The organism is Streptomyces sp. NPDC127595 (genome assembly GCF_042671685.1).
GTDB lineage: Bacteria > Actinomycetota > Actinomycetes > Streptomycetales > Streptomycetaceae > Streptomyces.
Map to the genome: position 1 here is coordinate 575,167 of NZ_JBHXWK010000004.1, position 54,945 is coordinate 630,111.

Consider the following 54,945-nt stretch of genomic DNA (forward strand, 5'->3'; position numbering starts at 1 on the left):
GGTGGTCGGCGCCGCCGCCGTGGTCTCCGGGACGGACGGCCGGGTCGAGGTGAAGGGCGTCACAGGCGACACGACGCTGGTCCGCATCGCCGGTCCGGTCCGCGTGGACACGGTGTCCGGGAACCTGGAGGCCCAGGCCGTCACCGGTGACCTCCGCTTCAACTCCGTCTCCGGTGACCTGACGGTCGTCGAGGGCTCGGGCTCTTCCGTGCGGGCCGAGTCGGTGAGCGGCTCGATGATCGTGGACCTGGATGCCACCGGCACTCCGACGGACGTCCAGTTGTCGAACGTCTCGGGCGAGATCGCCATCCGGCTCCCGCACCCGGCGGACGCGGTGGTGGAGGCGAACACCGCGAGCGGCAGCGTCTCCAGCGCCTTCGAGGACCTCCGGGTCGGCGGGCAGTGGGGCGCCAAGAAGATCACCGGCCGGCTGGGCGCGGGCAACGGCAAGCTGAAGGCGGTGACCGTCTCCGGTTCCATCGCCCTGCTGCGCAGGCCACCGACGGAGGACGAGCCACCCGAGGACCCGCAGGACGCCCCACCCAAGACCTCAACGCCGACCTCAACGCCGACCTCGACGCCGACCCCGACCCCGGCCCCAGCCCCAGCCCCAACAACGACCCCGACCCCGACCCCGACCCCGACCGAAGCCTCCTCATCCTCCGAGACCGTGCCCGACACCGTGCCCGACGCCCCGACCGACGCCCCGACCAGCAAGAAGGTGCTCTGAGATGGCTCCCGTCTTCGCCCATGGCCGCCTTCGGCTCTACCTCCTGAAGCTGCTGGACGAGGCACCGCGCCACGGGTACGAAGTGATCAGGCTCCTGGAGGAGCGCTTCCAGGGCCTGTACGCGCCGTCGGCGGGCACCGTCTACCCGCGGCTGGCGAAGCTGGAGACCGAGGGCCTGGTCACGCACACGACCGAGGGCGGCCGCAAGGTGTACGCGATCACGGACGCGGGCCGCGCCGAACTGGCCGACCGCAGCGGTGAGCTGGCCGATCTGGAGCTGGAGATCCGCGAGTCGGTGGCAGAGCTCGCGGCGGAGATCCGTGCCGACGTACGGGGCGCGGCAGGCGACCTGCGACGCGAGATGCGCGCGGCGGCCACCGAGGCCCGGCGAGGCGGCTCGGCCGGCGCGAGTGGCTCTGCGGCCAGGGAACACGACGCCGCCCGGGGCGAGTTCGGGGACCTCGGCGACAACCTCGACAAGGAGTCGTGGCGGGCCGCGAAGGAGGAGATGCGGCGCGTCAAGCAGGAGTGGAAGGAGCAGGCCCGCCGCGCGAAGGACGAGAGCCGCCGCGCCCGCGACGAGGCGCAGCGTGCCCGCCGCCAGGCCAAGGAGGCCCAGGAGAGGGCCCGCGCCCAGGCCCAGGAGGAGATGCAGCGCATGGCCAAGCATGTCCAGGACCAGGTCCAGGACCACTTCGCACGGGGCGACTGGCCGACGGGCGTCCGCGAGGGCCTGACCGAACTGGCCAAGGAGTTCGGCGAGTTCGGAAAGAACTTCGGCAAGGATCTGGGCAAGGACTTCGCGAAGGACCTCGGCAAGGACTTCGGCTTCGGCCGCACGGACACGGCAGCAGAAACTGCCGGATCAGCAGGATCAGCCACACCGACCACACCAGCCGCACCAGCCGCACCAGCCAAGACGACAGGAGAGACAAAGGAGGCGCCGGCGACGAGGGCGAAGGAGCCGGAGTACACAGTCACCCCGGACGACTTCCCCGCCGGCTACGAACCCTCCTGGGCCCACGAGGACTCCACCGGCAACCCGGCACGCGACCTCGACCGCCTCCTGGACCGCTTCCGCGACGACATCCGCGACGCGGCCCGCGACAACGGCGTGACGGAGGACCAACTCCGCGACACCAGGCGCCACCTGTCGGCGGCGGCGGCACACATCGGGGCGGCATTGCGCAGGGCTGCCCCTTAGCCCGTCCGGCGAGCGAGGACGAGCGCGTTCAACGCGATACGCACGCGTATCTGGATCTGGGGGGGGAGCCCCAAATACGGGACGGGCAGGGACGGGCAGGGGCGGACGGGGCGCGAAGCTGCCCCTCCGCCCACACCTCACCCCGCCTTGACCTCCCCGCCCCAGCCCCCGTCCCCGCCCCCGTACAGCACCCGCACAACCCCCGCGTACGTCACCCCATGATCGGCCAGCACCTCGGCGGGGACGCCGGGCCGCGAGGCGAGCGCCATCAGAAGGTGCTCGTCACCGATGTGCCGGTCCTGATGAGCGACAGCGATCCGCAGGGACCGGGTGAGCGCGTCCTTGGCCCCCTGAGCGAAGCCGGGCCGCCGCGACCGGCGCCCACCTGCACCCCGCCGCCCCGACTCCAACGCGCCCACCCCGTGCGCCTCTTCCACCCGGGAGACGATCTCCGAGAGGTCGATACCGAGCCCCGAGAGGGCCTCGGCGTCCGCGCGGGAGAGCCCACCGCGCCGCCGCGCCTCGGCGAGTTCCCGTACGACCGAGTCACGCTTCCCCACCAGTCCGAGCGATGCCAGGACGAACGAGCCCCGGCTGCCTTCCCGGTCAAGGAGCGCGAGCAGCATGTGCGCTTCCTCGACCCGCCCCTCCCCCGCCCGTTCGCAATGGCCGACCGCCCCCTCGACCACGGCCCGCGCGTCCTTCGTGAACCGCTCGAACATCACTGCCTCCCGTACTTCTTGTGCACGGCCTGCCTGGTCACTCCGAGTTCCGCGGCGATCTCCTGCCACGACCAGCCCTGATTGCGCGCACTGCGCACCTGCACCGCTTCCAACTGCTCCAACAGCCTCCGCAGCGCGGAAACCGCCCGCAGCCCGATGCGCGGATCGCGATCACCCGCGCGCTCGGCAAGATCCGTTGCTTCGGTCATGATGTCAACCTACATTGACACCCGGTATCCGTCAATCAAAGTTGACAAGCAAACGGCGGACCCGGGAAAGCCGAGCCCGCCGCCGCCACAACCGAAACCCCCGCACACGACCGTCAGTCCACAGTGAGAACGATCTTCCCGAACTGGTCGCCGGACTCCAGCCGTTCGAACCCCTCGCGGGCCCGGTCGAGCGGCAGCACCTCATCGATGACGGGCCGCACACCGGTGGCGGCGCAGAACGACAGCAGGTCCTCCAGCTCGTCCTTGGTACCCATCGTCGAGCCGACGATCTTGAGCTCGAGGAAGAAGACGCGGGTCAGTTCGGCGTGCGAGGGCCGGTCGCCGCTGGTGGCACCCGAGATGACCAGCGTGCCGCCGGGCCGCAGCGACTTGATGGAGTGCGACCAGGTGGCGGCCCCCACCGTCTCGATCACCGCGTCGACCCGCTGCGGCAGCCGAGCCCCGGATTCGAGCGCCTCCACGGCCCCCAGCTCGACGGCCCTCTTCCGCTTGGCCTCGTCGCGGCTGGTCGCGAACATCCGCAGCCCCGCGGCCTTCCCCAGCACGATCGCGGCCGTCGCCACGCCACCCCCGGCACCCTGCACGAGCACGGAGTCGCCGGGGCGCACGCCCGCATTGGTGAAGAGCATCCGGTACGCCGTCAGCCAGGCGGTGGGCAGGCAGGCGGCCTCCGCGAACGACAGCTCCCTGGGCTTCGGCAGTACGTTCCACGCGGGCACGGAGACGCGCTCCGCGAAGGTGCCCTGGTAGCGCTCGGTGAGGATGGAACGGGGCTCCTTGGGGCCGACGCCGTGCCCGGTCTGCCCGATGACGGAGTGCAGCACGACCTCGTTTCCGTCCTCGTCGATCCCGGCGGCGTCGCAGCCGAGGATCATCGGCAGCTTGTCCTCGGCCAGGCCGACCCCGCGCAGCGACCACAGGTCGTGGTGGTTGAGGGAAGCGGCCCGTACATTCACGGTCGTCCAGCCGGGCCTCTCCTCGGGGGCCGGGCGCTCCCCCAACTCCAGGCCGTTGAGCGGCTGGTCACGGTCGATTCGGGCGGCGTAGGCAGCGAACATGACCTTGACGATAGGCTCCGCCCCCGCCCGACGGAACCACGTCAGCCTGTGACACACGTCCCGCAGCGGAGGAGTTCAGCCCGTCCGGCGTTTGAGGACGGGCGCGTCCAGCGCGACACGTAGGTCTGCGGGCGGAGCCCCCAGAAACAAGGGACGGGAAGGGGCGGAGGGGGCGAAAAACCCCTCACGCCCCACCCCACCCCCACCTCAGCGCCGAGCCACACCCTCCCCCCGAGCAGCCGCGGCCACCGCGGCGGTAACCGCCGGAGCCACCCGCTCGTCGAACGGCGAGGGAATCACATAGTCCGCGGCAAGGTCGTCCCCGACCACCGCAGCCAACGCCTCGGCCGCCGCGATCTTCATCCCCTCGGTGATCCGGGAGGCCCGCACCTGAAGGGCACCCGCGAAGATCCCGGGGAACGCCAGCACGTTGTTGATCTGGTTCGGGAAGTCAGACCGCCCGGTCGCGACGACAGCCGCGTACTTGTGGGCGATCTCCGGATGCACCTCGGGGTTCGGGTTGGCCATGGCGAACACGAACGCGCCCTCGGCCATGGAAGCCACCGCCGGCTCCGGCACCGTACCGCCGGAGACACCGATGAAGACGTCCGCGCCGGACAGAGCGGACTCCAGTGAACCGGAGATGCCCGCCTTGTTGGTGATCGCGGCCAGCTCACGCTTGACGTCCGTCAGGTCGTCGCGGTCCGCGGAGACGACACCCTTGCGGTCCGTGACTGCGACATCCCCGAGCCCGGCCTCGAGCAGGAACTTGGCGATGGCGACACCGGCCGCACCCGCACCGGAGATCACCGCACGCAGATCACCCAGCTCACGCCCGGTCAGCTTCGCGGCGTTCCGCAGGGCCGCCAGCGTCACGACGGCGGTCCCGTGCTGGTCGTCATGGAAGACCGGGATGTCCAGCCGCTCCTGGAGTTTCCGCTCGATCTCGAAGCACCGGGGCGCGGAGATGTCCTCCAGGTTCACTCCCCCGAAGGAGGGCGCCAGCCGGACCACCGTCTCGACGATCTCGTCGACGCCGGTGCAGGCGAGCGCGATCGGCACGGCGTCGACCCCGCCGAACTGCTTGAAGAGGATCGCCTTCCCCTCCATCACCGGAAGGGAGGCCTCGGGGCCGATGTCCCCGAGTCCGAGGACGGCCGTACCGTCCGTCACCACAGCGACGACGGACGACTTCCACGTGTAGTCGTGGACTAGTTCCGGACGCTCGGCGATCGCGCTGCACACCTTGGCGACGCCGGGCGTGTACGCGAGGGAAAGGTCGTCCTTGTCACGGACGGGCACGGTGGCCTGCACGGCCATCTTGCCGCCGCGGTGCAGCGCGAACGCGGGGTCGAAGGCATCGAAGGAGCCGAGGGGCTCGCCCGCACGCTCCTGATCCGTACCGCCGTCGATGCTGCTGGCGCTGCTGCCACTGCTGTCACCACTGAGCGCGGTGCGAGGATTGACAATCTCCGCTGCCACTTTGTTTTACCCCTTAAGTCTTCATGTTTGAGGGTGACCACTCCTGATTGAGGGGTGGGCGGGCACCGCGCAGGCCCAGCCGCCGTGGTTGCGTACGGGCGATACGCGACGGGCGCGCCGCACACGCGCCCTGAGCCCCGGATGAGGGGTGTAAAGAACCTTCCTACCGGACCGACGGCGTGGACGGCGAGTCCATGGCGGGAAGATCACACGCCGGTGACATGACTCATGGCCGAATATGTGGACAAGTACAGGATTTGCCCACATGGCGCCGCATGTGCGGGGGCCGCTGTCACTCGCATCCTGAGATGCACAGAAGATCTTCCGGTCAGAAGGATCAGTTCCCGCACAAGATCCGGCCGCGATGTACACACCTCGGGGGGCTCGGGGGTCACCCGTTATCCGATTTTGACATAGCTGGTCGTCTGAATGACGACGTCCGAATGGCAAGATGCCGTAATCACACAAGGTCGCGACACCCGAAGGTGTGTGTTCTCGTCGACCCATCGGCACCTCACTCATCCGCCGGAGGACCCAACATGACCGCAAGCTCCACCCGTCGTACGACCGCCATGCGCTCCCGGACAGCCGCGGTCGGTGCGATCGCGGTCGCGGGGGCCCTGCTGCTCGCCGGCTGCGGCGACCAGACGGGCAACGACGGAGGCGACAGCTCCTCGGAGTCGGCCAACAGCGCTCCGCTGTTCTCCAAGCTGCCGAAGGCGATCCAGGACGCGGGCGTCATCAAGGTCGGCACGAACGCCGAGTACGCCCCCATGGAGTCGGTGGAGAACGGCAAGATCGTCGGCGTCGACCCGGACATCGCCGACGCGCTCGCCAAGCAGCTCGGCGTGAAGTTCACCTTCACCTCGGGCTCCTTCGACGGCCTGATCACCGCCGTCAACTCCGGTCGCTACGACATCGCGATGTCGTCCATCACGGACAACAAGCAGCGCCAGGAGGGCCTGGACGACAGTGGCAAGAAGCTCGGTGAGGGCGTCGACTTCGTCGACTACTTCGTCGCGGGCACGGCCATCTACGTCAAGAAGGGCAACCCCGAGGGCGTCAACGGCATCGAGGACCTGTGCGGCAAGACGGCCGCCGTGCAGCGCGGCACCACGTACGAAGAGGCCCTCAAGGACCAGTCCAAGAAGTGTACGGACGGCGGCAAGAAGGCCATCGACATCGAGTCCTTCGAGAACGACACCGAGGCCCAGACCCGGGTGAAGTCCGGCGGTGCCGTGGCCGGCATCAACGACTACCCGGTGGCCCTGGACCTGTCCCGCAAGGCGGACAACGGCAACGCGTTCGAGGTCGTCGGCGAGCAGTACGACGCCGGACCGTTCGGCATCGTGCTGAGCAAGAAGAACACCGAGCTCCGCGATGTCCTGAAGGAAGCCGTCGACGCGATCATCGCGGACGGTTCCTACCAGAAGGTGCTGGAGAAGTGGGGCGCGGAGTCGGGCGCGATCGACAAGTCCGCGATCAACGGCGGCAAGTGAGCCCGGCGCACCACTGAAGGGCAGTCACGTGACTGACAAGTTCGACAAGTCCCCCTCGGACAACCCGCCCCCGGGAGAGACGGTTTCGCCGTCCCCGGTGCCCGCGGGCGGTCCGGAGGCCATCAAGGCGATTCCGGTCCCGCACTACGGCCGGTGGGCCAGCGGCATCATCGTCATCGCGCTCCTCGCGGCTCTCATCTACGCGTTCTCGCAGGGCAACATCCAGTGGCACACGGTCGGCGACCAGCTCTTCGTGTCCAGCGTCGTCCAGGGCGCCGGCCGCACGCTGCTGATCAGCGTGCTCGCCATGATCGTGGGTGTCGTCCTCGGCATCGTGCTCGCGGTGATGCGGCTCTCGAAGAACCCGGTGACCAGCAGCGTCGCCTGGCTGTACATCTGGTTCTTCCGCGGCACCCCGGTCTACGTCCAGCTCCTGCTCTGGTTCAACCTGGCGCTGATCTTCCCCGTCCTCAACCTCGGTCCGATCTACAAGGACGAGATGACGGACGTCATGACCCCGTTCATGTGCGCGCTGTTGGGCCTCGGCCTGAACGAGGCCGCGTACATGGCCGAGATCTGCCGGGCCGGCCTGCTGGCCGTCGACGAGGGCCAGACGGAGGCCTCGCACGCGCTGGGCATGAGCCACACCAAGACCCTGCGCCGGATCGTCATTCCGCAGGCGATGCGCGTCATCGTGCCGCCGACCGGCAACGAGTTCATCAACATGCTGAAGACCTCGTCGCTGGTGTACGCGGTCACGTACAACGAGTTGCTGCGCTCGACCTCGGCGATCGGTTCCACGTCGTACGCGGTGATGGAGATGCTCTTCGTCGCCTCGATCTGGTACCTGGCCATGACCAGCGTGTTCAGCGTCTTCCAGTACTACCTGGAGCGGTACTACGCGCGCGGCTCCCTCCGCAGTCTGCCGGACACCCCCTGGCAGAAGATCAGGGCGAACCTGCTCGCGCTCGGCAGTGAAAGGGGCTCGAAGTGACCGCCATGGTGAAGTCCGAAGGCGTGCACAAGTCCTTCGGCCCCGTCCAGGTCCTCAAGGGCATCGACCTGGAGGTGAACACCGGCGAGGTGTTCTGCCTCATCGGCCCGTCCGGCTCCGGCAAGTCGACCTTCCTGCGGTGCATCAACCACCTCGAGAAGATCAACGCCGGGCGCCTGTACGTCGACGGTGAGCTGGTCGGCTACCGCCAGAAGGGCGACAAGCTGCACGAGCTCAAGGACAGCGAGGTCGCACTGAAGCGGCGGGACATCGGAATGGTGTTCCAGCGCTTCAACCTGTTCCCGCACATGACCGCGCTCGAGAACGTCATGGAGGCGCCGGTCCAGGTGAAGGGCGTCAGCAGGTCCCAGGCGCGGGAGCGCGCGGGCCAGCTCCTGGAGCGGGTGGGCCTGGCCGACAAGGCGAAGACCTACCCCTCGCAGCTCTCCGGCGGCCAGCAGCAGCGTGTCGCCATCGCCCGCGCGCTGGCGATGGACCCCAAGCTGATGCTCTTCGACGAGCCCACCTCGGCGCTCGACCCGGAGCTCGTCGGTGACGTCCTCGACGTCATGCGCGACCTCGCCGAATCCGGCATGACGATGATCGTCGTCACCCACGAGATGGGCTTCGCCCGCGAGGTGGGCGATTCCCTGGTCTTCATGGACGGCGGCGTGGTCGTCGAGGCCGGCAACCCCCGCGACGTACTGACGAACCCGCAGCACGAGCGGACGCAGTCGTTCCTCTCGAAGGTGCTCTAGCGATACGTACGGAAAGGGGCGGTACGGGATATCCGTACCGCCCCTTTCGGCATGAGTCGCCGCGAGTCTCCGTACCGGAGTGCCACTTGGGTCTTTCCGCGAGCCTCCGTACCGGAGTGGCCACTTGAGTCTTTCCGCGAGCCTCCGTACCGGAGTGGCCACTTAGGTCTTTCCGCGAGCCTCCGTACGGGAGTGACCACTTGGGTCTTTCGGTGAGCCCCCGTACCGCAGTGGCTACTTGACCGCGAGCACCAGCGCGTCCGACGGCGAGCGCCACACGGGGCGGGCCTCCCCGAAGCCCTTCTCGCGCAGTACGCGCGCGTGCCAGTCGGGGGACGGGGTGTCGCCGTCGGCGTGCTCGCCGTAGATCTCGAAGCGGCGGGCGGTCGGCGCGGCGAGGACGGGGTCCTGGGCGGCCAGCTGCCACCATTCGGCCCAGTCGAGGACGCCTTTCGCCTTGGCCTGATCCATACGGGCGTGCCGCTGCGCGCGGTCCGCCGCGTTGATCCGGGGCGTGGTCTCGTCGATCATGTGGTCGGCGTTCATGAAGACACCGCCGTCGCGGACGAGGTCCGCGATCTGACCGTAGAGGGCCGCGAGGGGTTCGCTGTGCAGCCAGTGCAGGGCCGTGGCGGTCAGGACGGCGTCGTACGAGTCGTACGGCAGCCGGGCGGGCCACTGGGGATCCTTGAGGTCGGCCGTGACGAAGGTGACCCGGTTGTCGCCCGCGAAGGTGCCCTCGGCGATGGTGAGCAGCGCGGGGTCGAGGTCCACGCCGGTGCTGGTGGCGCCCGGGAGGCGGTCGAACAGCCGGGCGGTGATGGTTCCGGTGCCGCAGGCCAGGTCGAGGACTCGCGGCGCGGGTCCGGCCAGGGCCTCCACCATGTCGAGCATCACCCGGAAACGCTCCTCACGGTCCGGCATGTACCACTCCTGCTGCCGGTCCCAGCTCTCCTGCCAGGCTCCCCAGTCGGTTCCGGTGGTGGTGGTCATGAAAGCCCCTTCGCTCGGCCGCGTGATACCGGCACTGCCCGTAATACCCTTGAAGCACAGTCATCTGTTACTTGTCCGCATCCACGACGATAGAGCGCCCTCGTAAGGACTACAAGTGGAACTGGCCTATTACTCGGATTACGCGGTACGCCTCGTCAACAGCGAGGAGCCGCTCCGGGGCAAGGACTCGCTGACCTCGGTGGACGCCGTCCGTGACCTCTTCGGGGGCAACTCCTCGGCGGCCCGCCGGACCACGGACGCGGACGTCACGCGCTTCCGCTCGGTGCGGGCCCGGCTGCGCGCGGTCTTCGAGGCGGCCGACGGCGGCAACGAGACGCTGGCCGTGGACCTGCTGAACTCACTCCTGCTGGAGTTCCCGGTGAGCCCGCAGATCTCCGGGCACGACTACCGGGACGACGACGGGCGCCCGCTGTGGCACATGCACCTGGCGGACCACCCGTCGAACGCGACAGCGGGCTACGCGGCGATCGCGGCGATGGGGCTGGCCTTCCACCTGACGGAGTACGGCGTCGACCGCCTGGGTCTGTGCGAGGCAGCGCCCTGCCGCAACGCCTACCTGGACACCTCCACCAACCGCTCCCGGCGCTACTGCTCGGACCGCTGCGCGACCCGCGCCAACGTGGCCGCCTACCGCGCCCGCAAGCGTCTGGAGGCGGACCGGTCGGACAGCACGGGCCTGGCGGCGCCGAGCACCCAGCGCGCCAGCGCGAGTGGCGACCGCTGATCCCTGCGCAGCGGGCGGTACCGGAACCGCACCTTCCCGAGGACGAGTTCCTCGGGCACGGTGCCGTAGTCGGTGCTGTCCCCGCCGGCGTACGCGTTGTCGCCGAGCACCCACCAGCCGCCCTCACGCCGCTCCGCGACCCGCTTCACGACGAGCAGGTCCTGCTGGAACGGATGCCGCAGTACGACGACGTCCCCGGGCCCGACCCGCGCCCCGTACTGCACGACGAGCCGATCCCCGTGACGCAGCGTGGGCACCATGGACGGCCCCGTCACCTCCGCCGCCCCAAACGGCAGGACGGCCCTCCCACGTTCGGTCTCCTGCGACAGCTCCGGCATCACCGGCACCTCCCCGGTCCTATCCTCCACGAGTCCCAGTCTCACCCTGGACTTTTGTCCTAAGCCCATGGGGGCACTCGCGAAAACCCGTCTCCTACGGAGTAATGTCCCACCTGAGAAGACGATCACGAGGAAGGACAGCAGCATGCTCTCCCGCCTGTTTGCCCCCAAGGTCAAGGTCAGCGCGCACTGCGACCTGCCCTGCGGTGTGTACGACCCTGCCCAGGCCCGCATCGAGGCGGAGTCGGTAAAGGCCGTCCAGGAAAAGCTGGCCGCCAACGACGACCCGCACTTCCAGACGCGTGGCACCGTCATCAAGGAGCAGCGCGCCGAGCTCGCCAAGCACCACGTCTCGGTGCTCTGGAGCGACTACTTCAAGCCCCCGCACTTCGAGAAGTACCCGGAGCTTCACCAGCTCGTCAACGACACCCTGAAGGCCCTCTCGGCCGCCAAGGCGTCCACCGACCCGGCGACGGGCCAGAAGGCGCTCGACTACATCGCCCAGATCGACAAGATCTTCTGGGAGACGAAGAAGGCCTGACGTCAAGCCAGTTCAAAAGACCTGGCACCACGTCAGTTCACCATGACCGGCGAGCGGTGCACCCTCGCGGGTCAGCAGGATCCTTGCGTACGGAAGGACCCGGCCGGAGAACCGGCCGGGTCCTTTTCGCTGCCCCGGGGCGGGGTGACAGACCTGCCCTACGGTCATGGCCATCCCCCCGAAGGAATTCATCAAGGCTGAGAATGAGAATACCGATGTCGGACATCGCGACGGCGGCTCTCGAGCGAGGACCACATGCCGCAGACGCCAAGACCATGGACCGATCCGCCGTGGACCTCGGTGGCGGTCCTGCCGTCGCTGACGTCTGGACCGACGGCGATCTCGGATTCGTGCTCCTTCTGCACCGCAGGAACGACGGGTTCGTCGCGAGCGAGCTGTACTACTCCACCAAGGACGCGGACCTGCGCTGGACGCGTGCGGAGCACCTCTCGGGAGGCATCGCCGGCTTCGACCCGACGCAGGCCTCTCCATCCGGGCGAGCCATGTCCAACGCGACGTTAACGGTGCTCTCCGACTCCGAATGCAGGCTCTCCACCAGCCGCAGCGGATACGAGGACGACGGCGAACTCATCCGCGTGTACGAACTCCTGGTGAGCGGAACGGTCGACCACCTTCGCATCGAGAAACAGCAGCACCCCCTCGGAACGGAGCCCACCCGCACCGCACACACCTCATTCGAGAGAGGCCTCGCGTCGCCCGTGACGATCGTGGTCGTACGGCCCTGTGAAATCCTGCGGGTCGTCCCGGTGAAGCGGTACGGCTCGGCAACCGACGTGTCGGACGAAGGCATCGACCTGTTCCCAGCGGTGCAATGAGTTCGGGCCGGCCGGTGATCTGGATCGAAAGGGCCGGCGTGGCAAGGGACTTGCCCGCGAGGTGATACGCAGGCGGCCCTGCTCGGCGGCATTGCCTCGGTACGGGGCCACGTTGTCGGTTCCTCGTCGGACAGAACCGGCGCGCGCAGGACCACGACCATGCGGATCCGCTCGGCACCCCCTGTCAGTACCCCGCTGCCAGTCCCTCCTGTCAGTCCCCCATGCCATCCTGGTGAGGTGACTGTGGTGGAGGATCTGGTCCGGCTGCGCCGGGCCCGGGACCGGATGGACCGGGAGTACGCGGAGCCGCTGGAGATGGCGGAGCTCGCGCGCACCGCGCTGATGTCGCCCGGCCATTTCCAGCGGAGCTTCCGGGCGGCCTTCGGCGAGACGCCGTACACCTATCTGATGACCCGCAGGATCGAGCGCGCGAAGGCCCTCCTGCGCCGCGGCGAGCTGACGGTCACAGAGGTGTGCTTCGCCGTGGGCTGTACGTCGCTCGGTTCGTTCAGCTCCCGTTTCACGGAGCTGGTCGGTGAGACCCCGAGCGCCTACCGTGCACGGCCGCACGAGCACGGCGCCCCGATCCCGTCCTGCGTGGCCCAGCGCCTCACCCGCCCGGCCCGCCACCGCAGCCCGGAGGCGGAACCGGGCACCCGCCCCTAGGCGTGCTGTCCCGGCACGCTGGTGACGAGGGCTTGCAGCTCGGCGCACCAACCCCCGCCCACCTGCGTCAACGCGGCGGCGCCGATTTCCTCCGACCTGATTCGCCGGACAGGCCCTAGCGTGGCCCCCATGACTGGACCCGTGGATGACCTGAAACTGTCCCAGTGCTTCATCGCCGTGGACGACCACGACAAGGCGCTCGCGTTCTACCGTGACGTCCTTGGTCTGGAGGTCCGTAACGACGTCGGATTCGAGGGAATGCGCTGGGTCACCGTCGGCTCGCCGCTGCAACCGGACGTGGAGATCGTCCTGGAGCCCCCCGCGGCCGACCCGAACGCCTCCCCCGCCGACAAGCAGGCGATGGCCGAACTCCTGGCGAAGGGCATGCTGCGCGGCGTGATCTTCTCGACGCCGGACTGCGACGCCCTCTTCGACCGCGTCCAGGCCTCCGGCGCGGAAGTCCTCCAGGAGCCCATGGACCAGCCCTACGGCGTCCGCGACTGCGCCTTCCGCGACCCGGCGGGCAACCTCCTCCGCTTCAACACACGCACCCCCGGCGCCTGACCGACGCGCGGACGGCCCGGTCCCGGAGGCGCGGGGCCTACCATCGGCTGATCACCACCAACGGGAGAGTCCATGCCGTCCGCGCGCCCCAGCATCCTGTACGTCAGTGACCTGGCCTATCCGGCCAAGGGCCGCCGGTACTGCGACGAGGACATCTTCCTCACCTCCCGGCTGCGCGAGGAGTTCGACATCGCCGTGTGCCACCCGCTGGACGCCGCCGCGCTGATGAACTCCTTCGACGCGGTGGTCGTACGCAACAGCGGACCGGTCCTGAACTACCAGGCGCACCACGACGCGTTCCGCGAGCGGGCGGCCGCGGAGGGCGTACGCGTCTACAACCAGCTCTCGGGCAAGGGCGACATGGCGGGGAAGGGATACCTGCTGGCGCTCACGGCGGCGGGTTATCCGGTGATCCCCACCGTCGACCGCGCGGAGGACCTCGGCCGGCTCGGGGACGTCGACACGTACGTGGTGAAACCGAAGCTGGGAGCGGACTCCATAGGGCTGGAGTTCGTGCCCCGCGAACGGCTCACCGACCCGGCGGTGTACGGCGACGTCCTCGTCCAGCCACGCGTCGACTTCGAGTACGAGGTGTCCTTCTACTTCGTCGACCACACCCTCCAGTACGCGCTGTACGCGCCCCGCCCGGACGAGCGGTGGGCCCTGGAACCCTACGAACCGACCGAGCGGGACCGGGAGTTCGCGCAGCGGTTCATCGACTGGAACGACATCGCGTACGGGATCCAGCGCGTGGACGCCTGCCGGGCACGCGGCGGTGAGCTCCTCCTCGTCGAGCTGGAGGATCTCAACCCGTATCTGTCCCTGGACACCCTCTCCCCCACCGCGCGGGACGCGTTCGTCGCGCGCGTGACAACGTCGTTGCACGGCCTGATCGGAGAGAAGACACCATGACGGAGCCGATCCGGCTGACAGAGCCGATCCGGTGGACCTATGCCTTTGTCGACCGGCCGATGAAGAAGTTCGCGGCGGCCTGCGACTTCTGGGCCGCGGTCACGCGCACCAAGCTGTCCGAACGGCGCGGCGACCGGGGCGAGTTCGTGACCCTGCTGCCCGAGGGGGCCGCCGACGCTTGCGTGAAGGCGCAGGGTGTCGCGGGCTCGGGGCCGGGCGCCGGGGGCGCGCATCTCGACCTCGCCGTCGAGGACGTACGCGCGCTGGTGGAGGCGGCACTGCGGCTGGGTGCCGAGATCGTCGCGGACCACGGAGGGTGGGCCGTACTGCGGTCCCCCGGTGGGCAGTTGTTCTGCGCGGTGCCGTGGCACGGGGAGTCGACGCGGCCTCCGGTGGTCAAGGGGCCGTCCGGTGTGACCAGCCGTGTCGACCAGGTGTGTATCGACCTGGCGCCCGGCGTGTACGAGGCGGAGATCGTCTTCTGGAGCGCCCTCACCGGATGGGAGTCCGACCCGGGCGCGCTCCCGGAGTTCCACGTGGTCAGGCCGCCCGCCGAGCTCCCCCTCCGCATCCTCCTGCAACGCCTCGGCTCCGCCCGCCCCACCTCCGCCCACATCGACATCGCCTGCTCGGACATCGACGCGGTCCGTATCCGCCACGAGCTTCTCGGCGCGACCCTGCTCGGGCGGGGCGCCCGCTGGGCGGTGATGCGGGACCCGTCGGGCGGCACGTACTGCCTGACGCCCCGCGATCCCGAGACGGGCGGCCTGCGGTAGCGGTCCGTCAGCGGCCGGAGTTCCACACCTCGACGTCCACGACGGCCTCCACCGGAAGCGGCCCGTAGATGTGCGGGAACTCCTCGCCCCCGGCCTCCACGGCCTCGTAGCGCAGGGGGACGCCGAGCCGTTCGGCGTCGATCACCAGGACCACCAGCTCGTCGGGCCCGGCGTAGGAGCCGTACAAGAACGCTGCCACGCCCGGGAGTTGGTGGGGCAGCGAGCAGTGGATGAAGCCCACCTCCTGGAGGGTCCGGCCACGGGTGGACATCTCGTACGCGCCGGACGCGCGCGCCGCGTCCCACAGGGAGCGTTCGGTGAGGTGAAGGAGGGGTTCGTCAGCCATACCCGAACGCTACGGTCCCAGGCGGGCGGCCCGCACCTGCAAATAGCGCTGTTCGGGAAGGCTGAGGGTCTTCCCGGCCGCCGCCTCGTAGGCGGCACGGGCCCCCGCCGGGTCCCCCGCACGCTCCAGCAGATGACCACGGACGGCGTCGAGCCGATGCCCGAGCGCCGACTCACCCTCCAGCCCGTCCAGTTCAAGGAGTCCCGCCCGGGGCCCGTGCACCATGGCCACCGCCACCACCCGGTTGAGACGCTCGACGGGCCCGGGGACCCGGCGGACCAGGATGTCGTACAGGCCGAGGATCTCGCGCCAGTCCGTGGCGTCCGCCGACGGCGCCTCGTCGTGCACGGCGGCGATGGCCGCCCGTAGCTGATACGGCCCCGCGCTCCCCCGTGACACCGACAATGCCTCCGTCACCAGCGCCACGCCCTCCTCGATCGCCGCCTTGTCCCACAGACCGCGGTCCTGTTCGTCGAGCGGGACCAGTTCGCCGTGCGAACCGGTGCGCGCGGCGCGCCGGGCGTCGGTCAGCAGCATCAGCGCCAGCAGCCCCGCCACCTCGCCGTCCTCGGGGAGGAGCCGGCGGACCGTACGGGTCAACCGGACGGCCTCGCCAGCGAGTTCGGCCCGTTGGAGGGCCGCTCCGGAGGTCGCCGTATAGCCCTCGTTGAAGATCAGGTAGAGCGTGTGGAGAACGGCGGGCAGCCGTTCCTCCCAGTTGTCCGGGCGCCCGAATCCCGTCCCCCGCACCCGCTGCTTCGCCCGGCTGATCCGCTGCGCCATCGTCGCCTCGGGCACGAGATACGCCCGGGCGATCTCCGCCGTCGTCAGACCGCCGACGGCGCGCAGGGTGAGCGCGATCTGGCCGGGCGGGGTCAGCTCCGGGTGGCAGCAGAGGAAGAGGAGGGAGAGGGTGTCGTCCTCGCTCGGCGCCCGGGACGCCCCCGGCGGCGGCGCCAGGAACTCGTCCCGGGGCGTGAGCGCCGCCGCCTTCTCCTCCCGCAGCCGCCGCGCCTCCTCACTGCGCAGGGCGTCCGTCAGGCGCCGCGAGGCGACCTTGATCAGCCAGCCACGCGGATTGTCGGGCACGCCGTCACGCCCCCACTGCCCGGCCGCCGCGAGCAGCGCCTCCTGTACGGCGTCCTCGGCGGCGTCGAAATGCCCAAAACGACGCAGAAGCGCGCCGAGGGCCCCCGGCGCGTGTCTGCGCAGCAGGTCCTCGACCTCGGTCGTACGACGGGGCTGACCCATACGGCTCAGATGTCCCCTGCGCCGTCCAGGATCGGCCGGATCACCACCGGGTACTCGGTGGCCCCGTCGGGAACGGGGCACTGGGCGACGCGCGCGGCGATCTCCGTGACCCGCTCCAGGCTCTCGCACTCCAGAATCCAGAAGCCGGCCATCAGCTCCTTGCTCTCGCCGTAGGGCCCGTCGGTGATGACGGGCTTGCCGTCCTTGTCTGCCGTGACCCGCCGAGTCCGGTCGGGCTCGGCCAGACCCTGGGCGTCGAGCAGCTCCCCGGACTCGGAGAGGTCGTTGTTGATCGCGCCCATGAAGGCGAACATGGCCTGCATCTCCTGCTCGCTCCAGACCGGCGACCCAGGGGAGGGCTTGCCCCGCTGGGCCTCGTAGTCGGCCTGCGATCCCTGCACCATCACCAGGTACTTCATGAGTCCGCTCCTTCGGTTTCCGTGGTTCGGACCGCCCGTGTCGGGCGGCTTCCACAGGGGACGTCGGAGCCGGCCCGCGTTTCTCTACACGGCCGCGCGGACTCGATCAGGTTTTTTTCGTCACGGGATCCGCGGGCCGAGCGGCGGCCCGGGGCTCCTCCTCGGCTTCGTCGGCATACGCCTTGCACTCGGGGTCCCGGCAAGGTCCGGGTACCCACACGGGAACCCACGCGCCCAGGGTCTTGTGCCTCTTCACGACCGTGGCGACCGGCTGCCCGCAAGCAGAACAAACGTACTCATCGGTGCCCATGTCTTCAGGGTATTGCGGAAGGCCGTTCAGCGCTTCCTGCTGTACGTCCTCACCAGCACCCCGTTCTTGAACACGCGGACCTGGTCGAGCGCGTACTCGTCCACGGCGAACCGGAGCCGAACATCGGCATGCCGGAACCCAGCACCACCGGGTACGTCCTGATGACCGACTCGTCCACCTCGCCGACCAGCGCGCCCGCGAGCTGCGAGCCGCCGCACAGACAGCTGCCGAACTCGCCGTCCCCGGCCTTGAGTTCGCGAACCCTCCCGACGACGCCGTCCGCGATGATCTCGACATGCGGGTCGGGCGACTCCTTGAGGCTGCGCGAGGCGACGTACTCACGCAGATGCGCGTACGGGCTGGCGACGCCGAGGTCCAGTGCGATGTCGTAGCTGGCACGGCCCTGGATGATCGTGTCGAACCTCCGGTTCTCCAGGTCGTGCATACCGAGCGGGCGCCCGGCCTCCCCGGCAGCGACGAACCCGTCACCGCCCTCTACCTCGCCATGCTCGGCCTACTCCTGGAACACCTGACCCTCCCAGGCGTCCTGGACGGCGTCCTCCCGGAGGTCACCGTCCCGGATGACCCGGTGGAACGAATCGTCACGACGATCGTGCCGGATACCTGACTCAGGGAGCGCCTGGCCCGGAGAGTGCGCGGAGCGTCTCTCGCCGAGCACTTTCCCCGGGGGAGATCTTTCAGCCCGTCCGGAGTTTCCGTCCCCCACCGGGCGAGGGATTTTCAGCCCGCCCGGCGTTCCCCCCTGGCCGGGCGGGAGATTTTCAGCCCGTCCGGCGTTTCCATCCCGACCGGGCGAGGGATTTTCAGCCCGCCCGGCGTTCCCCCCTGGCCGGGCGGGAGATTTTCAGCCCGTCCGGCGTTTGAGGACGAGCCCTTCGGGCGAACGGGGGTCTGGGGGCAGAGCCCCCAGGAACGGGACGGGCAGGGGCGGAGGGGGCGAAAAAACAGGCCCCGCACACCGTGGGGATGTGCGGGACCCGCCCGGAGCCCGGAACCGTACGGCGGTCAGGTGCCGCACGAAACCGGGAACTCCGGGGGCTACGGACGCTACGGCGACCCGGAAGACACCGGCGGGCACCGGCACCTCCACCCACCCCGCCGACGCCGTCAGTTGCTGCGCCGCGTCACGAACTCCGCCAGCGCGAGAAGCCCACCCGCAGCCTCGGGATCAGGCACAGCCCGTGCCAGCTCATCCATCGCCCGGGACATCCGGTCAGCCGCCTGGACCTGCGCCCAGTCCCGACCCCCCGCCCGCTCAACCGCCAGCACCGTCCGCTCCAACTCCCCTTCCTGATAAGGAACCCCGTACAGCGAGGCAAGCTCGGCCGCCGCAGCCCCGCCGGAGGCGAGCGCGGCCACCACAGGCAGCGATTTCTTACGAGCGATGAGGTCCGCCCCCGCGGCCTTGCCGGTGCGACTCGGATCCCCCCAGATCCCGATCACATCGTCGATCAGCTGAAAGGCGAGCCCGGCCTCCCGGCCGAACGCGTCCAACGCCTCCACGTCCTCATCCCCAGCCCCCGCGTAAAGAGCCCCCAACGCGCAGGCACAGCCGAGCAACGCGCCCGTCTTGGCCTCCGCCATGGCGAGGCACTCATCGAGGGTGACCTCGTCGGGGCCCCGCTTCTCCATGGCGGTGTCCGCATGCTGCCCCTCGCACAGCTCGACGACACAGGACGCGAGCCGGGCGGCAGCCGCCGCGGACGCCGGGTGCGGGTCCTCGGCGAGCAGCCGCTGAGCCAGCGCCTGCAAGGCGTCCCCCGCGAGGATCGCGTCGGCGTCGCCGAACACGGTCCAGGCGGTGGGCCGGTGCCTGCGGGTGGTGTCCCGGTCCATCACGTCGTCGTGCAGCAGCGTGAAGTTGTGGATCAACTCCACCGCGGCGGCCGCCCGTACGGCACTCGCGTGCTGTCCGCCGAGCGCCCGGACCGCGGTGAGCACCAGCGCGGGCCTGATCGCCTTGCCCGCGTTGCCCGCCGCGGGTGTGCCGTCCGCGTGCTCCCAGCCGAAGTGGTAGAGCGCGATCCGGCGTATCGAGCCGGGCAGCGAATCGATGGCCCTGCGCAACTCGGGGTCGACCAACTCCCGGGCACGCTCCAGGATCGCCGCCGCTTCCAGCCCTCCCCCGCTTTCGCCCTCGCCCGAGCGGGGTGCCCCCGGCCCCCGCGGCGGCCTCGGCCGCACCTGCTCCTCCATGGGCCTCCCGATGGGGCTCCGCCTGTCGAGACTCTCGGCCGGACTCTGCTGCACCGGCGGTCTACCGGGTCTACCCGGCCGGCCGGGCGGGGACACAACACCCGGCGTGGGGGTCGTCACCGCCAGCGGCCGATCTCGACGTTCTCCAGGATTCCCAGGGCGTCGGGCACGAGAACCGCGGCCGAGTAGTACGCCGTCACCAGGTAGGAGATGATCGCCTGTTCGTTGATGCCCATGAAACGCACCGACAGGCTCGGCTCGATCTCGTCCGGGATACCGGCCTGCTGGAGTCCGATGACACCCTGTTCGGCCTCGCCGGTACGCAGGGCGATGATCGAGGTCGTACGGGCGTCGCTGACCGGGATCTTGTTGCACGGGAAGATCGGCACCCCGCGCCAGGTCGGGATGCGGTTGCCGGCCATCTCGATGGTCTCCGGCACCAGTCCGCGCTTGTTGAGCTCGCGGCCGATCGCGGAGATCGCGCGCGGGTGGGCGAGGAGGAGCTTGGTGCCCCGCCTGCGGCTGAGCAGTTCGTCGAGGTCGTCGGGGCCGGGTACGCCGTCGTGCGGCTGGAACCGCTGGTCGTACTCGCAGTTGTTGAGCAGCCCGAACTCCCGGTTGTTGATGAGCTCGTCCTCCTGGCGCTCCTTCAACGCCTCTACGGTGAGCCGCAGTTGCTGCTCCGTCTGGTTCATCGGCTGGTTGTAGAGATCGGCCACGCGCGTGTGGAGGCGCAGCACGGTCTGGGCGATGCTCAGTTCGTACTCGCGGGGCGCCGCGTCGTAGTCCACGAAGGTGCCGGGGATGTCCGGCTCTCCGGTGTGGCCGGCCGCGAGGTCGATCTCCCTCTCTCCGTACTTGTTGGCGCGTTGTTCCGGAATCGCGCGCAGCGACTGGAGGTGGTCACGCAGGGACTCGGATCGCTCCGCGACCTGTTCGAGGTCGTTGCGGGGCAGCGTGAGCACGGTGCACCCGGTGACCGCGCGGGCCGTGTACTCCCAGATGGCGTCCGGGTCGATGAGCGCCTGCTCCCCGAAGTAGGCGCCGTCGGCGAGGACGCCGAGGACCGCGTCGTCCCCGTAGGGACCTGTGCCGGTCTTCTCCACCTTGCCGTGCGCGAGCAGGAACACCTCGTCGGACGGGCTGCCGAACGAGACGAGCACCTCCCCCGGTGCGAACTCCCGCTGCTGGCAGCGCTGAGCGAGCTCGCCGAGCACCTCCTGATCCTCGTACGACCGCAGCACAGGCAGTTCGCCGAGCTCTGCCGGGATGACCTGGACGCGGTCACCGGTCTTCACGAATGTCACGCGGCCGTCGCCCACGGAGTAGCTGAGCCGCCGGTTCACGCGGTACGTGCCACCCTGCACGTTCACCCAAGGAAGCATCCGCAGCAGCCAGCGCGAGCTGATCTCCTGCATCTGGGGTGCGGACTTGGTGGTGGTGGCCAGGTTCCGCGCGGCGGATGTGCCGAGACTCTGCTGCGGCTTGCCCTGACCCGCGCGGACCTCTTCGCCTACCGACATGAATATTGCCCTCCCGTTGTGCACTGATCTGCGGGAGCAAGCCTTCCATCACGCAGCGTGCCGGTGCTATTACACGAATGAGGGGGAATGGATCACCGGCGAGTGGGCAATGGTGGCCGCTTTTCGCCAGCGGGTCGAAACAGTGCGCGGTTGTGCCGGTCGGGAACTTCAAGATCTGGTCAAACGTTTGACGCTGTGACCGATGCTTCGATCGACGTATCGGCTCATGTTTCGACGTACGAGGACGGGAATCGGCATGGCTGGCTTTCTGGACCGCGCCAAAGAACAGGCACAGCGAGGGCTCACCCAGGGCAAGCAGAAGATCGACGACGTGCAGGCACAGCGCGCCGGCGGCGACCTGCTGAAGAAGCTGGGCGCCGCGTACTTGGCGGAGCGGCGCGGCAGCGGCTCCCCGCAGGCGACGCAGCAGGCTCTGCAGGCAGTGGAGAGCCACATCGCGACGCACGGAGACAGCTTCCTGCACGCCTGATCCCGGGCCGCTCTTCGCGCCACGGCTCACCGCCGGACATCACCGCACGTCACTGACCGGATCGGCTCGCACACCGTGCGAACGACTGGGCCCTGCCCCCGGGTTCCGAGTACAAAGCGGCGGTAGGAGACGGCCGCGACAGGTGGTCGGCGTTCAGCGCGAAGGAGGGCGGTCATGGCCCCACCCATGTCCGCGAGCGGTTTCCTGGACCGGCTCAGGGAGGCGGGCGTCACCGTCGTCGAGGTCGGCGACTGGGAGCGCCACAACCGCAATCACAAGGGCCCGTGGGGTCCGGTGTACGGCGTGATGATCCATCACACGGTGACCTCGGGCAGCGAGCGCACCGTCGAGCTCTGCCGCGACGGCTACGCGGAGCTGCCCGGGCCGCTGTGCCACGGCGTCATCACCAAGGACGGCGTCGTCCACCTCGTGGGCTACGGCCGGGCCAACCACGCGGGCCTGGGCGACGACGAGGTACTCCGCGCCGTGATCGCGGAGAAGCGGCTCCCGCCGGACAACGAGGCGAACACCGACGGCAACCGCCACTTCTACGGCTTCGAGTGCGAGAACCTCGGCAACGGCGAGGACCCCTGGCCCGAAGCCCAGCTCGACACGATCGAGAGGGTCGCCGCCGCGATCTGCCGCCACCACGGCTGGACGGAGCGCTCGGTGATCGGCCACCTGGAATGGCAACCGGGCAAGATCGACCCCCGTGGCTTCACGATGGACTCCATGAGGGAGCGCGTGCGCGACCGGCTGAAGTGACCGCGGCGCCGGGCGGGACACCTGAAATCCCCGAAGCCCGTCGGCGGCACACCCCCGGAAGGGCTGCCGCCCGCCCGGCCCCACACCGCGGTTTTCGCCCGGTCCCGTCCTGTGCCCGCCTGGCGGCCGTCACCCGGCCGAACCGGCCGCTACCGCCCATGGACCCGGCTCGCCCGCCGCCCGCACACCGCCGGTCCTTCCCAAGCCCCGGCTCGCACACAGTCGGCCCCTCAAGAAACCCAGCTCACACACCGCCGGTCCCTCCCAAGGCCCGGCACGCACACCGCCGCCCCCTCCAGAAACCTAGCCCACACCCCGCCCACCGGCCTGCCAAGGCCACCCGAAGGCCCGGCATCGACGAATGGGCAATGGGCCCACCCCGGACGCATGTCCGACAATGGCAGGGTGACCCGCCCGGACATCCCCACCGCCGCCACTCTCCCCACCGCCACTAACATCCCCAGCGCCGGCAGCGCCCCCACGACCCCCCACACCCCCCAAGCAGCGCCGCTCGACCTCAATGTCCTGCGCCCCCGCCTCCCCTCACCTTCGCAGGACGTCGTCGACGACCGCTTCGACCGCCACGGTGTCCGGCTGGTGCTCAAGCGGGACGATCTGATCCACCCGGAGCTGGTCGGCAACAAATGGCGGAAGCTGGCCCTGAACCTGGCAGCGGCGGCGGGCCGTACGGTGGTCACTTTTGGCGGGGCGTACTCGAACCACCTGCGGGCCACCGCGGCAGCCGGCCGCCTGCTCGGGTTCCCCACCATCGGCGTGGTCCGCGGCCAAGAGCTGTCCGAGCGCCCCCTCAACCCCTCACTCGCACGGTGCGCGGCCGACGGCATGCGACTGCACTTCGTCGACAGATCGACGTACCGCCGAAAGTCCGAGCCGGAGACACTCGCCTGGATCCTGAGCGCGCTGGGCGCCGAGAACGGGTACGTCGTGCCCGAGGGCGGCAGCAACTCCCTTGCCGTACGCGGCTGCCGGGCGCTCGGCGAGGAGCTGCGCGGCCACGCCGACGTCGTCGCCCTGCCCTGCGGCACCGGCGGCACGCTGGCGGGCCTGGCCGCCGGGCTCGCCCCTGACCAGCGCGCCTTGGGCATACCAGTCCTCAAGGGCGACTTCCTGAGCGCCGGGATAGAGGCCCTCCAAGTCGCCGCCTTCGGCGCCCGCCGCGGCGACTGGTCCCTCGACGAACGCTTCCATTTCGGCGGCTACGCCCGTACCGCCCCCGAACTCGACACCTTCGCCGAGGACTTCGAGCAACGCCACGGCCTGTCCGTCGAACGTCTCTATGTCGCCAAGATGCTGTACGGACTTGTCGCTCTGGCCGACGAGGGCGCCTTCTCGCGCGGGACGACGGTGGCAGCCGTGATCACAGGAGCACCGCTCTCTTGAATCAGGCAGTCAACGTGACCGCTCAGGTCGTCTCCCGGAAGGCCGCCGCCTCCTCCAGGTCCAGCCTGCGCAGCAGCGTGCGCAGCATCTCGTCGTCGATGTAGCGGAGGTCCCTCAGCCGTACGAAGACCTCGCGCTCGGCGCCGATCATCTCGCGGGAGAGCCGGCGGTAGGTGTCGTCGGCGGTTTCGCCGGTCACCGGGTTGACCGCGCCGAGACGCTCCCAGACGGCGTTGCGGCGGCGCTCCAGGACCGCGCGGAGGCGGTCGGCGAGCGGTGGGGGCAGGGCGTTGCGTTCGTCCTCGAGGAGTTCCTCCAGGCGTTGTTCGGCGGCCCGGGACGCCTGCGCCTGGGCGTTGGCCTCGGCGAGCGTCTCGCTCTGCGCGTCGCGCCCCGGCAGCTTCAGGAGGCGGATCAGCGGGGGCAGCGTCAGCCCCTGCACGACCAGCGTCCCGATCACCGTTGTGAAGGTCAGGAAGAGAATGAGGTTACGGTCCGGAAAGGGCTCACCGCCGTGCACGGTGCGCGGGATCGAGAACGCGATGGCGAGCGAGACCACACCCCGCATCCCGGCCCAGCCGATGACGAAGGGCCCCTTCCAGGTGGGGTTCTCCTCCCGTTTCCGGATGCGTGCCGAGAAAATGCGTGGCAGAAAGGTCGCTGGATACACCCACACGAACCGGGTCGCGACCACGACGAGGAAGAGGGCCACCGCGTACCAGGCGGCATCGACACCCTGGTAGTCCCCAAGCCCCTCGAGGACGACCGGCAGTTGCAGCCCGATCAGCGCGAACACCGCCGACTCCAGGACGAAGGCGACCATCTTCCACACCGCCTCCTCCTGGAGCCGGGTCGCGAAATCGACCTCCCAGGAGCGGTGTCCGAGATAGAGGGCGACGACGACCACGGCGAGCACTCCGGAGGCGTGCACCTGCTCGGCGACCCCGTAGGCGACGAAAGGGATCAACAAGGAGAGGGTGTTCTGGAGAAGTGCCTCCCTCAGGTGCGTGCGCAGCCAGTGGAGCGGCACCATCATCAGGAGTCCGACCGCGACGCCGCCGACCGCCGCGAGCAGGAACTCGCCGATGCCGCCCGCCCAGGTCGCGCCCTCGCCGATCGCCGCGGCGATGGCCACCTTGTAGGCGGTGATCGCGGTCGCGTCATTCACCAGGGACTCGCCCTGGAGGATCGTGGTGATCCGCGAGGGCAGCCCCACCCGGCGCGCCACCGCCGTGGCCGCGACCGCGTCCGGCGGCGCCACCACCGCCCCCAGGACCAGTGCCGCGGTCAGCGGCAGGCTCGGCACGAGCAGGTAGGCGACCCAGCCGACTACCAGGGTCGCGAAGAGGACGTAGCCGACGGACAACAGGGCGACGGGTCGCAGTTGCGCCCGCAGATCGAGGTACGAGCTGTCGGTGGCCGCCGTATACAGCAGCGGGGGGAGCAGCAGCGGGAGCACGACGTCGGGGTCGAGTTCGTAGTCGGGCACCCCGGGGACGTAAGAGATCATCAGGCCCACGGTGACAAGCAGCAGCGGTGCCGGCACCGGGGTGCGGCGTGCGGCCGCCGCACATGCCGCGCTCCCCGCGACCAGCAACAGCAGTGGCAAAATGTGCATCGTCTTCCGCCCGCCCTCTGTTTTCGCGCGACTTCCCGCACACCCGACGTAACCTGGCAATCATGAAACAGTGCACGCACGCGGACGCGCTGCCGCACCTCGAGCCCGAGCCCCTGAGCGAGACCTGTCTGGAGTGCCTTGCCGCCGGCACGCACTTCGTGCAGCTTCGCCTCTGTCTCTCGTGCGGGCACGTCGGCTGTTGCGACTCCTCTCCGCTGCGGCATGCGACGCAGCACTTCAAGGACACCGGGCACCCGATCATGCGCACCTTCGAGCCCGGTGAGAACTGGCGTTGGTGCTTCGTCGACCACGTACTCGTATGACCCGTCGACCGCCGCGTCGACGGCATACTGGCAGGGGTCGCGGATCACATGCGCGTGTGACCCGCGATCCGGACGGTTCGACCGTCTGACGCCTGGGTACGTCAACCCGGCGCGTTCTCTTCCTAATTGGGGCCGCAGACCCCTAGCCACTGTCCGTACTCATATGCTTACTATGAGTGACAGCAAGGGGCGGGGTCCCCGGGACAGGAAACTTGGGAGCGCGGTAGCGTCACCGCTGAACCACCTAGCGCGTTACCCCGGGGGGCGACCCTCGGCCCCTGAAAGAGCTTGTACCACCATGGAGGTGAGGGTGTCCCAGATCGCAGGCGAGCCCGCGACCAAGGACTTCGTGGAAGTCCGGCTGCCCGCCGCGGGCGCCTACCTGTCGGTGCTGCGTACGGCCACGGCCGGACTCGCGGCCCGTTTGGACTTCACCCTCGACGAGATCGAGGACCTGCGCATCGCGGTGGACGAGGCCTGCGCGATCCTGTTGCAACAGGCCGTCCCCGGTTCGGTGCTCAGCTGTGTCTTCCGGCTCATCGACGACTCACTGGAGGTCACGGTCTCGGCCCCGACTACAGACGGTCACGCCCCCGCGCGTGACACCTTCGCCTGGACCGTCCTCTCCGCCCTCGCGGGCAAGGTCGAGTCCACCGTCGCCGAGGACAAGACCGTGACGATCAGCCTCTACAAACAGCGCGGCGCGGGACCCGGGCCGGCGTGAGGAACGGGGACGGGCCGGTGCGGGAGGAAGAGCGCGGCACACGGGAGCTTCCCGCCGAGCTGGTGGGCGGGCCGCGGCGTACGGCGGACGGCGTCGTCGACGGCTTTCCCGAGCAGGCCCGGCCGCACCCGGAGGACGGCGCGGTGTCCGAGGAGACCGCGCCGGCCGACGTGGACGAACGGGAGAAGCTCTCCGGCCAGGGCGACGGGCGACGGGAACCGGAGGGTGCCGCGCCGAGCACGCCCGAAGAAGGCCGGCTGGGCGTCTCCCCTGCTCGAGCGGAGCCGGGAGCTCGGGGAATGGTGACGGGCGGGACTATGAGCGAGCACGAGCGGCACGACAAGCCGGAGGCGCAGAGCGTGCAGGGCGCGCAGCACGGGCCCAGTGCCCAGCAGATCCGGCACGACCCCCGGGACCGCAGCGGGGCACGGACGATGTTCATCGAGCTGCGCAATCTCAAGGACGGCAGCGCCGAGTACGCGGAGCTGCGCAACCAGCTGGTCCGCATGCATCTGCCGCTCGTCGAGCACCTCGCGCGCCGCTTCCGCAACCGGGGTGAGCCGCTGGACGACCTCACTCAGGTCGCCACCATCGGCCTGATCAAGTCGGTGGACCGCTTCGACCCGGAGCGCGGCGTCGAGTTCTCGACGTACGCGACCCCGACGGTGGTCGGTGAGATCAAGCGGCACTTCCGTGACAAGGGCTGGGCGGTGCGCGTGCCGCGCCGTCTGCAGGAGCTGCGCCTGGCGCTCACCACGGCCACAGCCGAGCTGTCGCAGCAGCACGGCCGGTCTCCGACGGTTCACGAGCTGGCCGAGAAGCTCGCCATCTCGGAGGAGGAGGTCCTGGAGGGCCTGGAGTCGGCCAACGCGTACTCCACGCTGTCCCTGGACGTTCCCGACACCGACGACGAGTCCCCGGCCGTCGCGGACACCCTGGGCGCCGAGGACGAAGCTCTGGAGGGCGTCGAGTACCGCGAGTCCCTCAAACCGCTCCTCGAGGACCTCCCGCCCCGCGAGAAGCGAATCCTGCTCCTGCGCTTCTTCGGCAACATGACGCAGTCCCAGATCGCCCAGGAAGTCGGCATCTCGCAGATGCACGTCTCCCGGCTGCTGGCCCGGACCCTGGCCCAGCTCCGCGAGAAGCTGCTCGTCGAGGAGTAGGACCCCACCGCGGCGGGGTCCTAGGGGGGTCCGCTACTCCTCCCGGACGCCGCCCGGGCCTTGGATTCCCAGTGCCCGGGTCGTCGCCGGGTTCACCAGCAGCACCAGGGCCGCGACCGCGACGACGGCCAGGGCGATGCCCGCGGGGATCGCCACGCTGTCGGCCTGGAGCAGGTTGTAGGCGACGGGCAGCGCCATGATCTGGGTGATCACCGCGGGACCCCGGCTCCAGCTGCGGCGAAGCAGCAGTCCGCGTGTGGCCAGCAGCGGGAGCAGGGCGAGCACCAGCAGCGTCACACCGCCGGTGACGGCCTGCTGCCGGTCGTCCGGGTCGCCCATCAGGCCGAGTACGAGCAGGTAGACACCCCCCGCGGCCAAGGCGAGCCCCTCCAGCGCGGTCAGTGCCGCCGCGGCGGTCAGCCGCCCGGGACGGGGCTCTGCGGTGGAGGCTTCAGGGGTGGGATTCTGCTCACGGCTCACTCCTGAAGAGTAGCCCGCGGCCCCGGCCGGCCCAGGGCCCCGGGGGCCGCATCGCACGGGACGCGGGACTCCTCACTCGCTCCTTCGGCGCCCACGTCCCGACGTGTCCAGGCCCACCGCCCGACGCGGCCAGCCCCCCGCACGGCAGCCCAGTTCCCTCGCCCGACGTGGCCAGACTCACGGCCCGGACTCTTACTTGATCCCTACTCGGCGTGGGCCGAGTACCGCCGACTGGGTACGCTGCATCGCATGCGTGCACTTCTCGTGGTCAATCCGGCGGCAACCACCACAAGTGCGCGCACGCGTGACGTCTTGATCCACGCGCTCGCCAGCGAGATGAAGCTGGAAGCGGTCACCACCGAGTACCGCGGGCACGCCAGAGACCTCGGCCGGCAGGCCGCCGACAGCGAGGACATAGACCTGGTCGTCGCCCTCGGCGGCGACGGAACGGTCAACGAGGTCGTGAACGGCCTCCTGCACCGTGGTCCCGACCCGGACCGCCTGCCCCGCCTCGCGGTGGTCCCCGGTGGCTCCACCAATGTCTTCGCCCGCGCCCTCGGCCTGCCCAACGAGCCGGTGGAGGCGACCGGCGCCCTGCTGGACGCGCTGCGCGAGGAGCGAGAGCGCACGATCGGCCTGGGCCTCGCCGCCGGCACCCCTGGCACCGAGGACGAGTCGGTGCCCTCCCGCTGGTTCACCTTCTGTGCGGGCCTCGGCTTCGACGCGGGCGTGATCGGCCGGGTCGAGCAGCAGCGCGAACGGGGCAGGCGCTCCACGCATGCGCTGTATTTGCGCCAAGTACTACGGCAGTTTTTGGACGAACCTCATCGCAGGCACGGAACGATCACCCTGGAGCGTCCCGGCCAGGACCCGGTCACCGATCTGATCCTGTCCATAATCTGCAATACGGCACCATGGACGTTTCTCGGCAATCGTCCGGTGTACGCCTCACCTAAGGCTTCGTTCGATACCGGACTCGACGTACTGGGCCTCAGCCGCATGTCGACCGCCTCTGTTGCCCGGTATGCCACCCAGTTGCTCACTTCGTCCCCCGAACGCGGACCCCATGGCAAGCACGCGGTGTCCCTGCACGATCTGACGGACTTCACCTTGCATTCGAAGGTGCCACTCCCCCTCCAGATGGACGGCGACCACCTCGGACTGCGTACGAGCGTGACGTTCACAGGCGTACGCCGTGCACTGCGTGTGATTGTGTGAGCGGAAGGGCCCAAAGTCCTTTCACTCGAACGTTTAGACCAGGGTCCACCCCATGGAAGTACGGCTGTGACCTAGTCGACACCGAGGAATCAAAAAAAACTTTCCAGAAGGGGTTGTATCCGCCGCTGAGGTTTGCGAGTCTCTACGTGGCGATCGGGACGGCCCGCAGCATCGGCCCCACAGAGAGCCAGAACCCCTCCTCAAATCACAGGACCCCGTCAGGTCATCTGGCGTTCGGCCCTTCACTTGTTGAGGGATTCGTGAAAGCGTTCACATTCACAAGCAACGTGCATGTAATACCAAGGAGAGGTAGCAGCCATGGACTGGCGTCACAACGCCGTTTGCCGCGAGGAAGACCCCGAGCTCTTCTTCCCCATCGGCAACACCGGTCCTGCGCTGCTGCAGATCGAGGAAGCCAAGGCCGTCTGCCGCCGCTGCCCCGTCATGGAGCAGTGCCTGCAGTGGGCGCTCGAGTCCGGCCAGGACTCCGGCGTCTGGGGTGGCCTCAGCGAGGACGAGCGTCGCGCGATGAAGCGCCGCGCCGCCCGCAACCGAGCCCGTCAGGCCTCCGCCTGACGCACCACCCCGCACGAGCCTGAGCTTGGCGGCGCGTACAGCGAGTACGCTTCTCCCGCCCCCGAGCCGCAGCGCGCAGTACCCCCAATGCGCATAGCAGCGTAAAGCGTTGACAGTGGCCCCGGACCAATTGGTCCGGGGCCACTGTCATGCGCTGCCACCGGCCTTTGCGTATGCGTGGATTGCGTGCAGGTGTTGGTCGGTTGCGCTGTCGGCGCCCGCTACTTGTGCGCCACCACCGGGATGTCGAGGATCACCTGCGTACCGCGCTCCGGGGCCGCCACCATGTCGAAGGTTCCGCCCAACTCGCCCTCGACCAGCGTCCGTACGATCTGCAGGCCCAGGTTTCCCGAGCGGTGCGGGTCGAAGCCCTCGGGGAGGCCGACCCCGTCGTCCTGGACGGTGACCAGCAGCCGGGCGTCCTTGGTGCTGCCGCCACGGACGGCCGAGACCTCGACCGTGCCTCGGTCACCCTCACGGAAGCCGTGCTCCAGGGCGTTCTGCAGGATTTCGGTGAGGACCATGGAGAGCGGGGTCGCGACCTCGGCGTCCAGAATCCCGAAACGGCCGGTGCGCCGGCCGGTGACCTTGCCGGGCGAGATCTCGGCGACCATGGCGAGCACCCGGTCGGCGATCTCGTCGAACTCCACCCGTTCGTCCAGGTTCTGGGAAAGCGTCTCGTGCACGATCGCAATCGATCCGACCCGGCGTACGGCCTCCTCCAGCGCCTCCCGGCCCCGGTCCGACTCGATCCTCCTGGCCTGCAGCCGCAGAAGTGCCGCCACCGTCTGGAGGTTGTTCTTCACCCGGTGATGGATCTCCCGGATGGTCGCGTCCTTGGTGATCAACTCGCGCTCGCGGCGCCGCAGTTCGGTGACATCACGCAGCAGCACCAGCGAACCGACGCGCGTCCCCTTGGGCTTGAGCGGGATCGCGCGCAGCTGGATCACCCCCTCCCCGCTCTCGATCTCGAACTCGCGGGGCGCCCAGCCACTGGCGACCTTGGCCAGCGCCTCGTCCACCGGGCCGCGGGACGGAGCGAGTTCGGCACTCGTCACGCCGAGGTTGTGGCCCACCAGGTCGGAGGCAAGACCCAGGCGGTGGTACGCGGACAGCGCGTTCGGAGATGCGTACTGGACGATGCCGTCCGCGTCGAGCCTGATCAGCCCGTCACCGACACGCGGCGAGGCATCCATGTCGACCTGCTGGTTCGGGAACGGGAAGGAGCCTGCGGCGATCATCTGGGCGAGATCCGACGCGCTTTGGAGGTACGTCAGCTCCAGCCGGCTCGGGGTGCGCACGGTGAGGAGGTTGGTGTTGCGGGCGATGACGCCGAGGACGCGCCCTTCCCGCCGTACAGGAATGGACTCGACCCGTACGGGAACCTCTTCCCGCCACTCCGGGTCGCCCTCGCGCACGATCCGGCCCTCGTCGAGCGCGATGTCGAGCATGGGGCGGCGGCCGCGCGGGACGAGGTGGCCGACCATGTCGTCCTGGTAGGAGGTGGGGCCGGTGTTGGGCCGCATCTGAGCCACGGACACATAGCGGGTGCCGTCGCGCGTGGGGACCCACAGGACGAGGTCGGCGAAGGAGAGGTCGGAGAGCAACTGCCACTCCGAGACCAGCAGATGCAGCCACTCGAGGTCGGAGTCACCGAGGGCGGTGTGCTGGCGTACGAGGTCGTTCATGGAGGGCACACGTGCGAGCGTACCCGGCGTTTACGACAAGCCCCGAAATCAGCCGGGTCACAAGGCCACCGGCGGGGCCCGGAGACACCCGCGGGCCGCGGCGCCTGGGAGGGACCCTCAGCCCTCCCGGCACCGCAGCCCGGAGCAACAACGGCCACGGGGTGTGCGGTCCCGATCGGCCGAAGAGAGGAGCCGGGCAGTCAGGGCAGAGAGCACCGGTTCCTCGGTCCGCCTTCCTGTGCGGGGAAGACGGAGGCTTGTTCAGTTGAAGCTCTTAATGCCTTGCCCATTCATTGTGGACTAGACCATGCTCCTGCGTCCATGGTGCCGGTGTCCATGCGCGGGCGGATGTTTGTTGTTGTCTCTTTATCCAACATACGCAAGCATCCACCACGCAGACTAGCCCGCCGGGCATCACGAGCGGGGCCAGATCGCCATCGCCAGTTCGGCCAGGGCTTCCAGCTCCTCCTTGGTGGCCCCGTCGCGGGCCTGCTGGGACATTCCCTGGATCATGGCCCCGACGTGCCGGGCGAGTGTCGAGGCGTCGGTACTCGAAGGCAGCTCACCTGCGGCGATCCCCGCCTTTATACGACTCTCGAATGCAGCGATGTTGGCATTGCGCCGCTCGCGCAGGGATTCGTCGACCTCCGGCGAGGTGCAGTTGGTGGCCGCGTGGATGACCAGACAGCCGTGCGGGTGACCCGGGTCGGTGTACTCGGCGGCGGCCTCGCGCAGCATCCGCTCCACTGCGGCTCGGGCCGTGGGCTCCTCGGCGAGGGCGCGCTCACCGAACGAGCCGTACTTCGTGCCGTACTCGCGGACGACCTCGTCGAAGAGCGAGCGCTTGTCGCCGAACGCGGCGTACAGACTCGGGGCTCCGATGCCCATGACGCGCGTCAGGTCGGCGACGGAAGTCGCCTCGTACCCGTGCTCCCAGAAGGCGAGGACCGCCTTCTCCAGCGCGGTCTCGCGGTCGAAGGAACGGGGACGGCCGCGCGGCTTGACCGGCGCTCTGACCGGCGCCTTGACCGTCGCCTCGGCCTCCACGCCGCCGCCCGTCGGGTCGTCCAGCTCGGTCTGCTGCCTGCTCACCATGGGATGGATTTTATAACGGGTGCTAGAGAAATGTCGGTGGGCTGTTGTACGGTTTTTTCTGTAACGACCACTAGCGAAATGCGAAGGGGGGCGCCGACATGGGCGTGCTTGCAGGCAGGACGGCACTCGTCACGGGCGGCAGCAGGGGCATCGGGCGGGGCATCGCCGAGCGGCTGGGGAGGGACGGTGCGCGGGTGGCCGTGCACTACGGCAGCAATGAGACCGCGGCGAAAGAGACCGTCGCCGCGATCGAGGCAGCGGGCGGATCGGCGTTCGCGATCGGAGTGGAGCTGGGTCGGCCGGGCGACGCGGAGGCCCTCTGGGAGGCCTTCGACCGGCACGCGGAGGGTCTGGACATCCTGGTGAACAACGCGGGGATCGGCACCTCGGCGGCGCTCGGCGAGATAGACGAGCAGGAGTACGACAAGGTCTTCGCGGTGAACGTGAAGGCGCCCCACTTCATCGTCAAGCACGGCCTCGGCAGGCTGCGGGACGGCGGGCGGGTCGTCAACATCTCCTCGGGGCTCGCGCGGACCGCGGCCATGCCGGACAAGATGGCGTACGCGATGACGAAGGGCGCTCTCGACGTCTTCACCCGCGATCTGTCCAAGGTCCTCGGCCCCCGGGGCATCACCGTGAACTCGGTGGCACCGGGCATCATCGACACCGACGTCAACGCCGGATTCCTGCACGCGAGCGAGGAGGCATGGGCCCAGGCCGCGTCGATATCGGCGCTGGGGAGGGTGGGGACAACGGCGGACGTCGCGGATGTGGTGGCGTTCCTGGCCTCGGACGCGGGGCGTTGGGTGACGGGCAGCTGGGTGGACGCGACCGGGGGTTCGCTGACGTAGGGCCGGCCCCGGGTCCGGCCAGCTCGACGAAGGGGTGGGGCGGGGTGCAGGAACGGGAGGCGTTCGACACGATGAGATGGCGAGGCTCTGCTAGATTGGTCTATACCACATGAGTCCCCCTTTGGATTCCAGTCGAGTCCCCTCTCCAGATCGGCAGGCCCAGCGTGGAAGTTGTCATCGTCCCGGACGCCAAGGCGGGCGGCGAGCTGATCGCCGAAGCCATGTCGGAGCTGCTCCGAAGCAAGCCCGACGCTCTGCTCGGCGTGGCCACCGGCTCGACTCCGCTGCCCATCTACCAAGCGCTGGCGGCGAAGGTGAGCTCCGGTGCCGTGGACGCCTCGCGTGCCCGGATAGCGCAGCTCGACGAGTACGTGGGGCTGCCGGCCGACCATCCCGAGTCGTACCGGTCGGTGTTGCGGCGTGAGGTGCTGGAGCCGCTCGGGCTCGGCCTGGACGCGTTCCTGGGGCCGGACGGCACCGCCGAGGACGTACGGGCCGCGTGCGAGGCGTACGACGCGGCGCTGGCCTCGGCGGGCGGAGTCGACCTCCAGCTGCTCGGGATCGGTACCGACGGGCACATCGGATTCAACGAGCCGTGCTCCTCGCTCGCCTCGCGGACCCGGATCAAGACGCTGACCGAGCAGACCCGCGTCGACAACGCGCGGTTCTTCGAGGGCGACATCGAGCAGGTGCCGCACCACGTCATCACGCAGGGCATCGGCACGATCCTGGAGGCGCGGCACCTGGTGCTGCTCGCGACGGGCGAGGGCAAGGCCGACGCGGTCGCGGCGACCGTGGAGGGGCCGGTCGCCGCGGTGTGCCCGGCCTCGGCACTCCAGCTCCACCCGCACGCCACCGTCGTCGTGGACGAGGCGGCGGCGTCCAAGCTGAAGCTCGCCGACTACTTCCGGCACACCTTCGTCAACAAGCCGGACTGGCAGGGTATTTAGGGGGTCCCACCGCGACCGGTCACGGACACGCGGACGCACGCGGAGCACGAACGCGGACGGATACACGGTCGCGGCCGCCCGGGCGCGGAACGCGAACGCCCGGGCGCGGAACGTTCGGACGCGGAACGCTCGGGCGCGGACACGGAATGCTCGGGCGCGGACACGGAACTCGCGGCCGCGGAAGCACAGCCGCAGATGCGCAGTCACAGCCGTACGGACGCGGCTACACGGTCCCAGTCGCAGCCGTACGGACGCGGCTACACGGTCGCCCGGAAGCAGATGCGCGAAGGTACCTGGCCGCCCCCGTGAGCGGCCAGGCACCTTCGTATATGGGGAACCGCGGGGCTGCTACTGCCCCGCGATGACCTCCGCCGCCGCCCGGCCGCAGACGTTCGCGGCGCCGTGCGTGGCGATGTGGAGGGCGCCCCTCGGCGGGGCCTGAGGTACGCCCATCTCGACCACGACGGTGTCGGGGCGAGCGGCGAGGAGGGTGTCGAGGGCCGTCGACATCCAGGGGTGGCGGTGTTCGTCGCGGACGACGGCGACGATGCGACGGCTGCCGGCGGCGGAGAGCGCCACCGGCCCTGCGTCCTCACCGGCGAAGCTGCCGGTCTCCGTGCCCGGGAGCAGACGGCTGAGTTCCGCCGTCACACCCCAGGGGGTCTCGTCGCCGACGGCGATGTTGAAGACGGGGGTGAGGGCGACGATGTACGGCGCCTCGGTGACCGGGACGTACGTCTCACTGCGTGTCACGGTGATCGCCCGGCGGGCGGCGACGAGTCCGACCTCGGCAAGCCCTTCCGGGCCGGCGGCCGTCCTCGATCCGGCAGCAGCCGCGGAGGCCGTCCACCGGGCGAGCGCCCGTACCCGCTCCGCCGCGTCCGCGAGGCGTTCCTCGGGGAGTTCGCCGGAGCGCACCGCCGAGACGAGGGCGTCGCGGAGGAGACGTACGGTGTCGTCGTCCGACAGGCCGCCGCCCACGCAGATCGCGTCGGCGCCCGCGGCGATGGCGAGGACGCTGCCGCGCTGGATGCCGTAGGTGGCGGCGATGGCCTGCATCTCCATGCCGTCGGTGACGATGAGACCGTCGTAGCCGAGTTCCTCGCGGAGCAGGCCCTGGAGGATGCGCGGGGAGAGCGTGGCCGGGCGGTCGGGATCGAGCGCCGGGACCAGGATGTGCGCGCTCATCACCGCACGGGTGCCGGCGGCGATCGCGGCGCGGAACGGCGCGAGGTCGCGGGCGTCGAGCACCGACAGATCGGCGTCGATACGCGGCAGCGCGTGGTGCGAGTCGACCGCCGTGTCGCCGTGCCCCGGGAAGTGCTTGGTGCAGGCCGCGACGCCCGCCGCCTGGAGGCCGGTGACGTAGGCGGCCGTGTGCCGGGCCACCAGGTCGGTGTCGGCGCCGAAGGAACGTACACCGATCACGGGGTTGCCCGGGTTCGAGTTCACGTCCGCGGACGGGGCCCAGTTGAGGTTCACCCCGCACGCGGCCAGGCGGCGGCCGAGTTCGAAGGCGACGTCGCGGGTCAGCGCGACGTCGTCGACCGCGCCCAGGGCGTGGTTGCCGGGGAAGGAGGAGCCGGTGTGGACCTCCAGGCGGGTGACGTCGCCGCTCTCCTCGTCGATGGCGACGAGCACGTCGTCGCGTTCGGCGCGCAACTGGGCGGTCAGGGCCGCGACTTGGTCGGGTGTGGCGATGTTGCGGCTGAACAGGCCGACCGAGGCCAGGCCCTCTCCCAGGTGCCGGAGCAGCCAGTCGGGGGCGGTGGTGCCTGTGAAGCCGGGCTGGAGGACAGTCAGCGCGTCGCGCGTGAGCGTGTCCGTACCACTGGCGAGTGTCGTCATCAGGTGGCGTTATCCCTTCACAGCGCCTGCGGTGAGGCCGCTGACGGCCCTGCGCTGAAGGAAGACGAAGAGGATCAGGATGGGAATGGCGAAGAGCGAGGACGCCGCCATCGTGGCCCCCCAGTCGTCCCCGAAGACCGTCTTGAAGCTGCTCAGCCACAGCGGGAGGGTCTGGGCCTCGATGTCCTTGTTGAGGATGAGGACCATGGGGAACTCGTTCCAGGCGGTGATGAACCCGAAGAGCGAGGTGGCCATCAGGCCGGGCGCGAGCAGCGGGAAGATCACCTTGATGAAGGCCTGGGTGCGGGTGCAGCCGTCGACCATGGCCGACTCCTCCAGCTCCTTCGGCACGGCGGCGACGTAGCCGCGCAGCGTCAGGATGGTGAAGGGCAGCACCATGATCATGTAGAAGAGGGTCAGCGGGACCAGACTGTTCAGCAGGTCGGCGTCACGCACCAGCATGTAGACCGCGATGACCATGACCTCCCAGGGGGCCATCTGCGCGACCATGAACGTGAGGATGAAGCCGCGCCTCCCCTTGAACCGCATGCGTGCGAGCGCGAACGACGCGAGCAGTGCGATGACGAGCGACAGCAGCACCGAACACACCGTGACCGTCAGGGAGTTGCCGACCAGCGTCCAGAAGTGGTCCGCGTCCATGGCCACCTTGAAGTGCTCAAGGGTGGCGTCGGTCGGGAAGAAGACGGGGGTCTCGGAGATGATGTCGCCGGTCGGCTTGAAGGCCGTGGCGAACATCCAGTACACGGGGAAGGCGAAGATCACGAAGAGGACGATCGCCGTCGCGTTCGGCCACAGGCGGCTGATCAGGGAGTTCTTCACAGCTCGTCGTCCTCCTGCTTGATGACGGTCCGGAGGTAGAACGCGGTCAGGGCCAGCAGCGTCAGGATGGTGAGGAACGAGATCGCCGCCCCCATGCCGAAGTGCTGGTTGCCGACGCCCTCGACAAAGGCATAGATCGGCAGGGTCTCGGTGAGCCGGTCGGGGCCGCCCTTGTTCAGGGCGAAGATCTGGGTGAACGACTTGAAGACCCAGATGACCTCGAGGAAGGTCGTGGCCCAGAGGAACGGCCGCAGGAAGGGGAAGGTCACCGAGGTGAAGGACTTCCAGGCGCCGGCGCCGTCCAGGGAGGCGGCCTCGTACAGCTCTTTGGGGATCGTGGTCGTCGCGGCGTAGAGGTTGATCGCCACGAAGGGTATGGACTGCCAGACGATCAGCAGCGTGACCACGAAGAAGGTGGAGAACTGGGTGCCGAACCAGTTGTAGTCGGCCATGGAGTGCCAGCCGAGCTTGTCCAGGATCCAGTTGACGACCCCGAAGCGCTGGGCGAACAGCCACTGGTACACGGTGGTGGCCGCGAGCATGGGCATCGCCCAGGCCAGCACCAGTCCGAGCAGCAGCGTCAGTCTCATGCGCTTGCCGAGCCGGGCCAGGAGCAGGCCGGTGAGGGTGCCGAACGCCATGATGAGGACGACGTTGGCGGCGGTGAAGACAACCGTCCGCGCGGCGACGTTCCAGAACTCGGAGCCGGACAGCACCTCTTGGTAGTTGTCGATCCCGTTCCACTCGGTGAGGTGGAGGATCAACTGCCGCGGGTTGAGGTTCTGGAACGACAGCATGCCGTTCTTCACCAACGGCCAGCCGAGGAGCACTGCGGTCGCCGCCAACGCGGGCAGCAGGAGCAGATAGGGGGCGGACGCGCCGCCTCGCTTCCGCGTCGGGTTCTGTCCCTCACCCGGTGGGGATACGTCGGATTTACCTGTCCCGGCCGCCGGGACTGAGTCCGCGCGTTCGGTCTGCACTGACATGCTCGCCATCTCTCTGTGGCCCTACTGGTCATGCACCACGGCGTCGGGGCGCCCCCGTGGGGAGGGCGCCCCGCGCGCGGGCGATCAGCTCGTCTGCGAGAGACGCTTGTTGATCTCGTCCTCGACCTGTGCGGCCGCCTCGGCGGGCGTCTTGCCGTTGAGCACGGCGGTCATGTAGGCCTTGATCGGGTTCGGGTCGTTCTCCACCGCGGCCCACTCGGGGATCAGCGGCGTGGTGCCACCACCGGCCGCGGCCGGGGAGCCCGCCACGGCGGCCGGGTTGTCCGCGAGGTTGGGCAGGAGCGACACCTTGTTCGGGGTGACGCCGTTCTCCTTGGCGAGCGCGCCCTCGAACTTGTCGGACAGGGCCAGCTTCAGGAACTCCTTGGCGAGGTCCTGCTTCTTGCTGCCCGCGGCCACGGCGAGGTTGGAGCCACCGAGGAAGACGCCCTCGGGCTTGGCGGCCGTCTCACCCGGGATGGTGAAGTAGCCGATGTCCTTCTCGATGGCCTTGTTGGCCGCGATGGCCGTGCCGGCCTCCCAGCCCATGCCGATGAAGGCACCGACGTCACCCTTGGCGAAGACCTCGGCCTGCTGCGGGGTCGCCTCGTCCTTGTCCTTGGGAGCCTTGGAGAAGGACTGGTACTCCTTGTAGATCTCCATGGCCGCGCTGACCTTCGGGTCCGCGAGGTTGGAGACGTACTTGTCGCCGTCCTTCTTCACCAGGTCGGCACCCTGGCCGATGGTGAGGCCGTCGAAGAAGTACCAGTTCTGACCCGGCAGGTAGAGCGGCTCGGCGTCCGTCTTGCTGTCGATCGCCTTGAGGTCCGTGAAGAACTCGTCGCGGGTCTTCGGGGTGTCCGTGATGCCGGCGTCGGCCCAGACCTTCTTGTTGTAGATGACGACGCGGTTGACGACGTACCACGGGGCCGCGTACTGCTTGCCGTCGAAGACGGAGGACGCGTTGATGGTCTCGGTCCAGTCGGTACCGATCTCCGCCTTGAGGTCCGTCAGGTCGGCGAGACCTCCGGTGGCCGCGTAGGCGGGGGTCTGGGTGTTACCGACCTCGATGACGTCCGGCGGGTTCTCCTCGGAGAGCGCCGTGGTGATCTTCTGCTGGATACCGTTCCACTGCTGCGTCTCGAACTTCAGCGTGGCGCCGGTCTGCTTCTCGAAGGCCGCCGTCAGGTCCTTGGTCCAGTTCGGAGGCGTCGAGCCGTCCATGGCCCAGACGGTCAGGGTCTCGCCCTTGAAGCCGTCGGCGCCGGTGTCGCCGCTGTCGCCGTCGTCGCCCCCACACGCCACGATGGAGACCATCATGCCCGCGATACCCATCGCGGCTATCAGCTTGCGCTTCACGCCATCCTCCTCAGGGATGCCACAATCCCCCCTGCCCACCGCGTGACACACGCCGAGTACTGCCCGTGGGGCTGGGACCTGGACCAATGGTGTAGACCAGTACGGGGAGCTTGGCCTAGACCTAGAACGGGTGTCAAGGGTGTGTAAGCCCGTCCAGTCGGACGTTATGGGACCGACATACGCAGGGACCTTTAAGTAGGTAAGTGACATAACAGGCAGGCGCGTTCACGCGTACACGCGACCGGTCCGCGTCCGATGGACTAGACCAACCATGAACGCCGAGGGTATAAGAGGGGATCACGGAGCGTGCGGGGGGATACTCGCACGGCAAGCCGTGCCACGATGTGAGCCGTGGCCGATCGGGATGTCGGTCGCTTCGGCACCGGAGCCGGGAAGGCAGGACATGAGCACCGACGTCAGCAGTGCGGAGAACGAGGGTGGGGCCCCCATCCGTACCGCGCGCGTGCCCAAGTACTACCGCCTGAAGAAACACCTGCTCGACATGACGGAGACGCTCCCGCCGGGCACCCCGGTACCGCCCGAACGCACCCTGGCCGCGGAGTTCGACACCTCCCGCACCACCGTCCGTCAGGCCCTCCAGGAACTCGTCGTCGAGGGCCGCCTCGAACGCATCCAGGGCAAGGGTACGTTCGTCGCCAAGCCGAAGGTCTCCCAGGCGCTCCAACTCACCTCGTACACCGAGGACATGCGCGCCCAGGGCCTCGAACCCACCTCCCAGCTCCTGGACATCGGCTACATCACCGCCGACGAGACCCTCGCCGGCCTGCTCGACATCACCGCGGGCGGCCGCATCCTGCGCATCGAGCGACTGCGCCTGGCGAGCGGCGAACCGATGGCGATCGAGACGACCCACCTGTCCGCGAAGAGGTTCCCCGCCCTGCGCAGGTCGCTCGTCAAGTACACCTCCCTCTACACCGCGCTCGCCGAGGTGTACGACGTCCACCTCGCCGAGGCCGAGGAGACCATCGAGACCTCACTGGCCACCCCGCGCGAGGCCGGCCTGCTCGGCACCGACGTCGGCCTGCCCATGCTGATGCTCTCCCGCCACTCGCTCGACAGACACGGCGAGCCGGTGGAGTGGGTGCGGTCGGTGTACCGGGGAGACCGCTACAAGTTCGTGGCCCGCCTGAAGCGCCCGCAGGACTAGCCGCTATCACGCACCCCCAGGACTGGTCGGTATGAAGCTCTCCCAGGACTAGCCGGTATCAAGCACCCCCAGGAATAAACCACTTGGGGTGACGCAGGAGGTGTAGCGCTGCTCCTCTTCCTGTTCTACGGTCCTCCCGTCATCGCATGGACGGGAGGACGACCCGGTGCGCACCGCGAACACTCGATCCATCGTCATCTGGACCCTCGTCGCGCTGGTCGGTGCCGCGGGCTGGTCCGTACTCGCACTCGCGCGGGGCGAGGAGGTGTCGGCCGCCTGGATGGTCGCCGCCGCGCTCTGCTCGTACGCCATCGCCTATCGCTTCTACTCGAAGTTCATCGCCTACCGGGTGCTCAGGCTCGACAGCACCCGGGCGACCCCGGCGGAGCGACTCAACGACGGCATCGACTTCCATCCGACCGACCGGCGCGTACTGCTCGGCCACCACTTCGCCGCGATCGCGGGGGCGGGCCCGCTCGTCGGCCCCGTACTGGCCGCGCAGATGGGCTACTTGCCCGGCACCATCTGGATCATCGTCGGCGTGATCTTCGCGGGGGCGGTGCAGGACATGGTCGTCCTGTTCTTCTCCACGCGCCGCGACGGCCGTTCGCTGGGGCAGATGGCCCGCGAGGAGATCGGCCCGTTCGGCGGGGCCGCCGCGCTGGTCGCCACCTTCGCCATCATGATCATCCTGCTCGGCGTGCTCGCCCTGGTCATCGTCAACGCGCTCGCACAGTCGCCGTGGGGCACCTTCTCGATCGCGATGACCATCCCGATCGCCCTCCTGATGGGCTTCTACCTGCGGGTACTGCGCCCTGGCCGGGTCTCCGAAGTCTCCCTGATCGGCGTCGCACTTCTCCTGCTCGCGCTGATCGCGGGCCGCTGGGTCGCCGAGTCCTCCTGGGCCGACACCTTCACCCTCGCCCCCGCCACCCTGGTCATCTGGATGGTGGCGTACGGCTTCATCGCCTCGATCCTCCCCGTGTGGATGCTCCTCGCGCCCCGCGACTACCTCTCCACCTTCATGAAGATCGGCACGATCGCGCTGCTCGCCCTCGGCGTGGTCATCGCGCTGCCCACCCTCAAAATGGACCCGGTCACGGACTTCGCCTCGCGGGGCGACGGCCCGGTCTTCGCCGGCTCGCTCTTCCCGTTCGTCTTCATCACCATCGCGTGCGGCGCACTGTCGGGCTTCCACTCGCTCATCTCCAGCGGTACGACGCCGAAGATGATCCAGAAGGAGACACAGATCCGGATGATCGGATACGGCTCCATGCTCATGGAGTCGTCGGTCGCCGTGATGGCGCTGGTCGCGGCCAGCATCATCGACCCGGGCCTGTACTTCGCGATGAACGCGCCGTCCGGGGTCATCGGCACCACGGTCGAATCCGCGTCCCAAGCAGTCGCGAACTTCGGCTACACCATCTCACCCGCGGACCTGGCGAAGGCGGCCGAACAGGTGGAGGAAGCGACCCTCCTCTCCCGCACGGGCGGCGCACCCACTCTCGCCCTCGGCGTCTCGGAGATCTTCTCCCAGGTCACAGGCGGGAGTCTGCGCGCCTTCTGGTACCACTTCGCCATCATGTTCGAGGCACTGTTCATCCTGACCGCCCTCGACGCGGGCACGCGTGTGGGCCGGTTCATGCTCCAGGACATGCTGGGCAACGTCTACCGGCCCTTCAGGAACGTGAGCTGGAAGCCCGGCCTCGTCATCACCAGCGGCATCGTGTGCGCGCTGTGGGGCTACTTCCTCTGGGTCGGCGTCCACGAACCGCTGGGCGGCATCAACCAGCTCTTCCCGATCTTCGGTATCTCCAACCAGCTCCTGGCCGCGGTCGCCCTGGCGGTCTGCACCACACTCCTCGTGAAGTCCGGACGCCTCAAGTGGGCCTGGGTGACAGGGATTCCACTCCTCTGGGACGCGGTCGTCACCCTCACCGCGAGCTGGCAGAAGGTCTTCTCCAGCGACCCGCGCGTGGGCTTCTTCAAGCAGCGTTCGGTGTACCAGGACGGCATCGACGCCGGCAAGGTCCTGTCACCGGCCAAGAACATGGACGACATGCACACGGTCGTCACCAACTCCACGGTGGACGGCGTCCTCGCGGCGGTCCTGGCCGTCCTGGTCATCGTCGTGATCGCGGACGCGGCCAGGGTCTGCATCCGCCACATCCGCCGCCCCGCGCTCTCCACCCTGACCGAGGCGCCGTACGTGAAGTCGAAGATCATCGCCCCGGCCGGCCTGATCCCGACCAAACAGGAGAGGGCGGAGGAACGCGATGCGGTCGGCGCTACACAAAGCGATTAACGGAATCCGTTGGTATGTAAGGGAATTGACGGACGAATCAGCATACGACCGCCATATCGCGCACATCCGAGAAGACCACCCCGCCACACCCCTCCCCACCCGGCGCGAGTTCGAGCGGATGCGAACGGACCGCCAGGAGAAGGACCCCCGGCAGGGGTTCCGCTGCTGCTGAGGACGCATATACGGCTATCCGGACGCCATTTGCAGACTGACATACGGACAGGGGTTCCGCTTACCGGACTTCGTCGCCTAGATTGCCTGCGCGTTACACAGGTGATCAGCGAGGGGACGGAGCCGCCATATGTCAGATGCGCCTGAAGTGAAGCCACCGGTGGTGACACCGGTCCGGGTGGTGATCGGCCTCTGCCTGCTCGCGCCGTTCGTAGCGATGCTGTGGGTGGGTTCGTACGCCAAGACCGACCCGGCCTTCATCGGGATCCCGTTCTTCTACTGGTACCAAATGCTCTGGGTGTTCATCTCGGCCGCCCTCACCATGACCGCGTACAAGCTGTGGCAGCGTGACCAGCGCGCCCGCAAGAGGGGTGCCGGAGCATGAACGACGGCGTGAACGGCGTCGCACTCGCCGTCTTCATCTTCTTCTTCCTGGCCGTCACGGTCATGGGCTTCCTCGCCGCACGCTGGCGCAGGGCGGCCGACGAGCAGAGCCTGGACGAATGGGGCCTGGGCGGCCGGTCGTTCGGCACCTGGGTCACCTGGTTCCTGCTGGGCGGCGACCTCTACACGGCGTACACCTTCGTGGCCGTGCCGGCGGCGATCTACGCGGCGGGCGCGGCCGGCTTCTTCGCCGTGCCGTACACGATCCTCGTCTACCCGCTGATCTTCACCTTCCTCCCCCGCCTCTGGTCGGTGTCGCACAAGCACGGCTATGTGACGACCTCGGACTTCGTGAGAGGCCGCTTCGGCTCGAAGGGCCTTTCACTCGCCGTAGCGGTCACCGGCATCCTCGCCACGATGCCGTACATCGCCCTCCAACTGGTAGGCATCCAGGCGGTCCTGGACGTCATGGGCGTAGGAGGCGGCGACGACACCAACTGGTTCGTCAAGGACCTCCCCCTCCTGATCGCCTTCGGCGTGCTCGCGGCATACACCTACTCCTCGGGCCTCCGCGCCCCCGCCATGATCGCGTTCGTGAAGGACACCCTGATCTACATCGTGATCGCGGTGGCCATCATCTACATCCCGATCAAGCTGGGCGGTTTCGACGAGATCTTCAAGGCGGCGAACGACAAATACACGGCAGCCGGCGCGGGCGGAACCGTCCCGGCCGCAGCGGGCCAATGGACGTACGCCACCCTCGCCCTGGGCTCGGCGCTGGCCCTGTTCATGTACCCGCACTCGATCACCGCGACGCTCTCCTCCCGCAGCCGCGAGGTGATCCGGCGCAACACCACGATCCTCCCCCTGTACTCCCTCATGCTGGGCCTCCTGGCCCTGCTCGGCTTCATGGCGATCGCGGCCGGGGTGAAGGTGGAGAACGCCCAACTCGCCATCCCCCAGCTCTTCGAGAACATGTTCCCGGACTGGTTCGCGGGCGTGGCCTTCGCGGCGATCGGCATCGGCGCCCTGGTCCCCGCCGCCATCATGGCCATCGCGGCGGCGAACCTCTTCACCCGCAACATCTACAAGGACTTCATCAAGCCGGACGCGACGCCCGCCCAGGAGACCAAGGTCTCCAAGCTGGTCTCCCTCCTCGTGAAGGTCGGCGCCCTCGTCTTCGTCCTCACCATGGACAAGACGGTCGCCATCAACTTCCAGCTCCTTGGCGGCATCTGGATCCTGCAGACCTTCCCGGCCCTGGTCGGCGGCCTCTTCACCCGCTGGTTCCACCGCTGGGCCCTCCTCGCGGGCTGGGCCGTCGGCATGCTCTACGGCACCCTCGCCGCGTACGGCGTGGCCTCCCCCACCCAGAAGCACTTCGGCGGCAGCTCCAAGGAGATCCCCGGCATCGGCGAGATCGGCTACATCGGCCTGACGGCGTTCGTCCTGAACGTCCTGGTGACCGTCGTCCTCACCTTCGCCCTCCGCGCCTTCAACGCCCCCGACGGCATCGACGAGACCAGCCCCGAGGACTACACGGCAGACGCCGGCGACAAGGGCGTACAGGTAGAACTCCCGCCGGCCACGGCGGGAACAACGCACTGACCACCGGGTAGGGGCCGTGGGGGTTCTCGCCCCCTCCGCCCCTACCCATCCCGCACCTGGGGGCCGCCCCCAGACCCCCGCAATCACGCTGAACGCGCTCTTCCTCAAACGCCGGACGGGCTGAAACCCGTACCCCCGGCTGAGACCTCCCCCGGACGTGCTGCTGGTGGCTGCTGCCACGCCCCACCGGCAGAAGGGGACGTGCCGGAACGTCCGCCCGCAGCGGCTGGCGCGTCAACGCCGTTCCCCTCTTGGGTAAACGATTCCGCGCCAGACCGAGGACGGATGCTCCGGTACGGCCCCGACCCACGACGGCGGCGAAATCCGGCAGCCCCCTGACCGCACCCTCCGGCACACTGCCCCCCATGGACATCGTCATCAGACGGGCACGCCCCGAGGACTACGACACCGTCGGCGAGATCACCGCGCAGGCCTACCTGGGCGACGGCCTGCTCGACTTCGGCGAGAGCGACGGATACCTCGCCGAGCTACGGGACGTCGCCAAACGGGCAGCGGCCGCCGAGGTGCTCGTCGCCGTCGAAGGCAGCCAACTGCTCGGCGGCGTGACCTTCGTACCGGCCGGCGGCCCCATGTCCGACATCGCCCGCCCCGGCGAGGCCGAGATCCGCATGCTCGCCGTCGCCCGCCCGGCCCGCGGCCGAGGAGCCGGCGAGTCCCTCGTCCGCGCCTGCATAGCCCGCGCCCGCACCACCGACGGCTGCGAACGCGTCGTTCTCTCCACCCAGCGCACCATGCACACGGCCCACCGCATCTACGAACGCCTCGGCTTCACCCGCAACCCGCAGCGCGACTGGAACCCCGTCCCCCACCTGGACGACATCCTGCTCCTCACCTACGAGTTGCCCCTCTGACACCCTCCGAAGCCGACACGACACAACATGTGGGGGTACTACCGAGACCCGGCACAAGATGTATGCTCATGCTCGCTGTCGCCGCAGGGGAATCCGGTGTGAATCCGGAACTGTCCCGCAACGGTGTACTTATGCGCGTTCGTTCGCGTACGGAGTCCAGTCCGAGGACCTGCCGACAGTGTGCCCGGGCCGGCCGGCCCGGGTGACATGACGTCCGGGCCTCGCGGAATGGGCCGGTGGACGCGGCGCATCGCTGTCAGAAGGCGTGCGCTCGTGTGCCCCGCCGCCCTCCCCAAGGCCCCGTGCCCAGCGAGGGAGAGCCCCACGTGACCATCGCGCCAGTCGACCCGGCCTCAGCGACTACGCAGCAGGCCCCGGTGGAGACGGACGGCCCCGGTGCCGCACTGCTGCGGACCCTGACGGACCTCACCGCCGACCTCCCCGGCGCCGACCCCGGCCGGGTCGCCGCCGCCGCCCTGCGCGGCCGGTCCGCACGCGCGGACAACGCGGAACTGCGCGAGCTGGCCACCGAGTCCGCGGCGGGCCTGATCTCCGAGGACCCCGTCTACTCGAAACTGGCCGCCCGACTGCTGACGATCAGCATCGCGGCCGAGGCCGCCTCACAAGGCGTGCGGACCTTCTCCGACTCGGTCACAGTCGGCCACCGCGAGGGCCTCATCGCGGACCGCACCGCGGACTTCGTACGCCTGCACAAGGCCCGCCTCAACACTCTGATCGACACTGAAGGTGACGACCGCTTCGGCTACTTCGGCCTGCGCACGCTGCACAGCCGCTACCTCCTCCGCCACCCGATCACCCGCAAGGTCATCGAGACGCCCCAGCACTTCATGCTGCGCGTGGCGTCCGGCCTGGCGGAGGACGACACCACGCGCGCCCTCACCGAAGTCGAGGCCCTCTACCGGCTCATGAGCCGCCTCGACTACCTCCCCTCCTCCCCCACCCTCTTCAACTCCGGTACGCGCCACCCCCAGATGTCGTCCTGCTACCTCCTCGACTCCCCGCTGGACGAGCTGGACTCCATCTACGACCGCTACCACCAGGTCGCGCGCCTCTCGAAGCACGCGGGCGGCATCGGCCTGTCGTACTCCCGTATCCGCTCCCGCGGTTCACTGATCCGCGGCACGAACGGGCACTCCAACGGCATCGTCCCGTTCCTGAAGACCCTCGACGCCTCGGTCGCCGCGGTGAACCAGGGCGGCCGGCGCAAGGGCGCGGCGGCGGTCTACCTGGAGACCTGGCACTCCGACATCGAGGAGTTCCTGGAGTTGCGCGACAACACCGGTGAGGACGCCCGCCGTACGCACAATCTGAACCTGGCGCACTGGATCCCGGACGAGTTCATGCGCCGGGTGAACGAAAACGCGCTGTGGTCCCTCTTCTCCCCGTCCGACGTGCCGGAACTGGTCGACCTGTGGGGCGACGAGTTCGACGCGGCCTACCGCAAGGCGGAAGAAGCGGGCCTCGCCAAGAAGAACATCCCCGCCCGCGACCTCTACGGCCGCATGATGCGTACCCTCGCGCAGACCGGCAACGGCTGGATGACCTTCAAGGACGCCGCCAACCGCACCGCCAACCAGACGGCGGAGCCGGGCCACACGGTCCACTCCTCGAACCTCTGCACGGAGATCCTGGAGGTCACGGACGACGGCGAGACGGCGGTCTGCAACCTGGGCTCGGTGAACCTGGGCGCGTTCGTCGACACGACGGCCGGCGACATCGACTGGGACCGCCTCGACGAAACAGTCCGCACCGCAGTCACCTTCCTGGACCGGGTCGTCGACATCAACTTCTACCCGACCGAGCAGGCGGGCCGATCCAACGCCAAGTGGCGCCCGGTCGGCCTCGGCGCGATGGGCCTCCAGGACGTCTTCTTCAAGCTGCGCCTGCCCTTCGACTCACCGGAGGCCAAGGCGCTCTCCACCCGTATCGCCGAGCGCGTCATGCTCGCCGCGTACGAGGCGTCCGCGGACCTCGCGGAGCGCAACGGACCCCTGCCTGCCTGGTCCCGTACAAGGACCGCCAGGGGTGTCCTGCACCCGGACCACTACGACACCGAGCTGACCTGGCCGGAGCGCTGGACGGCCCTGCGGGAACGTATCGCCACCACCGGCATGCGCAACTCGCTCCTCCTCGCCATCGCGCCCACCGCCACCATCGCCTCCATCGCGGGCGTCTACGAGTGCATCGAGCCGCAGGTGTCGAACCTGTTCAAGCGCGAGACGCTCTCCGGCGAGTTCCTCCAGGTCAACTCCTACCTGGTGGCCGAGTTGAAGCAGCTCGGCGTGTGGGACGCGCAGACGAGGGAGGCGCTGCGCGAGTCCAACGGCTCGGTGCAGGGCTTCACCTGGGTCCCCCAGGACGTCCGCGACCTGTACCGCACGGCGTGGGAGATCCCGCAGCGCGGCCTGATCGACATGGCCGCGGCCCGCACCCCGTTCCTCGACCAGGCGCAGTCCCTGAACCTCTTCCTGGAGACGCCGACCATCGGCAAGCTCTCCTCGATGTACGCGTACGCCTGGAAGTCGGGCCTGAAGACGACGTACTACCTGCGTTCCCGCCCGGCGACCCGCATCGCCCGCGCGGCGCAGGCGCAGGCCCAGCCCGAAAAGACCATCCCCGTCCAGGCGACCCCCGACGAGGACGCCGTCGCCTGCTCCCTCGAAAACCCCGAATCATGCGAGGCCTGCCAGTGAGCACCCCCCAGAAGAACCTTCTCGACCCGGGCTTCGAACTCACCCTCCGCCCCATGCGCTACCCGGACTTCTACGAGCGCTACCGGGACGCCATCAAGAACACCTGGAGTGTCGAGGAGGTCGACCTCCACTCGGACGTCTCCGACCTCGCGAAGCTGTCGGAGGGCGAGCAGCACATGATCGGCCGGCTGGTCGCGTTCTTCGCGACGGGCGACTCGATCGTGGCGAACAACCTGGTGCTGACCCTCTACAAGCACATCAACTCCCCCGAGGCGCGGCTGTACCTGAGCCGCCAGCTCTTCGAGGAAGCGGTGCACGTCCAGTTCTACTTGACGCTCCTTGACACCTACCTGCCCGATCCGGACGACCGCGCGGCTGCTTTCGACGCGGTGGAGAACATCCCCTCCATCCGCGAGAAGGCCGAGTTCTGCTTCAAGTGGATCAACGAGGTCGAGAAGCTGGACCGCCTGGAGACCAAGGCCGACCGCCGCCGCTTCCTCCTGAACCTGATCTGCTTCGCCGCGTGCATCGAGGGCCTCTTCTTCTACGGCGCCTTCGCGTACGTCTACTGGTTCCGCAGCCGGGGTCTCCTGCATGGCCTGGCGACCGGCACCAACTGGGTGTTCCGCGACGAGACGATGCACATGTCCTTCGCGTTCGAGGTCGTCGACACCGTCCGCAAGGAGGAGCCGGAGCTCTTCGACGACCAGCTCCAGCAGCAGGTGACCGACATGCTGCGGGAGGCCGTCGAGGCCGAGCTGCAGTTCGGGCGGGATCTGTGCGGTGAGGGCCTGCCGGGCATGAACACCGACTCGATGCGCCAGTACCTGGAGTGTGTGGCCGACCAGCGCCTCCAGCGCCTGGGCTTCGCTCCGGTGTACGGCTCGGAGAACCCGTTCTCGTTCATGGAGCTCCAGGGCGTCCAGGAGCTGACCAACTTCTTCGAGCGCCGTGCGTCCGCGTACCAGGTGGCGGTGGAAGGCACCGTCGATCTGGACGAGGACTTCTAGTTACGGCCACTGAACAGTGACCGCCCCGGGCCGTGAGGCCGGGGGCGGTCACTTTTTTCGTCGATGCTCACGACGCGTTTTCGTCGCCGTTCACGCCGCACGCGCGACATCGTTCGTCGTGAGTCCGCGCAGACCGCGGCCGGCCGAGGCGGGGCCGGACCGCTGCGCGGCCGCCGCCCTGAGCTGCCGGTCGACGCGCCACTCGTGGACGTATCCGACCAGTGCGGGAAGGGCCAGGACCAGGAGGATTCCGAGGACGGTGAGTGTGTCTGTGAGTGCGTTCATGTCCTCTACTGTCGCGCCGATCGCCCGCCGGAGTCAGTGGCAGGACTGCCGTACACCCTCGAATTACTGCCACTCCTGAGGCATACTGGAAAACATGCTGAAGAACGTGGCCGTCGCGCTGCTCGACGGCGTACACCCCTTCGAACTCGGCGTCGTCTGCGAGGTGTTCGGCCTCGACCGCGGCGACGAGGGGCTGCCCGTGTACGACTTCGCGGTCGTCTCGGTCGAGGGCCCGACGCTCAGCACCCATGTCCCCGGGCTGACGATCTCCACCCCGTACGGCCTGGACCGCCTCGACGAGGCCGACCTGGTCGTCGTACCGGCCGGCAGCGCCTACGCCGTACGCGACTATCCGCCCGAGCTGCTCGACGCGCTGCGCCGGGCGGTGGACAGAGGCGCCCGGGTGCTCAGTGTCTGCTCCGGCGCCTTCGTGCTCGGCGCGGCCGGGCTCCTGGACGGACGGCGCTGCGCCGTGCACTGGCACCATGCCGACATGCTCGCCCGCCAGTACCCGCGCGCGATCGTCGAGCCGGACGTGCTGTACGTCGACGAGGACCCGGTGATCACCTCGGCCGGCACCGCCTCCGGGATCGACGCCTGTCTGCACATCGTGCGCAAGGAACACGGGCCGGAGGTCGCCAACGCCATCGCACGGCGCATGGTGGTGCCGCCGCACCGCGACGGGGGCCAGGCCCAGTACATCGAGCGGCCGCTGCCGCGCAGCGAGTGCGACACGGTCGGCGAGGTGCTGGTGTGGATGGAGCGCCACCTCGACGAGGAGGTGACCGTCGAACAGCTCGCGGCCCGCGCCCATATGTCGCCCCGCACCTTCGCACGCCGCTTCCAGCAGGAGACGGGCACTACGCCGTACCGCTGGATCCTGCGCCAACGGGTGCTGCTGGCCCAGGACCTGCTGGAGGCCTCGGACGAGACGATGGACGCGATCGCGGGCCGCACGGGGTTCGGGAACGCGGCGGCCCTGCGCCATCAGTTCGTACGGAGTCTGGGGACGACCCCGCAGGCGTACCGGCGCACGTTCAGGGGCCCTCAGGCTGCCTGAACGCGCGCCGGTACGGACGCGGGGTCAGCGCGGAACGGCCTTCAGCAGCAGCCGGTGCGGCCGCAGCGTGATGCCGACGCGTGTCGCGTCACTGGAGCCGGACACCTGCTCGAAGCGCCACGTGGACGCGACCGTCGCCGTGATGAGACTCAGCTGGGCCATCGAGAAGTGGTCGCTCGGGCACTTCCGGTTGCCGACGCTGAACGGACGCATCGCGTACTTCGGCAGCTCCTTGGACCGTTCCGGAAGCCAGCGGTCGGGGTCGAAATCGAGGTGCCGCTCGTACGACAGCGGGTCTCGCTGGACCGCGTACGGACTGTAGACGATGTCCGCACCGGCCGGAATGCGATAGCCGCCCAGCTCGGTTTCGGTCACCGCCCGCCGCGTCAATATCCATACGGCCGGACGCAAACGCATCGCCTCGACGACGACATTGTTCGTGTGCGACAGCTTCCGGACGTCGCCGAATGCCACAGGCCGGCCGCCCGTGACGGATTCGACCTCCTCGCTGATCCGCCGCGCCTGTTCCGGATACGCGGTGAGGACTTGCAGCAGCCACATCACCGTGGACGCGATGGTTTCGCTGCCGGGGGTGAGTATCGCGACGACTTGGTCGTGGATCTCCTGTTCGTCGATGGGGTCGCCGTTGTCGTCCTTCGCTTCCAGCAATGCTGTCAGCAAATCGTCCGGCTTTTGACCAGATGTACGGCGTTCGACGATGATCTCGTCGACAAGTGCGTGCAAATCGGCCAATGCGCGATCGAATTTGCGGTAGGCCGGAAGCGGCAGCCGATAGAGCGGTCCCGCCGGGATGACCATGCGCCGGTACATGCCACGGAAGACGGTGGCGAGCGCGATGCTCAGCCGCTCGGCCCGCTCGTCCATGAACTGGCCGCGCAGCAGGCAGCGGGCCGCGATCCGGACGGCGACGCGGAACGACTCCGACGTGCAGTCGACGGCACGTCCTGCCTCCCAGCGAGCCGCGAACGCACGCGACTCCTCCTCCATGATCGGCCCGTACTCGGGGATGATGTCGAGCCGGAACGCGGGCTGGATCGTCCGCCGCTGGCGTCGGTGCTGCGGCCCGTTGGCGGTGGCGACCCCCTTCTTGCCGAGGAGCCCTTCGAGGGACTCCCACAGCGGGCCGCCTATCTCGTAGTCGGGGCTGAGCGCCAGCGCCCCGGTGAGTTCGGGGGTGGTGACCGCGTACACGGTCTTGGGGCCCAGCTTCAGCCGGACGACGTCGCCGTGGTCGCGGAGCTGGGCCAGGAAGCCGAGCGGGTCACGGACCAGTTTCCAGCCGTGGCCGAGACCGGGCACTCCGCCGCCCGCCAGGGGTGGGGTGGACAGCTCCAGCGTCCGGGGGACCTCAGGTCGCACAGACTCGACGGTCATTTCTCACCTGCCGCTTCATTGTTGACGTACGGGGGTGTGGAGCGGTCGTCCCAGCTGTCGACCATGTACCGGCCGGACTCGTGGTGGAACCAGTACACGGAACTGAACCAGTTCCGCATATTGCCCACGCACGCCTTCAGGGCGACGCTCGATTCCGTGCCCTGCACCGTCCCGTCCGCGAGAGTGTCCGCGAGCCGTAATACGTCTTTCTCGGCGACCGAGAATTCAATGATGCATTCCTCGACGCGTCGCCGGACTTCCGTGACGGCCTCTTCGAGAGTCAGCCCCTCATGGTGAATGAGACTGATTCCGAGATTGTGGACCTCATCGCCCGCTATTTCTTTGGGGAGCGAACACAGATCGTTGTACCAGGCGGCGAATTCCTGGCTGAGCAGAGCGGCCTTCCGATATGCCGGGTGATTCCGAACCGAGGTGGGGAGTTCGCATCCCGCACTGGGTTCGAGAAGGTCGGTCCAGATCCAGTGCGCGAACGTCAGCCGACGGAGTTCGAGGTACTCCGCGACCGTCGGAACCGTGCCGGACGTACGGTTGTGGAACTCCCGGTCGTACGCCTCGATCACCGCGTGGAAGTGGAGTGCGAACCGCTCGTTCCACTTCGCGCCGAGGAACGAGTACAGCCGCACCATGCTGTCCGCGAACCCCGCGACCAGGGGATCCTCGTGGTGCAGATGGTTCGTGGGTGAGTCGAGGGCCGCGTGCAATTGGAACCTGAGCGTCCGCCAGGCACCCGGCCGGCCGTGGATCACATCGCGGTCGTGGCGGTCGTCCCAGACGAAGAACCACGCGCTGTAGTCCGCTATCGCCTGCATGACCTCGTCGGGGGCGCCAATGTAGTAGCCCGCCATGAGGTCCGTGTAGCACAGGCCATCGGCATATTCCTCGACCTTGTTCGGCGGCATCAGCCGTTTTTCGAGGAGCCAGACCCGGGTGTTCTCCTGAAGCCTGGGCCAATACGGGTGGAGTTGACGGGGAAACTCGGCCTCGATCACCGGGAGAGAGAGCGCCGGTGGTACCGCGACCACTGTTGGTGTCGATGAAGTGCTCTGTGAGAAAGCATGCACGAACAAACCCCTCTCAGCCGCCTGTTGACGCCACGCCCCTCCCGCTGTGCCGGGCGTGCGCCGTTGCGTATCCCCGCACTTCCCATTCAGCACCACAACTGACCGTTCTGGGAACGGATTTGCTCCACTCACTACCCCATGGTGCCGAGAATCTCCCCTTGTATGACTGAATCTGGATCACTTGTTGAGCACATTGGATCGAACGTGCGACGCACATACGAACGGCGCCTGGTCAGGAGGTCCCTGCCCAGGCGCCACGCAGGCAGACCCATGGGGATGACTCACAAGAGATCGCGAGCACCAGCTGACATTTTCTGTCTCAGACGTTCACCACAACGTCTCAGGCGCTCGTCATGGCTGCTGAGACGCTCGTGTCAGGGCCGCACTCAGCCGTTCGCCACGATCGGGTAGCGAGGCTCGTTCTCGGCCATCTGCCGCAGCGCGTCCTTGCGTTCACGCTTGGAGAGCCGGTCGATGTACAGATACCCGTACAGGTGGTCCGTCTCGTGCTGGAGGCAGCGCGAGAAGTAGCCGGTGCCGCGCACCTTGATCGGATTGCCCTTCTCGTCCTGCCCGGTGACCTCCGCGTAGTCGGGGCGTGCGAGCGGGGCGTACGCGGTGGGTACGGAGAGGCAGCCTTCGTTGCTGTCGTCCAGACGGCGCTGCTCGGCGGGCAGTTCGACGAGGACGGGGTTGCAGACCACGCCGGTGTGCCGCTTGCCGTCGTCGTCCGGGCAGTCGTACACGAACACCTTCAGGTCGACGCCGATCTGGTTCGCGGCCAGGCCCACACCCTCGGCGGTGTGCTGGCTGGCGAACATGTCGGCGACCAGCTGCGCCAGCTCGTCGCCGAACTCGGTGACGTCCCTGCACTCCTTGTGCAGCACCGGGTTCCCCACGACGGTGATCGGCCGCGAGGTGCCGCGCTCGCGGTAGGCGGCCTCGCGCTCCTCGCAGTCCTCGGTGTCGAGGACGAAGCCCTCGTCGTCCACGGGGAGCACGCCCGCGTGCTGCTGATCGGTGTCCTGCTGCGCCATGACCGACGTACGCCTTCCTGGATCCCTGAAATCTGCGGGTACAGCCTACGGGGAACGGCAAGGTGACTTTCCGGCGATCCTCGGCGACCGCTCAGCAGACCTCTTCCAGATCCCGCCAGTCCCGGCTGTCCGGGCTGTCGGCGACCCAGCCATCGAGCAGCCCCCGCACCAGCGAGGCGGGCGCTGCAAGACCGCACTCGCGCTCGGGCACCCAGAGCTGCCCGTCGGTGCGGTGGCCCAGCGGCCCCGGATGGCCGGGCTCACTGTGGTCGTGCGGGTCGAGATGCTCACCGTCGCCCTCGTCGGAGGGCATGCGCGACTCGGAACACATACGGCACAGCAGCCGTACGGATGACGACCAGTCC

General features: G+C 68.8%; 56 protein-coding genes, 2 pseudogenes and 1 riboswitch (2 of these 59 cut by a window edge). Of the genes and pseudogenes, 32 read left to right on the forward strand and 26 right to left on the reverse strand.

The annotated features are described in order from the left end of the window. Both ACFVKT_RS16685 and ACFVKT_RS16690 read left to right on the forward strand, forming a co-directional pair. On the forward strand, positions 1–730 hold the 3' portion of the coding sequence (locus ACFVKT_RS16685; protein WP_385731976.1) for a DUF4097 domain-containing protein. 302 nt of this gene lie to the left of the window's left edge; only the last 730 of its 1,032 coding nucleotides appear in the window; its start codon lies off the left edge, out of view; its stop codon occupies positions 728–730. Position 731: 1 nt separating this feature from the next. After that, positions 732–1,934: a helix-turn-helix transcriptional regulator gene (locus ACFVKT_RS16690; protein ID WP_385731978.1), complete on the forward strand. Its 1,203-nt coding sequence runs from the start codon at positions 732–734 to the stop codon at positions 1,932–1,934. Positions 1,935–2,071: 137 nt separating this feature from the next. Here the strand turns inward: ACFVKT_RS16690 and ACFVKT_RS16695 are convergent, their stop codons facing one another. The 4 genes from ACFVKT_RS16695 to ACFVKT_RS16710 form a co-directional block, all read right to left on the reverse strand. After that, positions 2,072–2,656 (reverse strand): Clp protease N-terminal domain-containing protein, encoded by a 585-nt coding sequence (locus ACFVKT_RS16695; RefSeq protein WP_385731980.1) that lies wholly within the window; start codon positions 2,654–2,656, stop codon positions 2,072–2,074. Then, a complete protein-coding gene (locus tag ACFVKT_RS16700; protein ID WP_266832452.1) occupies positions 2,656–2,865 on the reverse strand; it encodes an HTH domain-containing protein in 210 nt (69 codons plus the stop codon). Before ACFVKT_RS16700 ends, ACFVKT_RS16695 begins: the two co-directional genes overlap by 1 nt. A gap of 113 nt (positions 2,866–2,978) precedes the next feature. After that, positions 2,979–3,944: a zinc-binding dehydrogenase gene (locus ACFVKT_RS16705; protein WP_385731982.1), complete on the reverse strand. Its 966-nt coding sequence runs from the start codon at positions 3,942–3,944 to the stop codon at positions 2,979–2,981. A 207-nt stretch (positions 3,945–4,151) separates the two neighbouring features. Next, positions 4,152–5,426 carry an NADP-dependent malic enzyme gene (locus ACFVKT_RS16710; RefSeq protein WP_385731984.1) on the reverse strand — a complete coding sequence of 425 codons (1,275 nt, stop codon included), beginning with the start codon at positions 5,424–5,426 and terminating at the stop codon, positions 4,152–4,154. Between the two features lie 539 nt (positions 5,427–5,965). Here ACFVKT_RS16710 and ACFVKT_RS16715 point away from each other — a divergent pair. The 3 genes from ACFVKT_RS16715 to ACFVKT_RS16725 are packed head-to-tail and all read left to right on the forward strand — an operon-like array spanning position 5,966 to position 8,677. Next, positions 5,966–6,925, forward strand: a complete 960-nt coding sequence (locus ACFVKT_RS16715; protein WP_385731986.1) for an ABC transporter substrate-binding protein — start codon at positions 5,966–5,968, stop codon at positions 6,923–6,925. 28 nt (positions 6,926–6,953) lie between these two features. Further along, on the forward strand, positions 6,954–7,919 hold the full coding sequence (locus ACFVKT_RS16720) for an amino acid ABC transporter permease (protein ID WP_385731988.1): 966 nt from the start codon (positions 6,954–6,956) through the stop codon (positions 7,917–7,919). Further along, entirely contained in the window at positions 7,916–8,677 is a 762-nt protein-coding gene (locus tag ACFVKT_RS16725; RefSeq protein ID WP_385731990.1) for an amino acid ABC transporter ATP-binding protein, read from the forward strand. The genes ACFVKT_RS16720 and ACFVKT_RS16725 overlap by 4 nt, the downstream gene beginning before the upstream one ends. A gap of 234 nt (positions 8,678–8,911) precedes the next feature. On the opposite strand, the gene ACFVKT_RS16730 is transcribed toward ACFVKT_RS16725, so the two are convergent. Then, positions 8,912–9,670, reverse strand: coding sequence for a class I SAM-dependent methyltransferase (locus ACFVKT_RS16730; protein ID WP_385731991.1), 759 nt, complete (start codon positions 9,668–9,670; stop codon positions 8,912–8,914). A gap of 115 nt (positions 9,671–9,785) precedes the next feature. Between ACFVKT_RS16730 and ACFVKT_RS16735 the strand changes: the two genes are divergently transcribed. Then, positions 9,786–10,415 carry a CGNR zinc finger domain-containing protein gene (locus ACFVKT_RS16735; protein ID WP_385731993.1) on the forward strand — a complete coding sequence of 210 codons (630 nt, stop codon included), beginning with the start codon at positions 9,786–9,788 and terminating at the stop codon, positions 10,413–10,415. Here ACFVKT_RS16735 and sodX read toward each other — a convergent pair. Further along, the gene (sodX, locus tag ACFVKT_RS16740) at positions 10,319–10,753 is read right to left on the reverse strand and encodes a nickel-type superoxide dismutase maturation protease (protein WP_385732145.1); all 435 of its coding nucleotides are present in this window, start codon (positions 10,751–10,753) and stop codon (positions 10,319–10,321) included. The two genes, ACFVKT_RS16735 and sodX, sit on opposite strands and share 97 nt — an antisense overlap. Positions 10,754–10,898: 145 nt before the next feature. Between sodX and sodN the strand changes: the two genes are divergently transcribed. The 6 genes from sodN (at position 10,899) to ACFVKT_RS16770 (ending at position 15,048) form a co-directional block, all read left to right on the forward strand. Further along, a complete protein-coding gene (gene sodN, locus ACFVKT_RS16745) occupies positions 10,899–11,294 on the forward strand; it encodes a superoxide dismutase, Ni (protein WP_384382597.1) in 396 nt (131 codons plus the stop codon). 215 nt (positions 11,295–11,509) lie between these two features. Then, positions 11,510–12,130, forward strand: a complete 621-nt coding sequence (locus ACFVKT_RS16750; RefSeq protein WP_385731995.1) for a hypothetical protein — start codon at positions 11,510–11,512, stop codon at positions 12,128–12,130. 285 nt (positions 12,131–12,415) lie between these two features. Continuing rightward, positions 12,416–12,796 (forward strand): helix-turn-helix transcriptional regulator, encoded by a 381-nt coding sequence (locus ACFVKT_RS16755; RefSeq protein WP_385732147.1) that lies wholly within the window; start codon positions 12,416–12,418, stop codon positions 12,794–12,796. Between the two features lie 129 nt (positions 12,797–12,925). Continuing rightward, positions 12,926–13,360, forward strand: coding sequence for a VOC family protein (locus ACFVKT_RS16760; protein ID WP_385731997.1), 435 nt, complete (start codon positions 12,926–12,928; stop codon positions 13,358–13,360). Between the two features lie 72 nt (positions 13,361–13,432). After that, positions 13,433–14,272, forward strand: a complete 840-nt coding sequence (locus tag ACFVKT_RS16765) for a hypothetical protein (protein ID WP_385731999.1) — start codon at positions 13,433–13,435, stop codon at positions 14,270–14,272. After that, positions 14,269–15,048 (forward strand): VOC family protein, encoded by a 780-nt coding sequence (locus tag ACFVKT_RS16770; RefSeq protein WP_385732002.1) that lies wholly within the window; start codon positions 14,269–14,271, stop codon positions 15,046–15,048. Before ACFVKT_RS16765 ends, ACFVKT_RS16770 begins: the two co-directional genes overlap by 4 nt. A 7-nt stretch (positions 15,049–15,055) precedes the next feature. Here ACFVKT_RS16770 and ACFVKT_RS16775 read toward each other — a convergent pair whose 3' ends face one another. The 5 genes and pseudogenes from ACFVKT_RS16775 to ACFVKT_RS16795 all read right to left on the reverse strand — a co-directional run. Continuing rightward, positions 15,056–15,394: a DUF952 domain-containing protein gene (locus tag ACFVKT_RS16775; RefSeq protein WP_385732004.1), complete on the reverse strand. Its 339-nt coding sequence runs from the start codon at positions 15,392–15,394 to the stop codon at positions 15,056–15,058. Positions 15,395–15,403: 9 nt separating this feature from the next. Continuing rightward, a complete protein-coding gene (locus tag ACFVKT_RS16780; RefSeq protein ID WP_385732006.1) occupies positions 15,404–16,645 on the reverse strand; it encodes an RNA polymerase sigma factor in 1,242 nt (413 codons plus the stop codon). A gap of 5 nt (positions 16,646–16,650) precedes the next feature. Further along, positions 16,651–17,064: a YciI family protein gene (locus tag ACFVKT_RS16785; protein WP_385732008.1), complete on the reverse strand. Its 414-nt coding sequence runs from the start codon at positions 17,062–17,064 to the stop codon at positions 16,651–16,653. 106 nt (positions 17,065–17,170) lie between these two features. Then, complete coding sequence (locus ACFVKT_RS16790; protein ID WP_385732010.1) at positions 17,171–17,374, reverse strand: hypothetical protein; 204 nt, start codon at positions 17,372–17,374, stop codon at positions 17,171–17,173. A 26-nt stretch (positions 17,375–17,400) separates the two neighbouring features. Next, positions 17,401–17,831 (reverse strand): annotated as a pseudogene (locus ACFVKT_RS16795) (dihydrofolate reductase family protein); the annotation flags it as partial. Here ACFVKT_RS16795 and ACFVKT_RS16800 point away from each other — a divergent pair. Continuing rightward, positions 17,826–18,002 (forward strand): annotated as a pseudogene (locus ACFVKT_RS16800) (TetR/AcrR family transcriptional regulator); the annotation flags it as partial. The pseudogenes ACFVKT_RS16795 and ACFVKT_RS16800 overlap by 6 nt on opposite strands. Positions 18,003–18,502: 500 nt before the next feature. On the opposite strand, the gene ACFVKT_RS16805 reads toward ACFVKT_RS16800, so the two are convergent. Both ACFVKT_RS16805 and ACFVKT_RS16810 read right to left on the reverse strand, forming a co-directional pair. After that, positions 18,503–19,591 carry a family 2 encapsulin nanocompartment cargo protein polyprenyl transferase gene (locus ACFVKT_RS16805; protein WP_385732012.1) on the reverse strand — a complete coding sequence of 363 codons (1,089 nt, stop codon included), beginning with the start codon at positions 19,589–19,591 and terminating at the stop codon, positions 18,503–18,505. A gap of 116 nt (positions 19,592–19,707) precedes the next feature. Then, positions 19,708–21,114 (reverse strand): family 2B encapsulin nanocompartment shell protein, encoded by a 1,407-nt coding sequence (locus ACFVKT_RS16810; RefSeq protein WP_385732014.1) that lies wholly within the window; start codon positions 21,112–21,114, stop codon positions 19,708–19,710. Between the two features lie 256 nt (positions 21,115–21,370). On the opposite strand from ACFVKT_RS16810, the gene ACFVKT_RS16815 reads away from it, so the two are divergent. The 3 genes from ACFVKT_RS16815 to ACFVKT_RS16825 all read left to right on the forward strand — a co-directional run bounded on the left by ACFVKT_RS16815 (position 21,371) and on the right by ACFVKT_RS16825 (position 23,770). Then, positions 21,371–21,604 carry a hypothetical protein gene (locus ACFVKT_RS16815; RefSeq protein WP_385732016.1) on the forward strand — a complete coding sequence of 78 codons (234 nt, stop codon included), beginning with the start codon at positions 21,371–21,373 and terminating at the stop codon, positions 21,602–21,604. Positions 21,605–21,778: 174 nt separating this feature from the next. Next, positions 21,779–22,369 (forward strand): N-acetylmuramoyl-L-alanine amidase, encoded by a 591-nt coding sequence (locus ACFVKT_RS16820; RefSeq protein ID WP_385732018.1) that lies wholly within the window; start codon positions 21,779–21,781, stop codon positions 22,367–22,369. A 405-nt stretch (positions 22,370–22,774) separates the two neighbouring features. Further along, positions 22,775–23,770 (forward strand): 1-aminocyclopropane-1-carboxylate deaminase/D-cysteine desulfhydrase, encoded by a 996-nt coding sequence (locus tag ACFVKT_RS16825; protein WP_385732020.1) that lies wholly within the window; start codon positions 22,775–22,777, stop codon positions 23,768–23,770. Between the two features lie 22 nt (positions 23,771–23,792). Here ACFVKT_RS16825 and ACFVKT_RS16830 read toward each other — a convergent pair whose 3' ends face one another. Further along, on the reverse strand, positions 23,793–25,388 hold the full coding sequence (locus tag ACFVKT_RS16830) for a Na+/H+ antiporter (RefSeq protein WP_385732022.1): 1,596 nt from the start codon (positions 25,386–25,388) through the stop codon (positions 23,793–23,795). A 62-nt stretch (positions 25,389–25,450) separates the two neighbouring features. Between ACFVKT_RS16830 and ACFVKT_RS16835 the strand changes: the two genes are divergently transcribed. The 3 genes from ACFVKT_RS16835 (at position 25,451) to ACFVKT_RS16845 (ending at position 27,598) form a co-directional block, all read left to right on the forward strand. After that, on the forward strand, positions 25,451–25,711 hold the full coding sequence (locus tag ACFVKT_RS16835) for a UBP-type zinc finger domain-containing protein (protein ID WP_385732024.1): 261 nt from the start codon (positions 25,451–25,453) through the stop codon (positions 25,709–25,711). 310 nt (positions 25,712–26,021) lie between these two features. Then, the gene (locus tag ACFVKT_RS16840; protein WP_266454474.1) at positions 26,022–26,435 is read left to right on the forward strand and encodes an anti-sigma regulatory factor; all 414 of its coding nucleotides are present in this window, start codon (positions 26,022–26,024) and stop codon (positions 26,433–26,435) included. Then, complete coding sequence (locus ACFVKT_RS16845) at positions 26,432–27,598, forward strand: RNA polymerase sigma factor SigF (RefSeq protein WP_385732026.1); 1,167 nt, start codon at positions 26,432–26,434, stop codon at positions 27,596–27,598. The genes ACFVKT_RS16840 and ACFVKT_RS16845 overlap by 4 nt, the downstream gene beginning before the upstream one ends. A gap of 33 nt (positions 27,599–27,631) precedes the next feature. Here ACFVKT_RS16845 and ACFVKT_RS16850 read toward each other — a convergent pair whose 3' ends face one another. Beyond that, positions 27,632–28,078: a hypothetical protein gene (locus tag ACFVKT_RS16850; protein WP_385732028.1), complete on the reverse strand. Its 447-nt coding sequence runs from the start codon at positions 28,076–28,078 to the stop codon at positions 27,632–27,634. A gap of 249 nt (positions 28,079–28,327) precedes the next feature. Here ACFVKT_RS16850 and ACFVKT_RS16855 point away from each other — a divergent pair, with 249 nt between their 5' ends. Together ACFVKT_RS16855 and ACFVKT_RS16860 are read left to right on the forward strand one after the other, a co-directional pair. Further along, the gene (locus ACFVKT_RS16855) at positions 28,328–29,296 is read left to right on the forward strand and encodes a diacylglycerol/lipid kinase family protein (RefSeq protein WP_385732030.1); all 969 of its coding nucleotides are present in this window, start codon (positions 28,328–28,330) and stop codon (positions 29,294–29,296) included. Positions 29,297–29,614: 318 nt separating this feature from the next. Continuing rightward, entirely contained in the window at positions 29,615–29,872 is a 258-nt protein-coding gene (locus ACFVKT_RS16860) for a WhiB family transcriptional regulator (protein WP_016639615.1), read from the forward strand. Positions 29,873–30,093: 221 nt separating this feature from the next. Here the strand turns inward: ACFVKT_RS16860 and ACFVKT_RS16865 are convergent, their stop codons facing one another. Beyond that, positions 30,094–31,560: a sensor histidine kinase gene (locus ACFVKT_RS16865; RefSeq protein ID WP_385732149.1), complete on the reverse strand. Its 1,467-nt coding sequence runs from the start codon at positions 31,558–31,560 to the stop codon at positions 30,094–30,096. A gap of 414 nt (positions 31,561–31,974) precedes the next feature. Then, positions 31,975–32,655, reverse strand: coding sequence for a TetR/AcrR family transcriptional regulator (locus tag ACFVKT_RS16870; protein WP_385732032.1), 681 nt, complete (start codon positions 32,653–32,655; stop codon positions 31,975–31,977). Positions 32,656–32,753: 98 nt separating this feature from the next. Here ACFVKT_RS16870 and ACFVKT_RS16875 point away from each other — a divergent pair, with 98 nt between their 5' ends. Then, positions 32,754–33,506 (forward strand): SDR family oxidoreductase, encoded by a 753-nt coding sequence (locus tag ACFVKT_RS16875; protein WP_385732034.1) that lies wholly within the window; start codon positions 32,754–32,756, stop codon positions 33,504–33,506. A gap of 164 nt (positions 33,507–33,670) precedes the next feature. Then, positions 33,671–34,456 carry a glucosamine-6-phosphate deaminase gene (gene nagB, locus ACFVKT_RS16880; protein ID WP_385732036.1) on the forward strand — a complete coding sequence of 262 codons (786 nt, stop codon included), beginning with the start codon at positions 33,671–33,673 and terminating at the stop codon, positions 34,454–34,456. Positions 34,457–34,804: 348 nt separating this feature from the next. On the opposite strand, the gene ACFVKT_RS16885 is transcribed toward nagB, so the two are convergent. From ACFVKT_RS16885 to ACFVKT_RS16900, 4 genes are all read right to left on the reverse strand, one after another. Beyond that, entirely contained in the window at positions 34,805–36,304 is a 1,500-nt protein-coding gene (locus tag ACFVKT_RS16885; protein WP_385732038.1) for a glycoside hydrolase family 3 protein, read from the reverse strand. A 9-nt stretch (positions 36,305–36,313) separates the two neighbouring features. Continuing rightward, the gene (locus ACFVKT_RS16890) at positions 36,314–37,144 is read right to left on the reverse strand and encodes a carbohydrate ABC transporter permease (RefSeq protein WP_385732040.1); all 831 of its coding nucleotides are present in this window, start codon (positions 37,142–37,144) and stop codon (positions 36,314–36,316) included. After that, positions 37,141–38,130, reverse strand: a complete 990-nt coding sequence (locus tag ACFVKT_RS16895) for a carbohydrate ABC transporter permease (protein ID WP_385732042.1) — start codon at positions 38,128–38,130, stop codon at positions 37,141–37,143. Before ACFVKT_RS16895 ends, ACFVKT_RS16890 begins: the two co-directional genes overlap by 4 nt. 84 nt (positions 38,131–38,214) lie before the next feature. Beyond that, on the reverse strand, positions 38,215–39,489 hold the full coding sequence (locus tag ACFVKT_RS16900; RefSeq protein ID WP_385732044.1) for an extracellular solute-binding protein: 1,275 nt from the start codon (positions 39,487–39,489) through the stop codon (positions 38,215–38,217). 403 nt (positions 39,490–39,892) lie between these two features. Here ACFVKT_RS16900 and ACFVKT_RS16905 point away from each other — a divergent pair, with 403 nt between their 5' ends. From ACFVKT_RS16905 to ACFVKT_RS16940, 8 genes are all read left to right on the forward strand, one after another. Next, positions 39,893–40,657: a GntR family transcriptional regulator gene (locus tag ACFVKT_RS16905; RefSeq protein WP_384382628.1), complete on the forward strand. Its 765-nt coding sequence runs from the start codon at positions 39,893–39,895 to the stop codon at positions 40,655–40,657. Positions 40,658–40,823: 166 nt separating this feature from the next. Then, positions 40,824–42,962 (forward strand): carbon starvation CstA family protein, encoded by a 2,139-nt coding sequence (locus ACFVKT_RS16910; RefSeq protein WP_385732046.1) that lies wholly within the window; start codon positions 40,824–40,826, stop codon positions 42,960–42,962. After that, positions 42,934–43,134, forward strand: a complete 201-nt coding sequence (locus tag ACFVKT_RS16915; protein ID WP_385732048.1) for a CstA-like transporter-associated (seleno)protein — start codon at positions 42,934–42,936, stop codon at positions 43,132–43,134. Before ACFVKT_RS16910 ends, ACFVKT_RS16915 begins: the two co-directional genes overlap by 29 nt. A 129-nt stretch (positions 43,135–43,263) precedes the next feature. After that, positions 43,264–43,518 carry a DUF3311 domain-containing protein gene (locus ACFVKT_RS16920; RefSeq protein ID WP_384382631.1) on the forward strand — a complete coding sequence of 85 codons (255 nt, stop codon included), beginning with the start codon at positions 43,264–43,266 and terminating at the stop codon, positions 43,516–43,518. Further along, positions 43,515–45,125, forward strand: a complete 1,611-nt coding sequence (gene mctP / locus ACFVKT_RS16925) for a monocarboxylate uptake permease MctP (protein ID WP_385732051.1) — start codon at positions 43,515–43,517, stop codon at positions 45,123–45,125. The genes ACFVKT_RS16920 and mctP overlap by 4 nt, the downstream gene beginning before the upstream one ends. Positions 45,126–45,490: 365 nt before the next feature. Then, positions 45,491–45,997, forward strand: a complete 507-nt coding sequence (locus ACFVKT_RS16930) for a GNAT family N-acetyltransferase (protein WP_385732053.1) — start codon at positions 45,491–45,493, stop codon at positions 45,995–45,997. 32 nt (positions 45,998–46,029) lie between these two features. Next, positions 46,030–46,189: riboswitch (cobalamin riboswitch) on the forward strand. Between the two features lie 134 nt (positions 46,190–46,323). Beyond that, positions 46,324–48,711, forward strand: a complete 2,388-nt coding sequence (locus ACFVKT_RS16935) for a ribonucleoside-diphosphate reductase subunit alpha (protein WP_385732055.1) — start codon at positions 46,324–46,326, stop codon at positions 48,709–48,711. After that, positions 48,693–49,721 (forward strand): ribonucleotide-diphosphate reductase subunit beta, encoded by a 1,029-nt coding sequence (locus tag ACFVKT_RS16940; protein WP_385732057.1) that lies wholly within the window; start codon positions 48,693–48,695, stop codon positions 49,719–49,721. The genes ACFVKT_RS16935 and ACFVKT_RS16940 overlap by 19 nt, the downstream gene beginning before the upstream one ends. A 90-nt stretch (positions 49,722–49,811) precedes the next feature. Here ACFVKT_RS16940 and ACFVKT_RS16945 read toward each other — a convergent pair whose 3' ends face one another. After that, entirely contained in the window at positions 49,812–50,006 is a 195-nt protein-coding gene (locus ACFVKT_RS16945; protein WP_385732059.1) for a hypothetical protein, read from the reverse strand. A 94-nt stretch (positions 50,007–50,100) separates the two neighbouring features. Between ACFVKT_RS16945 and ACFVKT_RS16950 the strand changes: the two genes are divergently transcribed. Then, positions 50,101–51,066, forward strand: coding sequence for a GlxA family transcriptional regulator (locus ACFVKT_RS16950; RefSeq protein WP_385732061.1), 966 nt, complete (start codon positions 50,101–50,103; stop codon positions 51,064–51,066). A 24-nt stretch (positions 51,067–51,090) separates the two neighbouring features. On the opposite strand, the gene ACFVKT_RS16955 is transcribed toward ACFVKT_RS16950, so the two are convergent. The 4 genes from ACFVKT_RS16955 to ACFVKT_RS16970 all read right to left on the reverse strand — a co-directional run. Then, on the reverse strand, positions 51,091–52,461 hold the full coding sequence (locus tag ACFVKT_RS16955) for a cytochrome P450 (protein ID WP_385732063.1): 1,371 nt from the start codon (positions 52,459–52,461) through the stop codon (positions 51,091–51,093). Next, the gene (gene cyc1 / locus ACFVKT_RS16960; RefSeq protein WP_385732152.1) at positions 52,458–53,543 is read right to left on the reverse strand and encodes an epi-isozizaene synthase; all 1,086 of its coding nucleotides are present in this window, start codon (positions 53,541–53,543) and stop codon (positions 52,458–52,460) included. The genes ACFVKT_RS16955 and cyc1 overlap by 4 nt, the downstream gene beginning before the upstream one ends. A 386-nt stretch (positions 53,544–53,929) precedes the next feature. Next, entirely contained in the window at positions 53,930–54,580 is a 651-nt protein-coding gene (gene def, locus ACFVKT_RS16965) for a peptide deformylase (protein WP_385732065.1), read from the reverse strand. A gap of 91 nt (positions 54,581–54,671) precedes the next feature. Further along, a protein-coding gene (locus ACFVKT_RS16970) for a tetratricopeptide repeat protein (RefSeq protein ID WP_384382639.1) crosses the window boundary here: on the reverse strand, positions 54,672–54,945 show its end. The gene runs 707 nt beyond the window's last position; only the last 274 of its 981 coding nucleotides appear in the window; its start codon lies off the right edge, out of view; it ends in the stop codon at positions 54,672–54,674.

Bases quoted from the DNA above. Each gene is read 5' to 3' on its own strand.
- ACFVKT_RS16940 (WP_385732057.1), top strand. From the start codon at position 48,693: ATGCGAGGCCTGCCAGTGAGCACCCCCCAGAAGAACCTTCTCGACCCG.
- ACFVKT_RS16760 (WP_385731997.1), top strand. From the start codon at position 12,926: ATGACTGGACCCGTGGATGACCTGAAACTGTCCCAGTGCTTCATCGCC.
- ACFVKT_RS16780 (WP_385732006.1), bottom strand. From the start codon at position 16,645: ATGGGTCAGCCCCGTCGTACGACCGAGGTCGAGGACCTGCTGCGCAGA.
- ACFVKT_RS16805 (WP_385732012.1), bottom strand. From the start codon at position 19,591: ATGGAGGAGCAGGTGCGGCCGAGGCCGCCGCGGGGGCCGGGGGCACCC.
- ACFVKT_RS16695 (WP_385731980.1), bottom strand. From the start codon at position 2,656: ATGTTCGAGCGGTTCACGAAGGACGCGCGGGCCGTGGTCGAGGGGGCG.
- ACFVKT_RS16870 (WP_385732032.1), bottom strand. From the start codon at position 32,655: ATGGTGAGCAGGCAGCAGACCGAGCTGGACGACCCGACGGGCGGCGGC.
- ACFVKT_RS16690 (WP_385731978.1), top strand. From the start codon at position 732: ATGGCTCCCGTCTTCGCCCATGGCCGCCTTCGGCTCTACCTCCTGAAG.
- ACFVKT_RS16835 (WP_385732024.1), top strand. From the start codon at position 25,451: ATGAAACAGTGCACGCACGCGGACGCGCTGCCGCACCTCGAGCCCGAG.
- ACFVKT_RS16955 (WP_385732063.1), bottom strand. From the start codon at position 52,461: ATGACCGTCGAGTCTGTGCGACCTGAGGTCCCCCGGACGCTGGAGCTG.
- ACFVKT_RS16885 (WP_385732038.1), bottom strand. From the start codon at position 36,304: ATGACGACACTCGCCAGTGGTACGGACACGCTCACGCGCGACGCGCTG.
- ACFVKT_RS16930 (WP_385732053.1), top strand. From the start codon at position 45,491: ATGGACATCGTCATCAGACGGGCACGCCCCGAGGACTACGACACCGTC.
- ACFVKT_RS16730 (WP_385731991.1), bottom strand. From the start codon at position 9,670: ATGACCACCACCACCGGAACCGACTGGGGAGCCTGGCAGGAGAGCTGG.
- ACFVKT_RS16790 (WP_385732010.1), bottom strand. From the start codon at position 17,374: ATGGGCACCGATGAGTACGTTTGTTCTGCTTGCGGGCAGCCGGTCGCC.
- ACFVKT_RS16875 (WP_385732034.1), top strand. From the start codon at position 32,754: ATGGGCGTGCTTGCAGGCAGGACGGCACTCGTCACGGGCGGCAGCAGG.
- ACFVKT_RS16700 (WP_266832452.1), bottom strand. From the start codon at position 2,865: ATGACCGAAGCAACGGATCTTGCCGAGCGCGCGGGTGATCGCGATCCG.
- ACFVKT_RS16750 (WP_385731995.1), top strand. From the start codon at position 11,510: ATGTCGGACATCGCGACGGCGGCTCTCGAGCGAGGACCACATGCCGCA.
- ACFVKT_RS16755 (WP_385732147.1), top strand. From the start codon at position 12,416: ATGGACCGGGAGTACGCGGAGCCGCTGGAGATGGCGGAGCTCGCGCGC.
- ACFVKT_RS16895 (WP_385732042.1), bottom strand. From the start codon at position 38,130: ATGTCAGTGCAGACCGAACGCGCGGACTCAGTCCCGGCGGCCGGGACA.
- ACFVKT_RS16815 (WP_385732016.1), top strand. From the start codon at position 21,371: ATGGCTGGCTTTCTGGACCGCGCCAAAGAACAGGCACAGCGAGGGCTC.
- ACFVKT_RS16860 (WP_016639615.1), top strand. From the start codon at position 29,615: ATGGACTGGCGTCACAACGCCGTTTGCCGCGAGGAAGACCCCGAGCTC.
- ACFVKT_RS16770 (WP_385732002.1), top strand. From the start codon at position 14,269: ATGACGGAGCCGATCCGGCTGACAGAGCCGATCCGGTGGACCTATGCC.
- ACFVKT_RS16765 (WP_385731999.1), top strand. From the start codon at position 13,433: ATGCCGTCCGCGCGCCCCAGCATCCTGTACGTCAGTGACCTGGCCTAT.
- ACFVKT_RS16810 (WP_385732014.1), bottom strand. From the start codon at position 21,114: ATGTCGGTAGGCGAAGAGGTCCGCGCGGGTCAGGGCAAGCCGCAGCAG.
- ACFVKT_RS16830 (WP_385732022.1), bottom strand. From the start codon at position 25,388: ATGCACATTTTGCCACTGCTGTTGCTGGTCGCGGGGAGCGCGGCATGT.
- ACFVKT_RS16820 (WP_385732018.1), top strand. From the start codon at position 21,779: ATGGCCCCACCCATGTCCGCGAGCGGTTTCCTGGACCGGCTCAGGGAG.
- ACFVKT_RS16905 (WP_384382628.1), top strand. From the start codon at position 39,893: ATGAGCACCGACGTCAGCAGTGCGGAGAACGAGGGTGGGGCCCCCATC.
- ACFVKT_RS16775 (WP_385732004.1), bottom strand. From the start codon at position 15,394: ATGGCTGACGAACCCCTCCTTCACCTCACCGAACGCTCCCTGTGGGAC.
- ACFVKT_RS16785 (WP_385732008.1), bottom strand. From the start codon at position 17,064: ATGAAGTACCTGGTGATGGTGCAGGGATCGCAGGCCGACTACGAGGCC.
- ACFVKT_RS16865 (WP_385732149.1), bottom strand. From the start codon at position 31,560: ATGAACGACCTCGTACGCCAGCACACCGCCCTCGGTGACTCCGACCTC.
- ACFVKT_RS16705 (WP_385731982.1), bottom strand. From the start codon at position 3,944: ATGTTCGCTGCCTACGCCGCCCGAATCGACCGTGACCAGCCGCTCAAC.
- ACFVKT_RS16855 (WP_385732030.1), top strand. From the start codon at position 28,328: ATGCGTGCACTTCTCGTGGTCAATCCGGCGGCAACCACCACAAGTGCG.
- ACFVKT_RS16915 (WP_385732048.1), top strand. From the start codon at position 42,934: ATGCGGTCGGCGCTACACAAAGCGATTAACGGAATCCGTTGGTATGTA.
- sodN (WP_384382597.1), top strand. From the start codon at position 10,899: ATGCTCTCCCGCCTGTTTGCCCCCAAGGTCAAGGTCAGCGCGCACTGC.
- ACFVKT_RS16945 (WP_385732059.1), bottom strand. From the start codon at position 50,006: ATGAACGCACTCACAGACACACTCACCGTCCTCGGAATCCTCCTGGTC.
- ACFVKT_RS16715 (WP_385731986.1), top strand. From the start codon at position 5,966: ATGACCGCAAGCTCCACCCGTCGTACGACCGCCATGCGCTCCCGGACA.
- mctP (WP_385732051.1), top strand. From the start codon at position 43,515: ATGAACGACGGCGTGAACGGCGTCGCACTCGCCGTCTTCATCTTCTTC.
- def (WP_385732065.1), bottom strand. From the start codon at position 54,580: ATGGCGCAGCAGGACACCGATCAGCAGCACGCGGGCGTGCTCCCCGTG.
- ACFVKT_RS16950 (WP_385732061.1), top strand. From the start codon at position 50,101: ATGCTGAAGAACGTGGCCGTCGCGCTGCTCGACGGCGTACACCCCTTC.
- ACFVKT_RS16920 (WP_384382631.1), top strand. From the start codon at position 43,264: ATGTCAGATGCGCCTGAAGTGAAGCCACCGGTGGTGACACCGGTCCGG.
- sodX (WP_385732145.1), bottom strand. From the start codon at position 10,753: ATGCCGGAGCTGTCGCAGGAGACCGAACGTGGGAGGGCCGTCCTGCCG.